Below are 57,671 nucleotides of genomic sequence, written 5' to 3'. Positions count from 1 at the left end.
GTTTTCCGGTTGGTTCTTCGTCTTTCACTGTTTGACAAGAAACAAACAAGCTAACAAAAATCAATAAAATTGTTAATCGTATCATTGTTCTAAATTTTTGGTTCTATTTTAAATACAAATGGCGACGAAGTCATAAACTCCCCGCCCTGCGACGTCAAAAACAAATGCGTAGGACTTCCATTTTGCATCAGTACCTGCGGACGCTCGAACCGGCCATATTTACTCAGGTGTTTCGGTTTTGGAGCTTGGTCGATGTAATGAGAAACACCCCAATAACTAATCTTGGGCTCCGACCAATGAATACCGTCGTCCGATTCCAGAATGATACCAACCTCATGATCAAAACGTCCCATATCACGTGCGAGCATGTAAAAACGGTCATTCTCCATAAATACATTTCCATCCTCCAGTTGACGGTTGTTTCCAAAGCTTGAATAATCGATAATGGGTTTGTCGGAATAACGCTTGTAAGGGCCTTCTAGTCGGTCGGCAATCGCCAAACCATATTTCCGGTTACCTCGAATTTTGGGATTTACCGGATGTTCGTATTCGTCGGTATTCCACGATTTATAATACAGCCAATACTGACCATTCGGATGTTTTATAAATGAAGGGTTGGAGGTGCAATGATCATCCCATGCTCCTTCCGGGCCAGCTTCCAACAAAGGTTGATCTGGTCGTTTCCATGGGCCAGATAGTGAATCAGAAGTTGCCAAACCAATGCGTTTGGTATTGGTCCGTCGGTTTGAATTGCCCATGTAAAACAGACAATATTTCCCGTCGACAAACTGGATGTGCGGGTTATGGCAGGTAGTTCCGTCCCAATAGCCTTCACCCCGTGGTGCCAAGATTGTTTCTATTTCTTGATACGATCCGTCAGCCTGATCGGCAACAGCATGTGCAATTTCCGACTGGCTAATCCAACCGCCCATTCCTTTATCAGAATTCCAACGGGAAAAGAAAACATGAAACGTTCCATCAGGTGCAACAATCGGACTGCAACCCCAAACATAATAACCTTCGAGCTCCAAAATCCGTCCCTGCGGCTTTAAGCGTTTTGAGAAATCGGAGATGTACTTTTCATCGTATTGACCTCCCTCAAAACCAGCCCAAGCTGATAGACCCGAAACAGACAATGCCGCTCCTGTTAGCATACTTTGTTGTATGAACTTGCGCCGATCGATCATATTTAATTTCGTTTTAAAGTTGCAGACATTAAGCCGATGACCACATCATTGGTGTTCGTCACCAGTTTAAGCGAAACCAGTTCCTTTGCCGGATTCAACGGCAAATCCAACAACGAAGCAGCCCCGCCTTCAATCTTGTTTGTACCATTCTTTCTCAGCACATCGTACGAACCGGAATGCCACTCACCCGTCTTTAAATACAAGCGTGGCGGTTGCGGTGCATTTACCCGGAAAGCAAACCCATCTACATAGTAGTCCTGCTCAATCGGCCACCAATTGTCGGGGCTTTTAAGCGGTAACTCATCCGATGATCCATCCGCATATTTAACCTCAACCCAACCGTTAGTCATATTAATTTGCATATGATGCACTGATCCGGCCATAAGCAAATACACATGCGATGCTTTTCCGGTAAGCGGAACCTCAATCGAATCGGGATAATTATCCCATTTTGAAGTGAACAGAATATTGGCAATTTCGTCAGCCGGTGTTTGAAATGGAATGCCCTGTGGCGACTTAATTTCATTTGAACTTCCGGCTTTTGCCCGCAAGCCGGAATCGTCAATTTCTTCGGTTTCGCGATACGAACACCAATCCCCAATTCCTTGTACCGGAATGCTCAAGGTTGGATAAGGCGAACGGGGCGAATAGTATTGTTCGTTGAAAATATGGGTTACCCGATCATTAAACCGGGAGGTCAAGTCCACCGTCTCAAACTGAGCATTTTCACTGGCACGAATATTCCAGTTGATCACATTTTCAGAATACGCATGCTCTTTTCCAGTTAATCGAATTGAATTACTTCCAGAAACGAGGTACTCCTTTGAAACCGTTAACTCAGTTGAAACCGACTGCGCAGGAATGGTAACATCCCGAATGAACACTCCAACGGTGCATGTTCCTGCAAATTCGTTATTTGTATTATTTCGAATTGCAAAAGTCAGTTTATTGTTCGTTTGATTTTCATCGTCAACGATTTCAATTGATTTGCGTAAATCAAATGACAAAGGTTGCCACCAAACCATTTTACCCTGTTTGAGTTTGACGAAAGTAGTTCGCCAGCCGAGCTCACCTTTCACCTTCGCAGACAAATTCGCTTGGTCATTTAGCCATCCTTCCAAAACGTGTTGCGGATCATAAACATCAAGGATTTCAGCAGTTTCCGGTTGAACAGTCAGTTGATCACCAATGGCATAAAAATCATTCAGTTGGATCTGATCTATTTTTTCGCTGCCCCACTCTACTGCCAACTCAAAATCAGTTCCCTGAGAAGCGTTAATAGTAATTCTGGGCTCTCCAATTGCCTCGTCATTTGTCTCCCATTCAATTGCTTGCCCATTCAACTTTACGGAGCGAATCTCAGCAGACTGTGCTTTTAGGATCAGATTCAGATGAACGGTACCCGAAAACTCAGAATTAATTCGATAATGATCAATCGCACCTTCTCTTTTAAAATGAAGTTGAACATCCGGTGTTTCTATCGAGGCATGATCCCAATCTGACGGCCAACCCGGCTCCACCGTTAATTGCTGATTGATGAGATCGGGCGAAATGCCAAACAAACCTTCCACCAGCGCACGCGAAGCCATGGCAACCGGATCAGCAAAATCGCGGTACAATTCGCCACGGAAAGCATCATAATAAGAAAGCTGTCCGAAATTGCCCGGACTAGTTCCCAAAAACATATAATCCAGGAAACTACTTTTCGTCAGTTCAAAAGCTTCTTTGCTTCGGCCACTTTGCCAATAGGACAGCGCTGTGTGCAACACTTCAGCCAGCGCCACATTGTTGATTGACCACGTGTACGGCATCCAGTTGGTCGTTGAGATGGTATAATATTTATTTGCTTCCAAACCTTCAGCCTCAACCGGAATATGCGGAATATTTTTGTCGATGTACTCGGTAGCCTGATACGCCTGAAACGGATCGGCCAAACCTTCATCAATGGCATGATAAACCGTCCAAACCGCAGCTGATGGGTGCACCAGTTGATTACCCAATAAATCTTTATACTCGCCAAACCAGCCTTTTTCGGGTAGCCAGAGCTGCTGATCGACGGCTTTTTTTATTTTTTCTGACTCGGACAAATAGGGAGCCGGATCTTCACCAATAAGTGGTGCTAACTCTGCCGCCACGCGATTTGCACGGTAGTTGTAAGCTGAAGAATGAGTGACTCCGCCACCGCTGTACTGCAGGGCATCGCTCGCCCAAATACTGGCGTAAGCATCATAAAGTCCATCGTCGTTCGCATCAAAATTTCGTTTTTCCCAAGCCAGATGTCTTTCTAAAACAGGCCAGCTTTCTCGCAAAAAGTCTAAATCTCCGGTCCAACGAAAGTGCGACAACAACTGCGAAATAAACACCAGATTCATGTCGTAATGGTGAGGTTTGTTCTCATCTCCGGGCCGTCGACTGATGTAACCATCCGTGAATATTGCAGTTCCTCTTTCTTCCTTTTGTCGGGCCAAATGGGTTTCAGGATCAGGAGCCGACAATCCTGATTTTGGATTGGTGTACTGCGCTTCAAAATATCCTCTGAAATGAGTTTTTGCCCGGTCGTGCGAGCCCAGCCAATCGGCGGCATAAGCGCCACGCCAACCATTTAATGGCATTCGCCAGGCAATGGCTCCGTGCATAAACGACTTGCCATCCCAAACTGCATCGGCAGCTGTAGAAAGTGTTGCCCCCACTGCATTGATGTACTTATCGGGTGTTTCTATTTTTATTTGCGAAGCAATCTTTTCACGTACAGAATCAGCCTGATTAAATAATGTAGGCAATTCAGCATATTCAGGACGTGCTTTTGTATCTGGATTTACGATGAAAAAGAATTCCTCGCTTCCATCTTCAATCTTCAGCCGACCGGTTATTGCCGGTGCCTCTTCCTCTTCAGATTGAAAAAACTGCAAAGGACTTTCTTGTTGGGTTGCATCACTCAAACTGATTTCAGAACCTATGGGTATCAAGCCAAACAGACGCTTTTTCTCTTTTAAGCGAGTTTGTTCCTTTTCCTCCGGTGTTGGCAAATAGTTATTTTCATACACTTCATTGTCGGACAAACTTCGACCCGAACCATAATACAAATTGAATTGATTATCAGCAAAGAAGTATTCATTCGTGTTGCAATACTCAGGCTTCAAATAAAAGCTGGACTCCGGGTCAGCACCCAAGTCACCATCGCGTGAAAAGCGCTTCCCACTAGCACCGCCAAATGCCCAGAACAACTCAACATTGTCGGGCATGTTTTCACCGACAACTTTGAGGATCATTCCATCGGCATCATCCAAGGCCAATAGTTGCAAGTTCAATTTACCGCCTTTCAATATCGGATCTTCAATCTCATAACTCATGCTACCCGCTTCGTATCGGGCAACAATGCTTTTAGCATCGATCAGCCATTTTGACGAATCGGCCTGAATGAGTCCCAGACGCAACGTACCTCCCATGCGAGGCATGTACAAGGCAAATTCGGGCAAGTCACCTGCTTCGACCCGAAAACCAGAATGGGAACCATACAAAGCCCGGTTAAACCGATGCGTTCCATTGGTAATCACAAAGCCTTTCCCATCGGGATGATAGCGTAACTCGCGTTGTTGATTATGCCACAAAACCGATTCCTTTTTCTCTGGCACAGCCTGTTGACACGCAACAAAAAAATAAAAACATGAAATGAAGCAAATGTGTAATTTCAGTTTAAACACCATCAAATTAATTTCTGCTTAGTTCAGTAATCCAAAATAAAAATACAAGGTTCTTTTCGCTGGTTTTTCCATTACATTTAGCTCCCCGGCTGGTCCTAAGTTCCAGGTGTCGTTACTGATTCCCATGGCCAGTTTTGTTCCAACCGGAGGAATACCATCTAAAAAGGAAATATTGCCAACCGGCAGTTTCGGATAGTTTGTAGGTCCCGAAATTCCGTAGAAATCGAACAGGCGAACAAACAGATCATCTTCCTGTGCTACGACTGTAAATTTGCCATAGACCGTGTTGAATTCCATCCACGACACATCGGCATAATAACCTTTAAATTGCGGATATTGCCAGTTGTTATCGCCGGGCAAAACATTATTGTACATGCGTTGGTAAACATCAATAATTCCACCTTGCAAGCGGTTCTTCCAAACATGGCGAGATCCGTCACCCAACCACTTCGTGCTGATGATGTCAGACTCAGGAAAGTCGAAACTCACTCCCGTAAATAGTTGCTTTCCATCTACGTGATATTCATAGTCCATTTGCAGCCATCCACTATCGTACATGGTCCAAATAATATTTTTCAAATCGCCGGTGTAAATCATCTCCAATACATGTCCACCCTCAACCGAGCGATGGTTAACACTGATCAGCTCAGATTCTCCGCTTACCATTACAGGTCCATTTCCGAATGGAAGCGACAACCCAAAGTCATTCCCCAAATCCACAATTGTTCCATCCTTTGTACTGAAAGTAACTGAAATTCCGGAAGCTTTCATGGTGATGGTCGAATCAGCTTCAGTAACTTCAACCTTCGCACTCAATTCATCATTCCCCTTTTGCTCTTTGATTGGCAAGATGTTGTCTTCTTCAATACCCTGAGCTTTGAGCTTTTTCAAATGCTCCTTTTCGTTCAAGCTTAATTCCTTTTCCACCAATTCTAAAACGGTATTGGTATTGCCATCAATTTTCCAGCTCCACCAGAAAACCTCCTTGCCTTGGCGGTCGAAAGCTTTGACATACAAGGCATCGTATTGCTGATATTCTTTCGGAAGCTCGAATGCAAGCTCTCCCTTTTCCGTTGCTGCAACATCGGGGCTGGTAATCATTCCGGCTTGCACAACCTCATGGCCTGCTCCACGATCGGTGGGATTGGCAAAATTAACCAACTGCCAAACAAAGCGGCATTCGTTCAGGTTCGTAAAATGATAGCGGTTTTCAACAGGTATTTGCCCATTAAAAGCTTCCGGAAGTTTTTCCATTTCAATTTTAATCGGACTGAAAATCTCACGCATGGCATAAACACTAGGCTCTTTTTCGCGATGTGGTCCAACAACTCCATCGGGTGCATTGACGCGGTTAGCATCAATAAAGCCATCGTAATCGGTGCGTACCAAACCTTCATCAGCCAGCACCCACAAAAAGCCTCCAGCCGAGCGTTTTGAATTCCAAAACAGCTCCCAAAAGTCAGCTAGTCCGGCAGCCATTCCGCCATCGTCCTGACCATGCAAAAACTCAGTGGGCATGTAAATCAAACCTGCATCTAAAATACTTTTACTGCTATTATATTTTTCGTAGTGGTTACAATCAATGCCGTTGTAATCGTTTCCCGGTTTGTGGTGAGCGTGAATCACCGGTCGATTCGACGGATCGTAAATGGCGTAATCGTCATCCAGATCTTTATTTGTTCCTCCTTCGTTTCCGTTGCTCCAAAAAACAATGGACGGATGATTGACATCGCGAATAACCATTTCGCGTACCAGCTTACTGCCCACTTCGGTATCGTACGAATTTTGCCACCCGGCCAACTCATCCAACACATATAGACCTAGTGAATCGCAATAATTCAGGAACGATTGATCTGGCGGATAGTGTGCGCACCGCACCGCATTCATGTTCATTTCCTTCATCAGCTGCACATCGTTTAAATCGATGGTTGCATTTACACAACGACCGGTCTCGGGCCAAAATACGTGTCGGTTAATTCCTTTGAATTTTACTTTTGTACCATTAACAAAAACACCATCACCTTCTCGAATTTCAATCGTTCGGAAACCGAATTTTTCAGAGGATGCATATTTTGTTGTTTCCCCGTCTTTCAAACTGACACGAGCGGTGTACCGATTAGGAGTTTCTGAAGTCCAGAGATTTGGATTGTCAACACGAGTAGAAAGAGTCAACAAGGAATCACTCGGCAACACCGGACTTTCGGTTGTCGCCACAACCCGCCCTATCGCATCAATAATTTCTGCTGAAATAGTCAATCCCGCAGATTGCACTTCGGGAAACACGTCCATTGAGAATTGTCCATCGGCATCGGCAGCAATTGCTACCCGGTCGATAAACTCATCCGGAACTGCTTCGAGATACACCGGACGATAAATGCCACCAAATATCCAATAGTCGGCAAAACGCTCGGCACGATTTACCGAATGATTAGCTGACATTTTATGTACAGTAACTTCCAGTTCATTTTCCTCGCCGGCTTTCAGCTTATCTGAAATATCGTATCGAAAACGATAAAAAGATCCTTGGTGGATTGGCCCTGCCAATTGGCCATTTATTTTCACTTCGGTATCAGTCATCGATCCTTCAAAAACGATAAAGATCTTCTTTTCATCCCAATTTTCAGGCACTGAAAACTGATGCTTGTAAATACCCGTTTCGTCTGCAAATTTGAATTTCTTACCGTAAGTCCGGTAATCACGACCGTAGTCATATTCACCAAAACCTTGTTGTTCCCAGTGCGATGGCACTTCAATGCTTGTCCAATAGCCGCTCTTCCTACCCGCGGTGCAGTAAAAATCCCAGCTTACTGTATTTTCATTGTCAGTGCCCGACAGGTATTGAACATCTTTTGAAATTTCGGAACTTGTAGCAGTTGTAAAATTGAGTAGCAGTAAAGCTACAAGAATCCAAATTGATTTCATTTTGAATTGCTTCATGTTGATTGATTCTATTTTTAAAATACGGGAGTTATATTTTCCCATTTCACATTCCATTTTCCGTCCTTTGGAAATCCTGGATTTTCCGTTTCGCAGCCTTCCCATCCGGCACACATCATTGCGACGGTGGTTAAAAATCCGCCATTACCCGGCAAATAAATACGCAAGCGCGGACTTTGATAATTATGACCGTTTTTCAGGTAAGTATTTTTCTGAACATCTTTCAATAAGAATTCCAGTGCTAAGTCAGGTTCACCCAAACGCACTGCAGCCATAGCCGACATGGGATAATCCCATCCCCAGGTTGAAGGCCAGTCCCAGCGCTCAGCAATTGTATGCATTGTTTTGCGCATGACCTCGGGATCAAGCTTGTCCCAATCCGGTAAAATACCATAAGCACCCAGCACCACCGGATGATCTTCCATCAGTTCCATTTCGCTATAAGACTCCGTTGCTCCTTCCATTCCAAGATAAACTCCATTCGCTTGATCCGGTGCAGCCAATTTCAGGCGAACATCTTCCCAAGTGCTATCTTTTTCGGCTCCTAAGCGTTCTTTCCATTCCTGAGCTTTAGTCAATCCCCAATACCAATAAGCCAATTCAAAAGGTGGGTTGTAAGTAGCTTCGCGAGGCCAGTGCTCCTGCGCCGGAATAAGTGGAGGTGCCAAATCGTATTGTTGCTTTTCGTCGTTCCATCGTGGAAAATCGGCCATAAATTCAGCCGTCGCAAAAATCAGATCTTTATATTTATCAAGCGTCTCGGCAGTCGGATCTGCCTGATAGATTTGCTCAGCAAACCAAATAATGTGAGGTTGCTGCCAAATTAAATACGAACCAACCGACGAAGGACTATTTTCGTTATCGGGCCCCAGCATTTTTTGCCAGCGCACGCCTTTGTAACCTTGATCAATTGCCGTTTGACGGGCATTCTTGTATAATTCGTTGTAGTAATCCAACTGCTTCAACATGTATTCAGGACGTTGCCAGTTGGCAAAATGTGCAATGTGCCACCAGTGCATTTCAAGGTGATATTTACCATACCAGCTATTGTAGGTCAAACCTGTTTCGGCAGGAGGTAGTGACCCTGAACTCTGCACTTTGATGAGGTATTGCGACAAAATAGTCCGACGTTCAATTTCTTTCGCCCGAGGGTCGGTACAGGCTGAAAAATCAACCGTTCCACCACTTTGCCAAAAGCTTTCCCATGCCTCTTGGTTATTTAATTTTGTAGCTTCAAAATCAGCTGTTTTTTCATCTCCTATTTCCGGAGCAAACAAGCAAACAAACTCCAGCGACGAACCATCTTTTGGCTGAAGTTCGTATTGATGTTGTGCTGTTTTCACAACGTCTGCATCGCCTTTCCAATCAATCGCAACCTGGTAATGATCGTTGTCCAATGTACGATCGATCAACACTTCATTATCACTTACTTTTGAAAGAACAGACTGATGTTTTTCAGGTGAATCATAATCGTAACCCTGATGAAAAGACTTAGCCGCTCCTGCTGAGAATTTCCAGTTAACCGCCAACTGACCTTTCGCAATCAAAGGCGATTCAATGTGTGCTGCAATTTCATCCTTCTCCTGATGGCAATAGACTTCAACAGAAACAGGTTCTCCATCAAATTGAAAATGACTGGTAATTTTTCCGGTCCACATATCCAATTCGTGGGTCGCATTTTCAATGTCATCGAGTGTCGCCTGATTGCCTTCTGAATCAGTCAGTACCAAACCAATCATACCCAAATGCAAACGATGTGGATTTTCGCGAAAATAATTACACGCTGCATTCGCTCGCGGGTCGTCTTTTAACTGGTGACGATATGGCACCTGACGACCGTCAACCTCCCAATATTTCAATGTTTCGGAACGATCGTAGCCTTCGGTATTTGGATTGGTATGCCATCCCCAGTTTGACTGCGTTCCCAATGTTACCCCATTTTCGTATTCCTTATAAAAGGTTTGCAAACCCGTTAAATCGGTTGTAAAGGCAAATTCGCCATTCCCAACAGACAATGTTGCCAAAGAATCGAATCCTTGCACCTGAACATTGTTGCGGGTAACCACTGCTTTTCGATCAATTTTTTGTGGTTGTTTTTCCGATTGACAAGCAACCATAAAAACAACTGCGAACGCCAAAAATATTTTGCTTTTCATTATTTGAATGTTTTGTCGGTTATACTTACTTCAGTTTTTTTGTTTGAATAGCAGATAAACTCACAGGCCCAACTAATCCGGATGGCAGAGGACTCCAATGTGCAGCGGTGAACAAACCATCTTTACCTACATTTTCACGCGAGTGTGCTGCGAAGTTAATGTTATAGAATTTCTTATAATTGACACCTCTTTTGTCCATATCAATCATCCGATTGGCCATCAAGTTAGTCACTTTCAACTCCAGCTCATTATTGTCTTTTATCAAGCTTGAATCAATTTCAAGTTGAAACTCCGGTCCGACAAGCGTTCCTAACGAATCACCGTTTAAATACACAACCGCTGATTCATGTACTTCTCCCAGATCGAGCAAAAAAGCCTCAGCCTCAGCATCAGGCTTTGCAAATGACGTTTTATAACTGGCTGTTCCTGAGAATTTTGCCAACTCTTCCGATTTCTCAGTCCATGAGCCTAACTGGCTTGCTGTGTACGCCTCTGGCAAACTTGGACCTCCTTTTTCAAATGTTATCGTCCAGTCTCCATCCAAAACCGTTTGCTGAGCCGGCGCATCCCAAATAGGATATTCTTCCAACTCAACGGCTGATGGATACCACTGCAAAATCAGAGATTCTCCGGGTTGAAGTTGCAAATATACTTTTGATTGAGCGTCATTGGTTTTTTGAACTGCGGCAGTGCCCATTTTTTCATGCATCGGATCAAACCAAACAGCAGTCTGTCCTGATGATTGAACCGTCACCCACTGATCTATCGGCTGACCGCTCCAGTTTGAAATAAAGTAGCACGTTCCTTCTTCGCGATTTACCCGATTCACCCACAGTCCAAGCTCGGCCATCGATTCAGGATAAATATTAATCGCAGACATCAGCTCCTCAACATGTTTCCCTTTCAATACTTTCCCGTTACCATGGTCGCTTTCCAAAACTCCGTCATTCATTTCAAACTCCAGGGAGCTAACAAGCTGCTCATAATTCTCCTGACGTTTTTTCAAATCAGCCAGTCCCGGCACATCAACCGGCAAGTGTTCCTGCACAACAATATTTGCTCCGGCAGCTGCCAAGTCCAAAATTTTCTCCATTGTTGCAACGGGCATGTATTCACAAGCCGGGATGAGGATGGTTTTATAGTTTGCTCCAGGCGATTTTATCAGCTGATTCTCTGTCTCCAATTTCTGAATTTGCTTGTCAGAAATATAATCGAACGAATAGCCTTTTGCCAGCAACATTTCGCTTAATTCCTTTGTCAACGGCTCAACAGGTTTTCCGAAATGAGGCAACATACTTCGTCCTTTTTCCGACCAGGTATCATAAATCGGAAAATACAGCAAAATGTCGTTTGCCGGAGCTGACTTTTGCATGAACGACTGGCAACGGGTGATGTATTCATTCACGGTCTTTAAATCAGTCCACCAGGTATTGGTTGGTGCAAAGTGAACGGCAGCATAAAACTGCCATCCCGGCCACTCTTCGGTTTGAGGTGAATACGGAGTACCATGATAGACGATGTGGTTTACCCCATGAGAAAGATACCGATCCAGATTTTCCTTAACTTTTGACAAATTAGAAAGATAGTGCTCATCAAGCCAGGTCGCAGCTTCGCAAGCGATTAACGGCTTTCCTGAAACATGCCCTGCCGACGTTGCCATTTTTATACGCATGGGGCTGGTTCCTTCTGTTTCCGGAATATCGCTCGCCTCGTATAAATCCAGGATATTAGCCGGTGAACCGTGTGCCTGATTTCGAATGCCGGCTCCGTGCTTTTTCGCCCAATCGGCCCAAACTATGGTAAAACGATCCAACAACAAATCGGAAATCGTTTCGCGATAATCACACAACACGCGGCTGTTCATTTCTTCAGAATCGTTACCGAACAAAGCAGGCAAATTTTCTTTCAGATCATAACCCCGACGATTTTGAAACTCTTCAAAAAATAAGCTTGTCCAATTGGATTCTCCACGGGCGTCATCTACTTCGTACGAGTCATTAAAAAACGCCCGTAGACTACTGATATCAATATCAGTCGACTGATCATCAAAATCTTTTAAGAAATTCAAGGTTGCTTCTTCCGAAAAATGATCAATTACATTTCCTTCTCCACCCTGACCAGCACGTTCCACCATTTTGCCATGCCAACCTTCAAAAACGGCATACAGTTTCCATGTTCCTGCGGGAGCCTCCCAGTTTAGCGTTCCATCTTCAGAAACTTTGTCCGTAAGTTCTATTGTTTTACCGGCATCGTTATACGCCATCAATGTTTGCAATGGTAGCGGCTTTTCAAAACGAATCTGATCCAAAGCCAATTCCTGTAGGTTTTTATTCGTGCTAATTGGAAACTTAACATCGTTAATATCAACCCGATGTCCAACCGCACGAATCAATGGCTCTTGAATATACTCGATTTTTTCTTTTAATCGCTGTCCTTCTTTCAAACTATATTGCTTGAATTGTACATTTTTACACGCCTCATCAGCTGGCACCCACTGACCACCAAAGGGCCAACCTGAAGCATTCGCCAAATCTATTCCCAAGTCCAAACGTTGTGCTTCTTTCAGCGTATGCTCAAACGCTTTCATCCACTCATCCGACTGAAAAACCAAGGATTCATCCTCATAACCTTTCACGCCATAAATCGGCGTAATTTCCAATCCTCCAATACCATTCGCCTGAATCTCTTCCATATTGGCTGTAAGATCGGAATCGTTTACAGCGCTACCATGCCACCACCAGCGAGTCCACGGTTTGGTCTCGTTTGTTGTCTCAGGCCATTTTGGCTCTGAAATCGATTGCTCAGCGTTACAAGCAATAAGGCATATTAGCACAAAGCAGCTAACAAGGGTTTTAAAATTGTACATCGTATGTATTCGTTTAGTTGATTTCATAAGTTTCCATTTATTTTGAAGGGCTGATTTCAACGGCATAGATATCTGAATGTCCTTCGAAATTCGCCCGAAAGATGATCCATTTCCCATCAGGAGAAAAATGAACATTCGGTTCCAAATCGTAATCATGATGTTGCATGTTCACCAGTTTTTCTGAACGGAAATGGTCTCCTTCAGGATGAAACAGATAGATCCATTTGCCATCTTCGGCTTTGGCCACCTGACCGGGATCGCCGCCATCGCCGGCAAACAGTTTTTGGTTGGGCGAAATAGTAAAATGAATCGACCATTCGTCGCGAGTGAGTGAATATCTTTTTTCTTCCAACGTGTTCACATCTACGCCACTTAAAAAGAAGGTGACGCCGCGTGGCATCTGCAAATCGAACCAAATGCGTTTTCCTTCCGGCCCAAAGAATTCATGTCCGGCAATCTCCATATCCATGGTTCGTCTGTGCATTAACTGAGGCTCTCCTCCGTTGATATTAATTGTCCAAATCCGATTGACTTTGTGCCAGGGTCCTTCGTGGCAAAACATAAGTAATTCCGGATCAGCTGGCGAAAACTGGATATGATTTAGCCAGGCATTCTCGGAATAGATCTTTTTAAAAACGCCACTTTCAACATCTATTGTAAAGAGTGATCGTCTTAAGCGTGCTTCGTAAATTAGATTAAAATAGTCGTGCTTTTTTGGATTTTGACGAAAAAGCTCCCGTTCTTTTGGCGAGCTGACAGCTCCTCCCAACAAGGTTTCATCGGCATTTAAAGTCGTGATGTGCGCCTTAATACTGTCGGGAAAAACATAAACCAAACGAGTCACTTTATCCTCAACACCTGTTGCGAAAACGCTATCGCCACATTGGTAAAATACTTGTCGACTTTGAGTAGCAACAATTTCACCGGAAACAGCTTTTTTACTCGTGATTTGCTGAGTTTCTTTGTTTTTTAAATCGACTGAAAATAGCTGCCTTTCTCCATCGACAGTCCCATAAAAAATCATTTTTTCATTTTCAGTCTCCGTTGCCGGCAAAAACGGATTGTTATGAAAATAGAAGCTTCTGTTGTCTCCATCGCGCGGAGTCAGATGAATTAGCTTATGCCCGGTATCTTTATCAATCCAAGCATCGGGCATGGGTGAATTGGCTCCAGTTTCGAGAACCGGAAGCTTAGGAGTGCAAGCCATGCATCCCGAAAACAGCGCGAATAGTAAAATTAGTTTCGTCATGGTTTTCTAAGTTTAGTTAGTCCACTCTTCCCGCGCCTCCAATCCACTCATTTTATACTCCTTAGAAGTCATTTGGACTGACTCCTGATATAACGTATTAAAGTTAGGTAATTTTAGCTTACTTCCTTTTCTCAAAAAGATGGGAATTTGATAGACCAGAGCATCAACTTCAACAGACTGCCCTCCTTCGAATTCTTGATTGGTCCATAGGTCTACCCATGTTTCTCCGGTTGGCAAATAAACCAACTTCTTTGTTTGACCATTTTCCCAAACTGCGGAAACGAGCAAATCATCTCCCAGCATATAGGTGGTCCAGTCAGTCCAGCTTTCCGTCTGGTTCGGATATTCCAAGAACATCGGGCGCGCAATAGGCATTCCCGTTTCGCTGGCTATTTTAGAATAGTCATAAATATAGTCAATCAAGCTCATTCGAAGCTTCGAATAGAAACGCCAAATAGCTAATAACTCATGATCAAAAGACGGTTCGTAATCCATCGCCCAAAAACCAAGATTATTGGTTGGCCCTACTTCCATGATTGGAGAGAAACAAGAAAGTCCCATCCAGCGCATGGTTGCTTCGCGCTCCATTCGCTTGGGGTAGCCACCTGTATCTGATCCCCAATTGGGATAGCCCATTACCGCGCACCGTTGCATGCCAATAATGGCTGCCCGCAGTCCTTCTTGTGGATTGCCGGTATCGCCAGCCCACATGGCTCCATATTTTGCACTTCCGGTGTATTGAGCTCTAGGAAACAAAACAAAGTCATTGCCCAAAATCGGATTCACTGCTTCGTAGGTCGCTTTTACATACTGTCTCGGGTAATCATTAAAATTCTCCCGATATGTCGTTCCGATCGAAGTTTCCAAATGCAGGCTGTCTGTCAGCTTTTCGCCATCGGCACGATCCAACTTGAAACCTTTCACTCCCATTTTAGCTAATTTTCCGGGACCGTTTTCACCCCACCACTTCACAGCTTCTTCATTCGTGAAATCCATCAAAACCTGACGTGAGTTTTTCCATTGCTTGCTTTCCAGATTAAATCCCCGCTCTTCAGCCACATTGGCCATGTCTCCCATCACAAAAGGGCCAATCCATAGCATCACTTCAATCTCCTTCTTGTTCAGCCACTGAATCATTTCCTCAAACTGAGGTAACCGTTCTTCGTCAATTAAATAATCGTCGAATCCCCTGACTCCAGGCCCCCACGGGCGATCAATCCAATATGCTGTCATTGGGATATCATAGGCTTCCATCATCAACACATCTTCAACCAATTCTGAATTATAAGGTGTCTCGACTGTTGATCCGTCAACGTATTTACTACGATTAACATGCTCGTCGCGCCAACGCCACGGACCGAAAACCCAACGCGGTGGTACAAATGACGGGCCTGTTTCCAACGCATGACGTTTTACCAATTCTGCCGGATTTTCATCCATCATTAATGAAAAGGCAAATTCTGGTCCTTCGAAAGAAATAGTTACCAAGTCGGAATTCGTTTTACAAAAATCGATCTCTCCAGGCCAAGTGCCATGCGCAAAGAATGAATAATTACCGGATGAAATATAAAATGGAGCATAGGCTGAAACGGTTGGTTTTAGTTTGATATCCACCTTTTCGCCTCGAAGATTCAGGCCGGTTGCAATTCCTTCAGCCCAGGATTCAGTTTGCTTGCCATCAACAACTCGTTCAAAAGCTCCGGTGAAGTATTCATCGGAATCTGCCGCCAGATTTAAAATCCAAGCCGATGGCTGACTTTCCGATCCTTCGAGCTTCAGCGTGAGTTCAATTTCCTTTTTCTTTTCAACAACATGAAGAATAATCTCTTTTCCATTATTTTCCCATTGATAGTCTTTTTCTGTCGATGAAACTGAGTTTATTTCCAGAGTACCTTTTATCCAAAATATTGTATTGTCCAACTGGTATCCAATGGCACCTGAGTTACCAGAAGCAGCAAATTTCAGCTCACTACCATAAGGATTGAGAATTTGTAGTTCGGTATAAGAATCACGCCCCACATTCGACACCGCTATTTTTTTCGGTGAATGACATTTATTTAAACAAAATAAGAAACAGATTGATGAAAAAATCAGGAATAGAGATCGGAATAGGTTCAAGGTTTTAGTATTCATGATTGATTAGTGCAAATATTCAATTTAAGTTCGGTTAACTTACTATCAAAAGATAATTGTCAAAATTGGTGAAAATCAGATCCCTTCGACCAGTATTTTTGTACGGAAATACTGGCACAAACTGTTTCCGGTGCCGACTTGAGGATAAAAGATAATAACAGCACCCCAATTCGATACAAACATATGTACATTAAAAATCGATAACTAATCGAACGAACAATTAGATTTCCTGTGCTTTTCTATAAAGCTCTTTTAGGTTTTGAAGAGTAAATAACAAGCTGAAAAGTTGCCTGATTTCTCAACTTATAATTTGCTTTTCATTTGCGCTGCCTTATCCTCTTTTGATTGCTTTTTATAAATTTGATACAGCGAATTTGCAACCTGTTTGTCGTTAGGATAATCATTTATGGCCTCTTCTAGTATCACTCGTGCTTTTTCGTAAATGGTATCAATATTCTCCAATTTCCGCTTGATTTTCACGTAGTCTCCAATGTTGGCTTTTTTATTCGACTCGTAATTTTCAACAGCTGCCGCATTTAATGCATCGGCCTGTTCGAAAAGAGTTATCCCTAACATCTTCGTAGCCTTTTTGTAGCTTGGATTTTGTTGATGAATCGTCTCAAAAAGTTCGATTGCCTGATCGTATTTTTTCAATCTTTCCAACGAAAAAGCATACAAATACATGTAGCTCTTTTTCCCGGGATCAGCTTCATTCACCTTTTGAAAATACTCAGCTGATTTTTCAAACTGCCCGGTATTGAAATACAAATAGGCCAATTTCTTATCGAATTCAAATCCCTCTTCAGGAATACTCTCTTTTCCCTCAATCAAGGTAGCTTCAGCACGTTCAATATCTTTTTGCTTGTAGTAGGCATCGGCCAATAAGCGTGATGCGCGACCAACATTATAATTCATTTGAATCGCATCTTTCAGATATGGAATGGCTTTATCGTATTGTTCAATTTTTGAATAGTTTAAGCCGGCATGGTAAATACAGGTTGTATCAACAATATTTTGCTCTTGAAATGCTTTTATGGCTGCTTCAAATGCTTTGGCTGCTTCTTCATACTGCTCTTGAGATTCAGCACTTATTCCATCACTTTTGTGTACATCTCCCATTTGTCCGAAGGAAAATGTAGCAATACTAAACAGGAGAAAGGTGATACTTGCTAGTTTTTTCATATGATTAAAATTGTTTATTTATAAGGTATCATCTGGAACTCGCACTTTAATCATTACCTTTTGTGTTTTGACTAAACATGCTCGTTTCATTTGTATTATTTTTTCTGGTTCTTTCGTTAATTTACAAGTTCGTTCAAATAAACTTCAATATTTGTATAGCCTTTGTCAAGACTATACAATACCGCATCAGATGAGTTATTCGGATCTAAACCATTCTTTTGTTCCCAATCATCCTGCAGCCCATCATGATCGCTGTCAAAACCGGGCTCGCGTTTCCATTCTTTTTGAGTCAGCTTAACAGGCAACTCTTCTTCGTCCGCAATTATCTTGCCTTTTTCCCCATAAGAGGTCAACTCCTCAATTAGAAAATGATCAATTTCATCGCGATCGGGCAGGTAAGTTCCAACCGACTTGATCACTCGCTCTACGGCATCTGCAGCGACTATCGCATTTATTGAAGGGAAACCCTGCACTGGTTCTTCAAGCCAGGTTACAACTCCATAATCATCCTTTGAAAGCAGCCGCCCATCTAACTTGCCGTTTAAATTATTATCAAAATAGTTATTCGCAGCATAAATAGCGAAATTTTCATTCCCTCGGGTAAATGGTTTTCCCTTGGTATCGGGCCCAGCTATAAAATAATTATCGGTAACATTGGCGTGTGAGTGATATTCCGACTCTCCGCCTAGAATGTATCCATTACTCCCCCAGTTGTAAACCACGTTGTTGACAAACTGGTTGCGACCTTTTACTTTTATATTTCTTGTGTGATTATCGATATACAGATTTCCAAACATGCTTATTCCTCCTTCGCTTTGCACCAATCCGCCGCATGAGTGTGTTTGTAATCCCTGAGCAATAATTGAGTTCTGAACAGTCACATTTACCGGTCCATCGACAACTTTCATTGAACTGACCGAGAAATTCTCATCGGTACCCCACGATACAGACATGTGATCGAAAATCATATCATGTCCCTGATAGATGGTAACAGCATCAATTTTACCGGCCGCCTTTCCACTACGTACGCGAATAAAACGGCAAATAAGATTGTTGGCATTTGTAAATGAGGCTCCATTTCCCGCGAGGGTGATCCCTTCGCCCGGAGATGACTGACCTGCAATCGTCAGATTTTCTGAAAAGGTGAGCCGCTCGTTGAGTTGAATCACTCCACCAACTTCAAAAACGATTATCCGGTTTGGTTCGCTCACCGCATCGCGAAACGAACCCGGACCACCATCATTTAAATTTGTAATGAGATAAACTTCACCACCGCGCCCTCCGGTTGCATATTTCCCAAATCCTTCGGCTCCCGGAAAGGCAAGCTGTTGCGCCTTAACTGGACCAACTCCCAACACCAGAAATGCAATTAAACCTATAAGCTGTGTTATATTGTTGCGTATTATTATCATCGGAACTAATTATAAATGAAAGAGTTTAAATTTGTTTACCGTATCTCCGATTGTTAACTTAACGATGTATAAGCCCCGAGCCAAGTCAGCACCATCAATCTTAATTTGATGAAGGCCAACTGCTAATTGATCATCATTCAAAACCTGTATTTTTTTCCCAAAAACATCAAACAATTCCATTTGCACAAAACCAGTTTTGGCAAGACGAATTTGGGCTGTTGCTGAAGATTCAAAAGGATTAGGAAATACGATAAATTCGTCAAGGGCAGACAGTTGATCTGCTCCTGTTTGAATCCCGGCAGATTTCAGCGCTTCGATCTCCTCCTGTGACAAAACATAGTTATACAGATGAAACTCATCGAAACTACCCGGAAAATTCGTATCGCCTAATGTACAGTTTCCGATGTACATGTTTTCGTCGTTACCAATATTCCCCGAATTGTCTGTTGTTGTTTTGTATTGCGTTCCATTGAGGTATACTTCTAATTGATCTTCTTCCACGTTCCGAATGGCTACAACATGCACCCATTCTCCGGTGAAAAAAGTTTCATTTGACATCGACAATTGTGTTTTTGTTTGATCGTCGTCCACCGAAAAGTAAAGGTCCTTCCCATTTTTAGACTCCATCCCAAACCACTTTCCAACAGCGCCTGTAGATGATTCTGTCTTAAAAAAACCTTTATTAAAGAGATAACCATTGGTTCCTGCATCTGCTTTCACCCAAAACGCAACAGAAAATGAATAATCGTCAAAAGCAATCTGATCCTGATTACTAATTTCAACTCCAGAACCCGATGTTCCTCCAGCCAGATTGATTGCATTTCCAAGCTTCCCGGACTGCCAAGCAGGTGTAATATTTACAGCCGTGCCATTATTACCGTAGGCTGAACTATCGACCACACTGAGGCCTTCAGTTTGCTCAAAAGCATAATATGCAACTTCCTCCAAAAACTGCAAATCCTTGGTTGAAAAGGCATACGTTTCGCTTGATGTTGTTCCGGCATTATTTACCGCATCAACCCTCCAGTAATAAGTTGAGTATTCGTCTAATTCAGGCGAAACAAATAATTTCGTGGTAATATTGGTTCCTACTTTTGAAAGGCTGTTTTCTGACTTTCCGAGATAAACTTCAAAATAATCGGCCTGCAATCCGCCGCTCCATGTTAGCTCAATTGCAGCCGGATTTTCGTTGGTTGAATTATTTTGCGGAGCAGTTAACACGGGCGTAAGTGGTGTTCCATCAGCAGAAAAAGTTATGACCTCATTACTCAAGACAGCGTCAGACAGCACATCACCTGAAAAAGACTTCATTCGGTAGGTGTACGATGTTTTCTCAGAAACTTCATTATCTGTATACGTTGTTACATTTGCATCAATCGTGGCAATCTGAGTATATCCGCTGCCGTCAGAACGTTCAAGGTAATATCCTGATTCACTTTCACTGTTATCCTGCCAGGTTAATTTAATTTGATTGTATGCGAGGACTTCGGCGGTTAATTTGGATGGGGCAATCGTGTAAGAGCTGGATTGCAAGGCCAATTCATTTAAATATTCTTCGAGGTTTAGATATCCGTCATTGTCCAAGTCCCCATTGCGATCCGATGGATCGTTAATGTTCAATCCTTTCAATGTTTCCCACTCATCAGGCATGCCATCCTGATCGGTGTCGGTGGGAACAGAGCCGCCATGAACAGTGCCGACTCCACCGGAGATCCCATTGTCATCTTCGGAATGAATAATGCTCCCTATTGTTCCAAATGATTTTAGTTCATTAATTAGGTACTCATCAACTTCATCTCTAGCCCTTGATGCACCAACATTGTCAATTACATAGTTTAATGCATCCTGAGCTGACATCAGATTATTCACCCCGGGATGACTGTACGGTATTGGTTCAATTGTAGCACCAAGGTAATCGGTAATCAAGCTACCGTTAACTATCCCATCTTTATTGCTATCTACCCAATTGTCTTCCTTGTAAATGTGGAACAATTCGTTTGCTCTTGTAAGATGCGTGCCATTGCTACTTGACGGACCGTAAATAAAATAGTTGCCAATCATATTACAAAACGATTCACCATCAGAATCTCCTCCCATAATAAAGCCATCTGAGCCCCAATTGTATACCACCGAATTTATAAACTCATGAGTCCCTTTGGCCTTTGGATTGCGCGTCTCGTTATCGATAAATAAGGAGCGGATAACTGACCAGTCACCACTTTGCATCAATCCGCCTGTTGAATGGCCGACAATATCAATTCCCTGTCCAATAATACAATCCTGAAAGGTTAGCTTATCTATTGCTGTTCCATTCACGTCAACCGTACCATCCCAACCCCATGTTATTGAAACATGATCGAACATGTACCCTTGACCATCTGAAATGCCCAAAGCATCTTTTCGGTAATCTCCGTTTTTCCCCATCCGAAAACGGATGTGGCGAATAATATTATTTCCGGATTCATTGTTTAATGCAATTCCATTTCCATAAATTGTAATTCCCTGCCCGGGAGCAGTTTGTCCGGCAATCGTTATATTCTTCTTGATTACAATGCGACTATCGATATTAATTACTCCACCAACATCGAAAACAACAATCCGATTACTTTGACTCACTGCATCGCGAAAAGACCCCGCCCCATCATCATTTAAATTGGTAACGTGGTAAACTTCACCACCGCGTCCTCCAGTAACATATCGGGCAAAGCCTTCGGCCTCAGGAAAAGCTAATTGTTGAGCATAGCCATTGAAAACAAAAAGAAGAATAATAACGCAAATAGAATATCGTAACATATTGGTCATTTCTTAATAAATTTAGTAAAACTCCGACTTTCATTCGAAAGTAGTTTTGCAACATAGATGCCTGCCGGGTACTCAGATACATCAATCTGCTTGGAACAGTCTCTAATAATATCAACGAGTTGCCCGTTCATATTTGATATTGTAAGAATCTTATTTCCAAAACCTTCAACTAATGCTACCTTGACGTACTGGTCAGCCGGACATGGAAAAACATTTAATTTTTGATTGGTAAAAGGATATTGTTCCTGCATAGAAGTGCTTGTATCATCAGTATAAGGATTAGTTACAGAAACATACTCGGCATCAGGCACAGCTGGCTGATGCATTCCATAGCCTAAAAAGAAACTGGTGTGCGCCGGTTGGTTGTAGGCAACATTTTGCCAGGCAATTGACAACCGATACTGAGAATCGTGCATTAATGTATAGAAACTATTATCGGACTCGATAGGCGTGGTGAAAATTCGAAGCTCTGAGTTATCTGATTTTCTATAAATAATTTCTTCGCGCCAATCACCCCAAATGTCAGCAATCAGGCAGGGATTCGACTTCGTGCCATTATTGCTGGATACTCCCTCTTGAAAAACGTTGTATAACCTTTCAGTTGTTTTATTTTCCCAATTCCATTTGGTAATTACGGTCTTGTCTACTAACTCTCGTAGCAGATCGCCGTCCCACCAGGCAGCCATATTATAAGTTGCTCCACCTCCTGTTGCTTCAGGGTAGGTTGAAGTAATGTGATCTCCTTGAGCGCTATATACTCCCCGTCCGTCACTTGCCCAGCATTCAGCTCCCGGATAGTTTGGGTCGATATCAAAAGCTACTCCACGACCAATATCGCTATGACCTTTAAGTGACCAGATCGCTTCGCCTGTTTCTAAGTCACGGAATTCAATTCCTGCCGGATTTGGATATTCTTCGTGAACCACATAAGCTTCCATACCCGGGTGTGTTGGGTCTAAGTCAGAAACATGCATGGCATCACCATGCCCCAGGCCGGTGGAGTATAGCCCGGTTCCATCATCATCGACAGCCATTGACCCGTAAATAATTTCATCTTTTCCATCGTTATCGGCATCAGCAACACTCAGGTTATGATTTCCCTGACCGGCATACTCTGAATTTTCCTGATCCAGTGTGTCAAACACCCAGCGTTGTTCCAGTTTTCCATTTCTCCAATCGAAGGCGGCTAAAACAGTTCTGGTGTAATACCCACGACACATAACGACACTCGGTCGTTTCCCATCAAGGTAGGCTACGCAGGCCAGAAAACGATCTATTCTGTTTCCATAGTCATCACCCCAAATCATATCCATTTCGTTGGGTGAAGGATTATCTTTCCCTGGATATCGTTGTGGAATATAGTTGGTCGTTGCCATTGCTTCGCCAGTTTCGCCATTAAACACGGTCAGGAATTCCGGCCCATTTAATACTCTCCCGGTTGAATTACGGTAGTCAGCGTCTTCGTCCCCAATCGTTTTTCCAAGGCCATCAACCGTTCCATCCGCTGTTTTACATACCATTTCAGACTTACCATCACCATCAAGATCGTAAACCATAAATTGGGTATAGTGTGCCCCTGCTCGTATATTTCTACCTAAATCGATTCTCCAGAGCTGAGTGCCATCTAATTGATAAGCATCAATAATTACATTACCCGTATAACCACTATGGGAGTTATCGTGAGAATTGGAAGGATCCCATTTCAGTATAATCTCGTAGTTCCCGTCGCCATCTAAATCTCCAACGCTACAATCGTTGGCACTGTATTTATAAGCTATTTTATCGGGAGTTGTTCCTCCGTCGGGAATATTCAACGGCAGCGAAAAATAGGGTTCGGCTCCGTGAAGTGTAAAAACCTCTGATCGATCAGACTCAATATCTTTAATTACAGGAACAACATAATATTGATTCAAGCGATTAGTGTTAACACCTTTAATTAAAAAATTTGTTTTGCCGGAGATTGGCAAATCATTTTGCTTGATGGCCTCTCCTTCGTCAACTTTTGCATAAACATTGAAAGCAATATCCGCTGGATCGCTTCCAAACTTTCGCCACTGAACCAAAACATTATCACCTGAAGTATTAACGGCAACAACACCGCGGCTTAGCGTTTCCATTTGTCGTTGACCAAATGAAGTTTGAGAAAACAACATAAATAGAGCTGCACCCCAAATTAATCTGAGATATTGCCTTGAAAACTGTTTCATAATTTTGATTCCTTTGTAGCAGCCATCAACATTAAAGCGTCAATTTAAAGTTTACAGCTGTATTCAAACAGACCTCAAACGAGTATCTACTTGAAAAAAATCCTGAAAACCAGAATACTTCTGACAGTAAGACTTCTGATTTTCAGGATATTTAATTATTGATAATTGAGTTATTTATAAGCCAAGCTCCCAATCAATGAAGAATTCACCATTCATTATTTTCTCACGAATAGTTTCTTGCATTCCTTCGGGATATTTAGGAACAATCCGATCAGCTATAATCGACATGTCGTTGTACCGATTGGCCATACGAAACAACATTCCCATTACGCGACCTTCAGCCGGGAACTCCAACAACATAGCATCAAGAAGAGCCAAATCGTAGGCTTTAATTCTTTCGGCCTCGGTCAACTCATAGTCTTCAGCACTTGGGTCGGGCAGCTCGAAAAAGTCGCCATTCACAACACCTTCGATACCAATATTATTATAAGACCTGTGCAGTAGAAAGTCCCGGTATCGGGCATCCCATTGATCAGGATCATTATTTCTATCAAATTCGCCCTGATCGGGGAATCGTCCTGCAACACCTTCATTTAGTAAGGTTCCGGCAGGTTGCCAGTAGCCTAAATGATTTTCAGCTTCTGCTAGCCAGAAATGCAAATCATGACCACGGTATAATGGAATACTGGCATCGCTTTGATAAGGTTGTCTCCATCGATAATTAGCATGATACTTACCAATAACGGTATCTCCGTCCTGTGACAGAAAGTTCGTGTAACGACCACGTCTGTCGCTATCACTATACTTGCTAATCGCATAGCTGGTAGGGCGAATTAAATACTTCGCAGGATACCTTTTCCCAAAATAGGTAATCAGATCATTCGTTTGATTGTTTGTATAATCATAAATTATTGATGAAATCGCTGAACGGCGATAGTAAGTACCTTCAGCAAATATTCGGTAGTAATTACTGTTCCACCCGGCATTTAAACTGTATACGTAGGGATCTTCATAAAAAGCTTCCAGCAGACGATCCAGAATTTGGTCCTTGATCCACGCCCAACCTTCATTTTTTGTCACCAATAGTTCGCAACGCAAACACAGCCAGTCAGGGGTAATGTATTGCCAGTGCTGGTATTGTCCGTCCGTCGGATTTTCAGGATCGAGCCAGTCTCCCCAGTTCATTTCTAACGTACCATCGATACCATTAACACCATTGTCAATCAGATCCAAGCATTTATCGACAATTTGCTCAACACTCGTTAATTCAGTGAATACTGCATTATCAGATACATCTTTTAACTCGGTAACCGGATCATCAAAATAAATTGCTCTCCCGTACTGCTTAGCCAATTGGAAGTAAGTCCAAGCCTTAATACGAAGGGTTCCACTTATCAAAGCTTTATAATTGGTTTCGGTAGCGCTATCCATAGCATCACCAATTTCCTCGCGGTAGGCAAACATTTTTGCCAGGTAGTCATTACATGCAATAATTACAGCGTAAATATCTACAGGGTCGGCAAATTCGTTTGTTTGTGAATAATTGTATTGATACAACTGCCACAGATCCTGAGGAGCATCAGCAGTTGGTTCCATAAAATCAGCTCGTATATCAGACATAAAGATCAGTTGGTCGCCAACATCTTGTAACTTAGTAATAATGCCTAAGTAGCCAGAGTACATTTCACTTTGTGAACTGACATAATCTTCGGAATTAATGATATCTGACGGGTCGGTATTAAAATAATTTTCACAGCCCGCAAATGAAAACACCATCAAAACGACGACTATATTTTTGAATATCTTTTTCATAGACTAAATTTTTAATTCAATTCTTTTGCTATTAATTCAAATTCCCAGGTTAGAAATTCAGGTTAAAACCAAATTTCACACTACGAGGAATTACAGCTTTTGCATAATCAACCCCTTGAAATGCTTCCTCGTAGGAATAAGCAAATTCAGGATCAAGCCCTAAGTAGTCGGTCCAGGTAAACAAGTTTTCACCAGTGACATAGATTTTTCCTGATCGGAAGAATTTAAGGAATGTTTGATCAAACTCGTAAGCAAGAGTCACATACTTGAGTTTTAAGTATGAAGCATCTTCGATCCAACGAGATGAAAACGCATTGTTGTTCATTGGGTCGCCATAAACAGCTTTGGGGATATCGGTAACCTGCCCATCTAACTGCCAACGATTTATTGCTGCCCGCGACTGGTTATTGAAGTTATCCAAAGCTTCGATTGAACGACGAGTGGCATTGTATGCCTCGTTTCCTGATGAGTAAGTAAACTCTGCCGATATCGATAAATTTTTGTAGCGGATATAGGAATAAAAACCACCAAAGAAATCGGGAGTAGCAGACCCCAGAATTTGCTTATCTTCTTCGCCAATCTGTCCGTCGTTATTTACATCTTCGTAGCGTACATCTCCGGCTTCGTAGTTAATTCCTCTCCAGTCTTTCAGGTTGGCAGCTGTTGCTTGAGCCTGAGAAGCAAAAATTCCTTCTGCTTTATAGCCGTAGAAACTGTAAGTATCTTCTCCTATTTGGGTTATAATCTCAGCTCCATCGGGTAAATCCATTATTTGTTTTGAAACATTACCTAATGATTTTACTTCATTTGTGAGTGTTGAAATATTACCTCCAACAATCCACTCAAAGCTTTTGCTTTTCAATAATGATGCTGATAGTTCAGCTTCAATTCCTGAGTTTGCAATTTCAGCAGAATTATCGTAGTAAGTTGGAGAGCCAAAAACAGAAGATACCGGCTGAGCAAATAACACATCGGTTGAAGTGGCATTGAAATAGTTCACGCCTAAATCAAGTCTGTTCTTCAATACCGAAAGCTCAACACCCAAGTCCAGTTGTTTTGTGGTTTCCCATTTCAAATTTGTGTTCGGGATGTTTGACCGCACTATACCTGACAATACTAAAAACGGTGTGCTCTGGTAATAGTTTTTACCATAGTTTGAAGAAAACCGGCTGTTACCTGTTAATCCGTATTCTACTCTAAAATCCAGCTTGTTTATGAAAGTTGAATTTTCAAGACTCTCCAGATGTTTCGCCATAAACGTTAATCCTGCTGAAGGAAAAACACCTAACCTGGAAGCATCTACGCCTGATGATGAAGTTCCGTCTAAAGCAACATTTACTGAAGCTCGTAGCAAGTTGTTCATGGTATAATCTCCATGAGCATACATATTCATCCAGTTCCATTCATTGATGTAACCAAAGAATTTGGTCGTACCACTTTCAACAAAGTTTAACGTTCTATAAAAGTCGTTGGCCGTGTTGTATCCTGCTCCCCCATCAAATTCTTTACTGGTAGTCAACATTTGTAAGCCACCATAAACATTCAACAGGTTTCCTGAATCAAACATTTTTTTGTATTTCGCATTCAGGTTATAGTACATATTTTTTACTTCTCCAGCTCCTGAACGTACGGTATTCTCTGCCAATCCGTTGTTCATTGAAACAATTGTGTTACTGCTACGTCCCGGGATAAAGATATTTTCCTGATCATAGTTGTAAAACAAGCCAATTGTTCCTGACAACAACAGTTCAGGTGTAACTTCATAATTAGCACCAAACCGGATATTAACATTATGCTGCCTGGTATTAGCTGCCAGCGTATTTGTGATAGCAACCGGGTTACTCACATCATAGCGGGCAATATCATACTCATCCAATACACTTCCATTCGGATCTTTTCGATACGGACTAAGCAACGGCATTTTATTGTAAGCCACTAAAACAGGGTTGGTTTCTTTAATCAAACCCTGTTCTTGCAAATCGGCCTGCATATAGGCCAATCCAATACTTGCCAATAATTCTAACTTACGGTTAACGTTGATACTGGTATTAATTTGAGTATGATAACGATCGCGTTTCGTATTATCAATCACGCCACCTTCATTCATATAACCTAGTGAGATATCATATTTTGCAACAGCATCTCCACCTTCTACCCTCAACACATTATTTGATACTACGGAAGGAGAATAAACCTCATCCTGCCAGTCGGTTTTATTGTTGTACAAGTAGTTGTAGTAATTATCCGGATCGTCGACCAGAAATGGGAAATCACCAATCAGGTCAGCCATGTTGGCATAATAAGTTAAGCCAACATCCGTTAAGTACGATTTGTACTCATCTCCATTCATTACCGGAATTTGCTGATCATTCCAGCTTAAACCGAACTGGGAAGTTAAACTGATTTGTGTTTCAAGTTTATCTGATGCAGACACTCCGTTGGTTTCGATCAAGATGACCCCATTCGCAGCCATTGATCCGTAAATAGAAGCTTCGGCTCCTTTTAATACAGTGATATTCTGGATGTCAGAAACATTCAATCCGTTAAAAATTCCACGAGAGTAACCCCCAATAATTGGAGATTCTTCGGTATCGGGCAGGTAAGGAATACCATTAACCAAGATGAGTGGCATATTTTTTCCTACCAGCGAGCGTACTCCCCGAATATTCAGATAGGAACCTTCACCGGGCATTCCACTTTTGTTGATTACACGCAAACCTGAGACTTCTCCCTGCAACGCGTTTTCAATGGTATGAACCTGATCCAGATCCTTTGCTCCAATATTCTTTGCAGCAGACGTTTGAGCGGATTTGGTCAACTTTGTATGTGGAAAAACCAAATCTTCGTTATATTTCGGTTTCGCCATATCGACCAGTACAATCCGAACATCAGTCCGCCCCAATAATGGCTGGGACAAATCGTAAAAACCCTGGGCTGAAACTGTTAATATTCCATCAGTATCGGCTACTTTAACTTCAAACTCTCCTTCCTCATTGGTTTGAACGACTCCCTCAACGCCACTAATTGTAATGACAGCAGAAGGAACAGCCTGATTATCGGGCGCTGTAACTTTACCTTTTACAGTGATATCTTGTGCCGACAATCCAAATACCAATAAAACGAATAGTATTGTCAGTGCTATTTTATTGTGTCTCATATTCAATACTTTATCCATTAATAATTATTTTCAGTGGGTCGTAGTGTCCAACAGTAAAGCTGGTATCTACCTTTTGTATTTCCGCTGGCAGCAATTGCTGCGATATCATTACTAGCCACTTTAATTTTAATTGGTTGTAATTCGGTGCCCGTAATGGTTACAATTCCGATCTCTCCGCCATCACAGTCGTAATAACTCGCTCTGTTTGAAACTGCCGCCCAATCTGCCGGAACATATCCTTCCGGGAAGCCATTATTTGTGCGGTCGTAGTGAATGTTAGGGTTCACATCATCGCTAACCAGCTCATCATTAAAATAAATCTGGAAAGTATGAGGGAACTTATTCGACTTAAAGCCCATACTAAAACTATATTCACCTGGAGGAACCATCACTACTGCCACAGTGCCATCTTCTTTCAAGGATATACCTGTTAATTCAACAGAACAGACACTTTCATTGGCCTTCGCTTCGTCGGTAGGCCAAGCACGCACTGTTTTATAGGGTATAAATGGCCAAGGGCCTAACGGGCCAAACCCACCGTCGTCAACGATGGAAATATTGCCGAGTCCTTCCCATTTATAGTATTCTTCTTTTTCTGTTTCGTTACAATATTCCCAAATGTAGAATCGGTTTTTAATCCGAAAGACGACAACATTATTCGGAATTTTTAAAGCTGTCGTGTAATAGGCTACCCCATTGCTCAGGGTTACCGGATTACTTGTATTTACTTTCTGCACAGTAGGTCGCCATTGAACTCCAGGAGTTGAAGCAGATTCGCCTTCAATATAACCACTAACAGAATAAAGATCTTCGGTACCGTCCAGCTGCTCAGGAGTTAACATACTGCTATAAAATGCAGATTTAATAATAAACTGCTCAAATTTTAAGCTGTCATTCGCATTTGGCTCGCGGTTCAATGCGTCCCGAACATCCTGATAAGCCTTATCCAGCGCTCCCTTTACAAGTGTATTATTGGGAACTAACACCGTAGATGAGAAAAACTCTGAACGCATATTCCATGATTCGGAACCGCCGGAGTCGTAACGATCCATCAATAAGTTTTTTGAGACAAATACCGAATCGTACACGGTATTTCCAGTATTATCAACACCTACCGGAATACTATTTTCCCGATCGAATGCACTTTCTTCATATTCAAAAACTAAATCTTTAAACATGCTATACTCACTGCCAAGGTCTGTTAGAAATTCATATAATGACTTTGGAGCATAAATCGCATCACTCATCACATACACAAAACCATTGTCTACCTGAATGATTTTAGAGATTCTTGAGTTAGCAATGAAGTACTCTGTAGTACTGGCTGTTTTCTCCACCGAAACCTCAAGGTACTTTCCATTCCACATCTTGATTGACAGGCCGTCAACCAGTTTGGTTGGTGTAAATGCCAAATCACTAACACAAGTGTTTGCAAAAAAGTTAGCATTTTCAATTTGAGCTCCACTCATTACACTGTTTGAGTACACCAAAACAGTAAATAATTGATCTTTTGTTTCCAGCTTCGTATAAACATCCTGCTCCGCGAATAATGTCGATATGGAGCTCAAGTCGGAATTAGTCTGTATGTATTCTTCGGCCGACATATCCACCACCTCAACGATGTCGCTATCTACCGTTTTACTGCCGGGCTCATAGTGCTGATCCCACTTCTCGGTACAAGAAAAGGCAAACAGCATGATCACCGCGGCTATTGCATATATATATCTTCTTTTCATCTCATTATAATTTAAGGTTTTCAAAGGCATTCGATGGAACTTGCTTATAACCATCTTCCTGTGTGTAAACATTTTTAGATGCTCGTTTCATAACCTACACTTTAATCGTTAATAGGAGTAAATTTGACGTAATCCAACTGCAAACGATACTTATTGTGCGTAGTTGCTCTTGAATCGAGTAGTACAATTTTAAACTCATGAGAGTCAGTTATCTCAAAGTCAACTTCATCAAACAGTACCATATCATAAATCCCGACAGAAGCCGCAGCACCATCGTACACGTATACTTCGTTGCTCGTTTGGTCAAGTGAAACTTTACACAAACTACCTCCCGAAACAAAAGGTGCCAGGGAACCAGCAGAAGCATAGTACAATTCAACTTTATATTTTCCTTTGAGCAAAACCGGGCTTTTCATGCTTACAGTTCCCAGATACCCCAGGTTAACTACCAACATATCGTGTTTATAAGCTCCATAAGAATTGGTTGCACCTCCATCACTCGATTTGGTAACAAGGTACCCTAATTGAGGATAACTAGCTGAAGTTGAATTCACTTTCAGATCGTAATAGCTTTCAATTGCCTCGTTGTCTTGAAATTCAATCCAGTACTCGCTGCCTTGAGCAGTTTGGTATATATCACCCAAGTCTTGACTGGCGCCATATTCATTCACAACAGAAGCAACATCATCATAATCAGCAACATCCCAAATTACAGTTCTTGGAGCTGGTGCGAAAACCGGCATATAATTATTTACTTCATGAAGAACGCCATTTTTAGCCGGCATGTCTGTTTTATCGGAGACCAGACCAATACCTGACGAAGTAGCCTCATCGTAATTCACATAGTACGAACCACTAAAATCATGAGTGGATAGGACTTGTTTCGGCGCCAAGGTGCTCCAGATTGCAGTAGAGTCGCCTTCAGAAAATGAAAGCAGGTCTGTGACGTACTTGGAACTTGAAAGTATATGATAGGCAACATATTGGTTAAGCGCATTGTCCGAACTTTCGTAATCGGTCGACGCTTCAACCTTTTGGGCTAAATCAGCTAAACTAGAAACGCCTGCATCTGCGAAAGTCGAATTGGAAACGACAAACATGGTATAATTCTTCTTTAAAACTGTTGTTCCTCCAAATTCAGTTTGAACAGTATCGTAGACTGTATTCAGCGTCTCGTCCCATCCTGTTGCCTCAACCGCTTCTTTGAAAATAGAATAACTCTCATTTTCGTTCAGCCGATCATAAACAGTTTCGACCAGCGGTGTTAGCACGTCGTTCAGCGTGTAGACAAATCCGTTTGTTACGGTATTCGCCAGTTCGTTAACAAGAGCCTCGTCGTTGATATAAACAGAGTTAATTCCTCCTTCGGCATCACCTGAATCATCAAATGAAACTGATAAATAGTCTCCGGAAATTGTTGTTTTCGTTAGTTTCCCGCCAATCAGAAATTCCTTCTGTGAAATTTCTCCTTCAATCACATGAAACTGAACAAGCGCCTTGGCATATTGAGGATCAAGATCGGTAACACTCGTCACCCCTTTCTTTGCCAAAAACGCATCAACCGCATCATTATTCGGAGCGAACAAGGTAAAGGACTTACTCGCTTGGTTTACCGCATTGTACAAATCTGCATACTTCAAAATGTCAATCCATTTCGAAAATTCATCCTGACGCGACTCCAGATAGGTCGCCGCCGGATCTAAATCGTACACTACAAAATTGTCATTTTCGTATGGGTCGTCGCATGAAAAGACGATTAAGAACACCATACAGAATAGCAAATATTTTTTCATAATCTAGGCTCCTTTTAATTTAATACTTGATAGTAAGGATTCTGCACAAGCAATCTGTTGTTCTCCAGCTCACTTGTCTCAATCGGTAAATATAGCGCATCATCGGTATTCAACACGGAGCGGATCCAGGCTGGATTAGCCGTGTTATTATAATTGACAACCATTTCCACTAAGAACTGGTTCCGGTATTGAAAATCATTACGTTTACCCATGCGGAGTAGATCGTACCACCGTTTACCTTCAGCAGCAAATTCCATATTTCTTTCGTGAAGTATAAACGCAAGCATATCGGCCTCAGATACCTCGGCCAATACTGGCTCAATCTCAGGCAAGTTGGAACGCGTTCTTACTTTATTAATCAGTTCAACAGCAACACTCCAGCTTTGAACATCAGAACTATTCAGGATCATTGCTTCGGCTTTCATAAGCATGACATCAGCGACACGATAAATAATGAAGTTCGCATCGTTCTCGACTCTTTGTTGTTCTTGAAAACCAATGCCAGAGTATTTCCAAATATATCCAATATTTGCATCGGTATAATTGTCGGCGTCAACATCAGGAATATAACTTCCATATATACTGCGCACAGCATCGTCGACTCCTGTTTCATCGGTTTCGTCAATCCAGTCTAACAACATTTGCCCCGTGTAAGTGTAGGCTGGAGCTCCATTTCCCATCACCGTTGACAGCTGGTTTGTCTGGTTAAAGGTTATATCATCCCAGTTAAGTTCAAAGATTGATCCGTTGCTATTTCCCGGATAGTATAATTCAATCCATTTTGTCGGGTCGGTTACAAATACCGGACGGAAAGCTGAAGTTGCATCCAGAATCTCATTACAATGAAGAATGGCTGTAGGATATTCTTCATTCCACAAGCAAACATCAGCCATTAATGCATGTAAGGCCCATTTAGTTGCACGACCTTTGGTGGCCCAGTCTTCTTCAAATTTCTCTTTTGCAGCACCAGTTTCCAGTGCTGTGGTAATATCAGCTTTAATTTGAGTGATAATATCAGCTTCCAACGATTTTTCTTTTTCATAGCTGATTTTATCTGTTTCGTAGGGTTCTAAAATCAAGGGAGCATCGCGCCAGTTGCGTACGATATAGAAATAGCTTAATGCTCTCAAAAAATAAGCCTCGGTAAGGTATGAATTCATCACCGCTTCATCGAAGGTTTCATCGCGCTGCATAACCGTTTCGGCATTTGCAATAACCGAATTAGACATGTTAATCACCTTATAGAGTGGAGCCCATGAAACCAAATCTCTATCATCAGGAGTTATCTGGAAAGACTGTAAATCGCTTCCCGTATTTCCGCCAATAGTCCGGCTGTAAATAGAAGCTCCGCGTAATTCTCCCCACATAAATAATTGTTCGTAAGCATCACGCAAGTAGACATAGCCGGAACCGAGCACTGCCTCCACTTCTTCTTTCGAGGTCCAGTACTCATCACTTACCTGTTCGTTTTCAGGCAGTACCGTAAGCCAATCGTTACAAGCTGTAAACTGAAAGGCCAGGATTAGTAATAAAAATATGTATTTAATCTTTTTCATCATTTCGAATCCTCCAATTAGAAGTTAATGTTCACGCCTACTGCAAAACGTCTTGAAATTGGCGTGTTTGCGTTATCTTCCACCAAAGCATTTGTAGCACTTGGCATTTTCACCTCAGGATCTTGTCCTGCATATTTTGTCCAGGTAAATAAATCGTATCCTGTTACAAATACATTTAGGTTCGACATCCCTAAGCTATTTACAATCTCGCGAGGCATGTTATAGCTGAGAGATAAAGATTTCAAACGGATATAGGAAGCGTCTTCAACAAAACGATCAGACCCGAGGTAGTTATACCCATAGTTAAATAAGGCTCGTGGAATATCGGTATTATCACCTTCCGTTCTCCACCTTTTTAAGGTTGCTGTACTCTGGTTATCGCGCCCATACATGGCTTCACTATTCATACGTCCTTTATTAATTACTTTTTGACCGGCACGTCCATGGAAAAAGGTTGTCAATCTCCAGGCTTTATACTTCAGCTGGAAACCACCACCACCGGTAAATACCGGCATGCTGTTACCCAAATAAACAATATCGTATTGGTTTATTACACCATCATTGTTGGTATCTTCGTATTTCGCATCACCAGGGAATACTTGCAATCCGCCATTCTGTGTAACAATAGGATCGCCTTCCATGTCATTCATGATATTGCCATCTGCGTCACGGGCATAGGTTTCTTCAACATTTTGGTAAACGCCCTCGTATCGGTAACCGTAGAAAGAACCTACCGGAACTCCTGTTTCCAAGCGTTGTGCGTAATTGCCATTTTTAAACTCGTAAGCTTCCTGTGTTAAATTATCAGGTAACGACACGATCTTGTTTACATTTCTGTTTAAATTGGCATTCACTGAAAGTCTCCAATCTGAATTTTTAAACACTTCGTAATCAACACGAAACTCAACTCCTTTATTGGTAATTTCTCCTGAGTTATAGTATTTAATACTAGTGAAACCAGTAGATGCCGGTATTTTCACATCCTTTTGCAACAAATCATCGGTTTTCTTATTGTACCAATCAAACGTTACGGTAAGCTTATTATCCATCAGAATAATGTCGGCACCAAGGTTTAACTCTTTTGAAGTCTCCCATTTCAAATTATCCAACTGAATCTTAATGGGAGCGATGGCACTCATATCCATATAGTTTTGACTTAAAGCCTGAAATGAACCAATATAAGGAGAGGCTCCATCGGGAGAACGACCTGAAGCACCATAACTGGCACGGATTTTAGCTTGATCAACCCATCCGAGAGATTTAATGAACTCCTCTTCCTGAGCCTGCCATGCTAAACCAACAGCGGGGAACATGCCCCAACGCTCCGATTTACCTAAACTCGAATTACCCTCGAAGTTTACGGTAGCATTAAGCATGTATCGCTCCATAAACGTATAGTGCGTATTTAAGATGGCTGACGTTGTTCTGGTTTCAGATGAGCCGGAACCCCGGCCAACGACATTTCCTCCGGTTGTAGGATCGGCCAAACCTGCAGAAGCTGCACCAGAGATCATACTCGAATAACTTGAACCTTGATTTTGACTTGTACGATACAAGGCCATTGCTACCAGATTATGACGTTCTTTCCAGTTTTTACGATACAGCAACTTGTTTTCGGTTTGAAGATTGAAACCATCAGACAACGCATCGGAACTTCGATTTGCCCATACACTAACACCGGTAACTCCTGTAGCTACCTGGGGTAGAAACTTCTCATTCCGGTTTGAGTTTAGTTTCATACTGGTCCAACCAGTATAAGTCAATTCGGGAGTGATGTAATAATTCATCCGGAAAGTAATCCGCGATTCCCGAATAGAAGATGTATTAAACCCTTCGTTAACCAATGCTACGGGGTTATAGTTCTCCTTTCCCGTAAAAGAACCTTGGAATTCATCAAAGTTTTGACGCGAAAAGTACTCATCGGTTCTTTCACCCGTAGCCTCATCAATCCAGTAAGGACTTTTGTTAGGCATCTTTGCCATCGCTTCTGAACGAGCATTACGCCAGCCACTACCATTATCGTAGTTACTCTTTCTCTCCGTTTGGGTATAGCTATAATCAACATCAACACGTAGCTTTTGCGAGAAATTATAGTTAATGCTCAGCAAAGAAGTGAGGCGATCAAGCGAGGTACCAATTGTGGTTCCCTTATCATTTAAGTAACCAACAGAAAAACGATAAGTCGCTTTATCTCCGCCTCCCATCATCGAGAAGTTATTATCTTCAGAGATCGAAGTTCGGCGTACTTCATCCAACCAATTGGTATTGACATTGTATTCATCGAAATAACGCCAGGTTGGGCTATAGTTAATTTCAGGAGTGTCAAATAATAAGCGAAGCTCCGTAGATGAATTCGATAACCCCTTTGCGTTTGCGGTATTCCAGATTGCATCCTGCATCAGAGCAACATATTGGTTACCATCTAACATTGGAATAGGATCAGGCTCAAACCGGGTTGTTAACTTCGAAGAGTAGGTAAATCTTGTTTTACCTCTAGCTCCTTTTTTGGTCGTGATCATTAAAACACCGTTACCTCCTTTGGTTCCCCAGATAGCGGTTGCTGCAGCATCTTTCAACACCTCAATCGACTCGATATCGGTAGGAGAAATATTGACCAACTGACCAAAATCTTCGGCATTCGCAGTAGCGAAATTGAAATCATCGTTAATACTCGTCGAGTACGGAATACCATCGATAACGATTAAAGGTTCGGCTGAAGCATTCAAGGTACTTGTTCCGCGAATACGGATTGAACTTCGAGCACCCGGGTCACCACCAGAGATGATATCCACACCTCCCAATTGTCCTTGAAGAGCTTCTTCGAGAGTGGTTACAGGAGAAACGGCCATAATTTCATCCATGTCAACCCGTTGGGTTGCCGCCGTTTGCTGCTTCTGTGTAATTCCGGTAACACGGTCAACATGTCGCCCTGTTACGGTAACTTCATTAACTTGTCTGTCTTCTGATTCAAGTACAACATCAATTTTGGCTTGACCTTCGTACGAAATCTTCTGACTCTTTAAGCCAATAAAAGAGAAAATAATGCTTAGATTTTCTTCATTAGATGGCACACGGAAGTTATATTCTCCAGTAGGCCCTGTTGCCACCCCGGTAAGGAAACGGTTTTGGCTGTTTGCCACCACAACGTTTGCTCCGGGAATAGGTATCTTTTCGCCATCAACCATTTCAAAAACCCTACCGGACAGAACCTTTGTATTCTGTGCCTGAAGTATCCCTGAAAACAGGAGTAAAAAGACGATTATCAAATATTTTGTTTTATTCATAGTGAGTCGGTTTCATGAGAAATACTAATTTTTCTTGCAGCTGGTAAATCGTTCATCAACTGAATCATCCTGGTGCTTGCAGTTGAATAGAAACTTATCAAATAGTTCATATCTTTTTGATTAAAGTACTCCGTTTATGTAGTGCACACCACCGTCGTTATATGAAAACGGGAAATAATAGAAATCAGGCACGACATCTACTTTATTACCAGTTCCAATTTCAGCTCCGTTTAGTTGAACACTTAATTTTTGACCATCATCGAAGATGGATAGTTGGGTGAAAACAACACCGTTAACACCATCTGAATACGCTCGTTTCGTGTCAAATTCGCCATTTACGCCTGATCCTACATAGGGATAAGTTGATATTCCGTTGTCCTCGGTAAGAACAAAGTAGCACTTTAGGTAACCAAGTAGAGCTGCCTGATCAGAAACAGTTCCATCCGTTTCAACTCCGGGAATTTCCCCAGCCAACACTGCTGCATCAACTGCATCGTTAGTAGGAACGAATGCAAGACAGCGCAGTCCGTTAAGGAAATTAATCGTTCCGGTTTCAGACTCTACTGCTCCGGCATCGCGCAATAATTGCGAAAACCTATAATATGGATAAGTAGCATCTTGCGTAATCGCCAGACGATATTGCATCGATTGTGTTGAAATAATTGGCCTGAAGATTTCCGGACTTGAGTACGTGTAAGCTTTACCGTTTGTCCAGCCAGCTCCGTTATACGTTCTTTCTGTAATATCGTAAAAATCAACAGTCGAAGTTGGCTGCTCAAAATAACTATTGAACAGAACACTCGTTGTAATTTGACCATCCTTGGCAAACCAATAAGAATAAGGCACATTGGTACGAAGAACCTGAGTCCCTGAAGAGCTAATGCCAACTCCACCAGTAACCGTATGTAAATTAACGGTTTCAATCATAGCCGACGTGCTCATTGGTGCAAAATCACCACCATCCGACGACCATAATTCGTCAGCAACTAAACCCATACCACCTTCTTCCATTTGAGCAACACTCGGAATAAGTACGGTAAAATTAGACTCGTTACTTGACAAACCAACTAACAACTCAGTTGGATCAAGCATATATAAATACCAGGATAGATCTTTGTTGCGAAATGCTGGTCCGGTAATAGATTTAAACATACCCGGGGGATCCAATTTTTCTAATCCGTAAAACACTCCGTTTTGGCAAACAACACGATTTTCAGCAGGAACTGCATCAACATCAAAATTGATGACCATGTCGTAAGAATTCAAGACTTCTCCACCTTTAATTTCTTCAGGAAATACAATGGCAGAAGCATAATAACTATTGCGAATGAGATATTGGATTGCAATACTATTTACCTCATTGATATTATCGTATCCTCCCGGAATCCAATAATCAGTCATAAACTCATCAAATGCTGAATTCGACGGAGCAAAGGTGCTGTACGCGATTGATGAGTTTGTGGCAATACTTTGATAAAAAGAAGATGGCCATTCTAATGCGATATCAGCCAGCGGAAATTCATGCCGATGGCGATAAAGATCAGTACCATTACCAAAATCAAGAGTCAATTGCTCATCCAACTCAAAATAGGAGTATGAATCATACAAGTCGATATAAGTCGAATAATCTGGCCGACCTTTAAGCTCTGCATGAATTGTATTTAGTGGCTCAACCACATCGTCAACTAAATATAAATATCCGTTGTCTGCAATAATCTCATACTCGCTAACCGATGCGTTTGAAACATTAAAGCCATCATCTCCTGTCCAGCTTGAGCCGGAATAGAAATATTCGTAATTATACTTCGCATCAATGTTCTTGGTGTCGAACATCCGGTAAGAAAACACCGGTAACAGTGCCTCGTTGTGATAGACAACGATGCTATTTCCAGAAGTATCCGTTCCCATACTAGGAGCTTCTTGACTACGCGTCCGGTGTTTGTAATATAAGCCGGCTTCAAAGTTCTTTTCATCTTCTGGCGCACCATCACCTTGAGACGGACGGAAATTCACGAGTTTATCTTTGTCGTAAGAGTAGTACATGATGTGAAATCCGATCAATTCTTGTAGTTCTTCTGCGGAAAAATCCTCTATCGAAGATTTTCCATTCTCAGAAAGATAGTTGGTGAGTGCTTCGTCATTTGGAGCCATTACGGTTACCAAACTTTTACCCTCCATGATAGGCTTAAAACCAGCAAGTTCTGCTCCTTGAAGAAAGATCGTATAGTCGCCCCTTTCTTCAAGCACTTGCCAAGCGCTGCCTTCAAGCCATGTCGGTGCTTCGTAATGCTCCTTCATTTTATCTTCGCATGAACTGAATGTAAAAGCAAATATGAATACCCACGCTATCGTTCTAATGAATTTCATTTTATCCATATAATTCATTTTTATGATTAGTTTTTAAATACTGATTCCAGGACGGTTAGATTCCTGACTAGGAACCGGAATAAACTGACCTTGAATAATTGGTGTGAAGTGACATTGTAAAATGCTACTATTGTATAGCAATGAAATTGCCTTGGAAAGATAATTGCCTTTGAACAGGCAGAGGAATTCGATTAACACTTTCATGTGTCTCCGTTCGTTTTTCATAGTTAAGTTTGTTTTTAATAGTTAAGCGTGTTCTTTATAGATGTGTTTTTGTTAGTTCTATTTTTAAAACCAAGCAGGTTGATCTTGGTGTTATAAACTTTGCAAATTTGATATTTGCTCTATCCAACTTTGCAAAAAATCAAGTGAGTTCATTTTTCATTGGCCGTTAATTTTCAAGTGCTAATTCTACCAAACAAATATAGGCTGGGTTACCACCTCGCTCTCCTGTAATTTTGTACGCAATTATCCAGACAAATTGATTTTTATACTCAATATCAGTGCATTTGCAACACCAAAGGAGAAATAGCGGAGGTCTATTTAAAGATTAATTAATATCGGCGAGATTAGTCAGACGCTAGCGAACACCCGATTTAGGAAATAGCTGTCTCGAAGTATATGGTGGAAATCAGGTCTACATTCGTGAGTCGCGGAAATCAAAAAAAACGATCCTAGCGTTGTGAAGATTATATTTAAAACGATCTTCTTCAAAAAAAAAATTTAGTCGATAAACGGAATTACCACTATGAACTATCGGTTTTGCTTTTGGTATTCAGAGGGTGTTTTACCAAAGTGTTTTTTAAATATCCGACTGAAGTACTCCGGGTCACTGTACCCAACATCAAAGGCTACTTCAGAAACGGTGATGCCGCCTGAGCATAATAACTCAGCTGCCTTTTTCATTCGTATAATTCGAACAAAATCTTTGGGAGAGTAGCCGGAAATTCCCTTCATCTTTTTGTAAAACACCGTTCGCCCAAAGCCAAATTCCGGAAGCATCTTGTCCACCGAAAAATCAGAGTCAGTCATGTTTTCCTCAACCAAACGAATAACCTTATCCATAAACTCCTGATCGGTCTTTGAGCTTGTAAGCTCCTTGGTTTTAACATTGGTATCTTTCCCAAAGCGCTCCCTGAGCTGTTTCCGCTGCTTCAGGATGTTTTGAACCCGCTTTTCAAGATACACCATATTAAATGGCTTGGTGATATAATCATCAGCACCTATTTCAATTCCTTCAATTTTATGCTCCTCCAGCGATTTTGCGGTTAACAGGATAATTGGAATATGACTGGTGTAAAACTCATTTTTCAAAATTCCGGTTAACTCCAAACCATCCATTTCAGGCATCATCACGTCGCAGATAATTAAATCCGGGTTCTCCTTTCGAGCTAATTTCACCCCTTCTTTTCCGTCATAAGCTTGTAACACATTGTATTTCTGAGAAAGATGTTCTACCAAAAACTTTTGTAAATCGGGGTTATCTTCCACGATTAGAATTTGATCTCTTTTACCTGTTTTGGCTGCTTTACTTATTGAATCATCTTCTGGTTCATCATCCTTTATGGTATCAATATACTGCCTTGTATAACTTGGCTCTCTATAGGCTGTTTGCACTTCACTCATATCATCGGCAGGAACAAGAACTCCCACAAACCTGATTTTAAATGAACTTCCTTCTCCTCGTTTACTTTCAACAAAAATTTCGCCTCCCAACAAGTCAACCAACTCACGACACAGAGACAACCCAATACCTGTACTCGATTCGTCTTTCCATTTAGATCGGTTTCCCAAATTAAATCGGTCGAAAATATGAGGTAAATCCTTCTCCCGGATTCCTTCACCCTCATCAATTACGGCAATTGTCAGTTCTCCATTCATTTCATCACTCGACAATTCAAGTCTGATTGACCTTTCAGATTCGGTGTGTTTAAAAGCGTTTGACAACAAATTGAACACTATTTTTTCAAGCGCTTTATAGTCAAGGTGGGCTCTCAAGCTCTTTTTATCGTGTATAAAAGAAAAATGAATATTCTGCTTTTTTGAAAATGGCAGAAATGCCTGGTAAATTTCATTTAAGAAATCAACAGGATCACCGTTAATTTTATTGAGCTTAAAAAATCCTTTCTGAATTTTTCTAAAATCCATTAGCTGGTCAATCAACTCTAATAAACGTCGGGTATTTCGTTTCACCATTTTCAACGAGCTAAACATTTCTGCCGGAAGTTTTGCATTTGCGAGCATATCTTCAACAGGACCAAGAATCAGGGCTAGTGGAGTTTTGAACTCATGTGATATGCTTGTGTAAAATTTTAATTTATCGTCGGCTATCTGCTTTTCGAATTCGACCTCGTGCTTCAACTTAATTCTTTCGAGTGTAAAACGCCGCACTAAAAAAAGGATACCCGCAATTAATAATGTATAGAGCAAGTAGGCCCAGGCCGTTTCCCATGGCGGGGGAGTGATTGTGATTGCCAGCTTCATCTCCGGGTTTACCCATAGCCCATCGCTATTTGATGCCTGAAGCCGGAATTGATAATCTCCGGGCTCCAATTCGCGATAAATGGCAGTATTTAAATTACCCGAGTTATTCCAGTTTTGCTCATACTCTTCAAGCTTAAATTTATATTGAATCTTTGAGGGAGCCTTATAATCCAAAGCTGCAAACTCAAATGTGAGGAAATTTTCGTCATAATTTAAATGAATAGCTTGAGAGGAATCACCTAAAACACTGCGAGCACGATTTAATTTTTTTTGACTGGTTTTCCCATTGATTTTGAAATCAGTTAAAACAATCGGGGCTTGCCGGTACGATTTCTTAATGGAATCAGGATTAAACCAAATCATCCCTGAGATATGTCCAAATATTAATTTGCCTGTGGACGTTTTCAAGGCTTCTCCCTCCGAAAAAGAATTTTCAGTTAAACCGTCAGCAATATAATAGTTATCTACGCCACCTATCGTCGGATTGTATTTATTCAAGCCAAAGTCGGTTCCAATCCACAGCGTTTGATCTCCATCTTCAACAATACTTAAAACAAGATTGCTCGATAAGCCATCCGTTTGCTGGAAGGTTTCAAAATAAAACTCATCTCGATCTTTTGTTCCAACATATCTATTGACACCTCCTCCATAGGTTCCCACCCATAGCCGGTTCTTGAAATCCTCAGTAATACATATAATATCGTTGTGCGACAATCCCCCCACAGCATCTGACCGTTCGATCGTAATATATTTTTTATCGTCTGTCTGCCGATACTCGGAACTTAAAAAATTTAGCCCACTGGCGGTACCAATCCACATATTTCCGTCATGATCTTCTAAAAAGCACCGAACCCGATTATCGGAAATAGAGAATTTATCATTTTCATTATGCGTGTAATTAAGAAACTGTTGATCGGGAAGTAATGGATTTTTGATGACATTCACACCTCCATGATAAAGCGCCACCCACATCTGGCGGTTACGGTCTTCGTGCAAATCGAAAACGTCGTTATACGCTAACGAAGCGGGGTTGTCGGGATCGGAAACCAGTCGGGAAATTTCCAGTTTACCCGGTTGAATCGAAGAGGCTTTTTCCGGCAAATTCCTGATCACATAAATTCCGCTTCCTTTTGTCGCAATCCAGATTTGCCGTTTATAATCTTCTTCAAAGGCATAAACACCACTTGAAATCGAAATACCCTCAAGAATATCATTCAACACAAAAAGTTGATTAAAATTTTGATCATAAACAACAATATCACCCCGTTTATCTCCTGTCCATATCCAATTTCTGCTATCTTCAAAAATAGCTCGCACTTCATTCGAAAAATCCTTTTTCGTAGAATTGTCCAGTTGTAAAGAATGAAAATTCGTTTTCCGGAGATTTGCTTTGTTGGCTCCCCTTTTATAGGTTCCTATCCATATATTGCCAGACTGATCGCCAGCCAACGACAACACAAGGTTTGAGGACAAACTCTCCGGATTATCGTCGTCGTGCAAGTACTGCTCAAAGGTATCTGTATCCCGGTTAAACCTTGAAACGCCACCACCATATATACCAACCCACAAATTACCATTGACATCTTCGTAAAAGAGTTGCTTCTCACCTTCTAATATTGACTGTCGAATTTCGGGACTTAGCGGATATTGCGTGAATCGTTTTTCACGAACCTGAAAACGTGTAACTCCCCTCCTGCTGGTAACCAACCAAAAATCGCCATTCATATCCTGATAGCACGACGAAATATACTCTGTTACAAGTTCGCTATTTCGACTGTTATAGTGCGTAAGCCCGCCTGTTGTTTTATCGATTAATACCAATCCCTTTAAAGAGCCGATGCACAAATATCCAAATTTGGACTCTTCTATAAACGTTATATTAGACCTTCGGGCTCCAGAAGTCGCAGTTTTCCATACTAACTCTTGTTGATCGCCGTTTAGCTTAAAAAGTTCGCCATTTAAACAGCCCACCCAAATACTTTTGGCAGACTCATATAACGCAGTAATTGACAGAGAAGGCTCGTTCAAAAAATACTGAAAATCAGGTGTCCCATCTTGTTTAATTCGATCATTGGGTAAGTAACACAATCCGGCGGACGTACCAAACCAAACGCCTCCATCACGCCCTTTTTCAATAAAGTTCAGACTATTGGAAGTCAAGCCATTTTCCACATTAAAGAAATCCAGTTCGAATTCCTCCGAATCTGTTTTCGAAATAACTCTGGCACAGCCCCCTCCGTTAATATTCAGCCAAACAACGCCGGGAGACGATTCGTATATTGAATGTACCTCCAATGTTTTTAACTGATCGCTAAAAGCTACCGGGAAATTGACAAATTTTTCAGTTTTCGGATCAAAGCGATGGGCATTTTCGTCGTATGTTGAAACCCAAATATACCCGGCACCATCCTGAAATATATCCCGAACCTTATTGTTGCTTATTGAAGTAGAGTCGTTGGGTGCGTAGTTGAATGTTTTAAATTTCTGCCCGTCATACCTGCTTAGTCCATTCAATGTGCCAAACCACATGTAACCTTGCTGATCCTGAAACATCGTACGCACCGAATTATTCGCCAGCCCGTCCTCAATCGATAAGTTCTCAAAACTGAGCTCACTCTGACTAAAAGACTGGTCAAATGAAAAAACCAGAAAAAATATGCAAATCAAATATTTCATTCACCTTGTTTAGCTTCCGCTAAAATAGAAATAATAAAAAAACCAACCGACATGATTAAGAAAAGATAATTGGTTAAATTCCTTGCTGATTTTTCTTGTTGAAAAGTAGAAAATTTTACTACATTTGCAGTCCGATAACAAAATGGTCTCTTGGCCGAGTGGCTAGGCAGCGGTCTGCAAAACCGCGTACGGCGGTTCGAATCCGCCAGAGACCTCTTTTTAGGATTCCAAACGACATCAAAAGCCAGTAAATCGTTGATTTATTGGCTTTTTATATTTTTTAACATATCAAAATAATCCAATCAAAACCATATTGCTGGTGTACGATCCGGTGAGCTTTTTTTTATACTAAATTTGCTCACCAGCATCCGTGCATTGATTTGTATATCTGAAGGATACGGAAACAGAACTCATTAATTTATTGACAAAAATGATCTTGTTTGAAGCATTTTCCGGTGAGCAAAAATGGGGTCATCAAATAAAACAGTTCAGAACACACTAAAACAAATGAATATGGAAACGATGCAAACATTTGGAATTCAGTTTATCACAAGACAAAGCAGAGAAAAAAATGATCTAAAAAGCCAACGAATTTTTGCCCGAATTACCATCAATGGTTCAAGGGCAGAAATCTCATTAAAACAACGAGTGGAACCTAAGGACTGGAATTCAGTCAAAGGAATGGCAAAAGGCAAATCAGGAGAGCAAAAAAAACTCAACCAATTTCTGGATCAGGTAAGAACAAAATTATCTAACATCTACAGGGAACTTATGGTCGAAGGAGAGCTGCCCACTCCCAAGGCTGTAAAAAACCACTTTCTTGGAATTAAAGAACAGGGCAAAACTCTGCTCGTCGCTTTTGACTATCATCAAAAGATATCCACGAGTGACCTTTCAGAATCAACCCTCCAACATTATGAAACTACCGGGAAATATGTGAGAGAATTTCTACACAAACACCTCCAGACATCCGATATATATCTTTCGAAAATAAACTACAAATTTATTACTGACTTTGAGTATTTTCTGAGAACACGACAACCAACGGATCATATAAAACCATTATCCAACAATGGAATAATGAAGCACCTGGAACGTGTACGTAAAGTCATCAAATTAGCGAAGAAACTTGAATGGACAAACAAGAATCCATTTGAGAGCTATCAAATTAAGTTCAAGAAATTTGATCGTGAATATCTGGAACCAGACGAACTGCAAATTCTGGAAAATGCAGAATTCAAGGTAGATCGCCTAAAATACACCAAAAATCTCTTTATATTCAGCTGCTATACAGGTCTCGCCTATAGTGATGCCATTCGGTTAAAATTGGAAAATATTCACCTCGGAATTGACGGAAACTATTGGATTATTACAACACGAAAAAAGACCAATACCGCATTAAGACTTCCAATATTGCCTAAAGCCCAGGAAATAATTGAGAAGTACAAGGATCACCCCCGTTCAGTGCATCGCGGAACAGTATTCCCTGTTATTTCTAATCAAAAATTGAATAATTATCTCAAGGAAATAGCAGATATCTGTGGAATTAAAAAGAACCTCACTTTTCATTTGGCCCGGCACACTTTTGCCACCACGGTAACCCTTAGTAACGGGGTCCCGATCGAAACGGTCTCAAAAATGCTTGGACACACCTCGTTGCAAACGACACAGATTTATGCCAGAATTGTTGATACCCGCATATCTGATGACATTTCAATTCTGAAATCAAAACTTGAAACGAAGGAAATTCCGACAAACAAAGTTAACCATTTGAAGTAATAAAGAGTCGATTGAATTCATTCAATATGTTTACGGGGAACGGATCATATATGTCAATTGCACGGAATAAACTGCAGACTCCATTTCTTTTGCACGTTCCTTTACTTTTCGTTCAAAGTCCTCCACCTGCAGATGGATCTTTTGACCCACTTTTCATCGCGGTTGTAACGAAAGATATCCTCCAATCAAGGGAAGGAGTGTCCCCCTGGAAACCGATTTGGGATGTAATCGGTACTCCTTGTGGTCGTCGTTGCCTTTGGCAGTATACCCGTATAGCAATTGAAAACAAACAGGTCACGGACTTATCTCAGCCTTTCAATTTATAAATGCTTGTCTCAATTGCTTCAAGCTCTATTTCGGTAAAACAATCTTGGTGAACTCTTTTGAATTTCAGTCGGTAGGCAGCAATTAGGATTTTCTCAATCCACTCCTTTCAAACAGCTAAATTCGCCAGTTTCCGTAGCCTTCGTACTTGTTCAAGAAATGTATTGAGTTTCTTGTATTCGTCCGGCAACCAATCCAAGTGAGAATCTAAAAAGTGCATGTGACGACCTCAGAGGGTATTTGTAGAACCTGAAACCCGAAAATGAAGACTTTCCCTGCCGGTTTTTTCTGAAAATCGGCCTAAACGTCGGTAAAAAATGCCCTTACTTCGATTCCCTTTTTTACTCGCTGATTGCTCCGGTACATTTACAGGCAAATTAGAAACATATGAAAACAAGTCAAACAACCATGATCTTTATGAGCCTGATCTTCCTGCTCACCACGCTGGGGGTACAAGCTCAAGACGAACCCTGGACACTGGAAGCGTGCATTCTTTATGCTCTGCAGGAAAACATCCGGGTGAAACAAGCCGACCTGACAGGACAACGCAATGAACTGTACTCCGAACAAGCCAGGGCTGCCAAACTCCCCTCATTGAGTGGTTCCGTTTCCCAAAACTTCAACTGGAACAAAAGCCTGCAAACGGCCAGTGGGCAGTACGGCAGTCTGGAAGGTGCCAACAGCACAAGCTATGGTCTCAACTCAAGCATGCTCCTGTTTAACGGGATGAAGCTAAACAACCAGGAAAAGCAAGCTGAACTGAATTTGCAAAGTAGTTATTACTATGCCGAGACGATCAAAGAATCGATCGAACTAAGTATTCTCCAGGCATTCTTGCAAGTGCTGTATGCGCAGGAAAATGTAACAAACGCCCAAAAACAAATTGAAGCCACGACGGAACAATTAGCCTTGGCCGAAGAGCGGCTGAACCTGGGTATGATCTCTCAATCGGATTATCTGCAAATCAAATCGCAGCTGGCCGCCGAAAAACTAACACTGGCCAATGCATACAGTGTCCAATCCATTGCTAAAGTCAGTCTCATGCAATTGATGGAGCTTCCGGTTGACAATGGGTTCGAAATAGCCTCTCCCCTGCTGGAGTCGCTTCTGGAAAAACAGGTTCAACCCAACGCCTTCGAAATTTACCAGCAGGCACTTGCTATAAAACCACAAATTAAAATGACCGAACTGGACCAACAAAGCGCCCGGCTCGAAGAAAGGATTGCCAAAGCTAGTCTGCTGCCAAGTTTGTCGTTGAACGCGAACCTCGGAACCAATTATTCCAGTTTGCAGTCGGGCTTCGACTATTCCAGCCAGTTGAAAAATCAAATCAGCCCATCGGTCGGATTAAGTTTATCCATTCCCATTTTTCAGAATAAACAAGCTCAAACCAGTATTGGCCTGGCAAAAATCAGTATCACCGATGCCGAACTGGAAGCAATCAATACCCGGAATGAGTTACGCAAGGAAATTGAACAAGCCACGGTCGATGCCCTTTCAGCGCAATCGGAATACAAGGCCAGTATGGAGCAATTTCAGGCGGTTCGGGAATCAAACGAGGTAGCCAACGAAAAGTACCAGATCGGGCTGATGAATTCGGTGGACTATTTGTTTGAAAAAACCAACCTGATCACCGCCGAAAGCGCGTTGCTACAATCAAAATACCAGCTCATTTTCACAGCCAAAATACTTGATTTTTACAAAGGAATTCCATTAACACTTTAATATACAGTACAAATGAAAAATAAAACTTTATATATCGGAGCAGCTGTTGTGATAGTCGTTGGAGGATTAATACTTGGCCTATCAACTGGGAAAACAGAAATGATAAAGCTTGAAACAGCAAAAATAACTCGAGGAAATGTAAGTAATATCATTACAGCAACCGGAGCATTGGAAGCTGTAGAAACTGTAGAGGTTGGTACTCAGGTTTCTGGTGTTATTCAAAAAATTTATGTCGATTATAATTCACAGGTAAAAAAAGGACAATTGCTAGCTCAGCTGGATGAAACACCACTCAGAGCTCAGTTAGATCAAAGTAAGGCCACCGTTGATCAGGCAGAAGCACAGGTGAAATACCAAAAAGCAACCTATGAGCGATATAAAACACTAATCGGTAAAAAATTAATAGCCCAGTCTGATTTTGATCTTCAGGAATACAATTGCAACAATGCTGTTGCTGCGTTAAATCAAGCCCAGTCAGCCTACGACAAGAATAAAATCAACCTGGATTATGCTACCATTACTTCGCCTATTGATGGAATTATACTTGAAAGATCGGTAGATGAAGGGCAAACTGTAGCGTCGAGCTTCAATACACCAACCATGTTTATTATTGCAAATGACCTGACACAGATGCAGGTTGAGGCTGATGTTGATGAGGCTGATATAGGTAAGGTATATACAGGACAACGGGTTGATTTTACTGTTGATGCATATCCTGACTTGGTATTTGAAGGGAAAGTTACACAGATCCGCTTGCAACCTGTTGAAACTTCAAATGTGATTACTTACACTGTTGTCATTACGGCTCCGAATCCAGACAAGAATTTAATGCCAGGTATGACTGCAAGTGTTTCATTTTATCCTGCAGAAAAGGATAAAACATTAATCCTTCCGGCAAGGGCTTTAAATGTATCAATTGATCAGAGTGAAATAAAGATTTATGCAAAAAGTAATCCTGAAGTGACGATTGAAGAAGCTAGCTTGAAAACTAGTTCAGAGAAAGAAAGATTAGTTTGGATTCAGAATGGGAATACGATCTCACAGAGAAAAGTTGTAGTTGGAAATACGGACGAAGCAAACTATGAGCTTTTATCCGGACTTAACGAAGGCGATGAAGTGCTGACTACTTTTGAGCCGGAAAAATCGGAAAGTAAAAAATCCGTTTTTGGACCAGGCCCCAGATAGTCATCATGAAACTTAAAAAGGAAGGAAGCAAAAATGTCTGAAAAGAAAACAATTATAGAAGTTAAAGATCTCAAAAAAGAATTTGATCTGGGAGAGGTAAAGGTTCATGCGTTGAGAGGTATTAACCTGCAAATCAAAGAAGGGGAGTTTGTAGCGATCATGGGAACAAGTGGATCTGGAAAGTCAACCATGCTAAATATACTTGGGTGTCTTGACCGACCAACTTCTGGAGAATACATCATTGACGGTGTTCCAATAAATGATTTGACTAAGAATGAATTAGCTGGATTGCGCAACACCAAACTTGGATTTGTTTTTCAGTCTTATAACTTGCTGTCACGAACCACTGCCCTTGAAAATGTTGAACTTCCACTATATTACAATTCGAAGATAAAAGCGAAAGAACGTAAAGAAAAAGCAATAGCAGCATTAGAAGCGGTTGGTTTAGCTGACAGGATGCACCATACACCCAATCAATTATCCGGGGGACAGCAACAGCGTGTTGCTATCGCCCGGTCGTTAGTCAATGATCCTGTGGTGATCCTGGCTGATGAAGCAACAGGGAACCTGGATACGAGAACGTCCTACGAGATTATGTCCTTATTTCAAAAATTGAATGAAGAAGGCAAAACGATCGTCTTTGTTACCCATGAACCTGATATTGCAAGGTTTACAAGTCGTCAGGTTATTTTTAGAGATGGGCATGTGATTAGTAAGGAATTGGTTAAAGACAGGCTTTCAGCAGCCAAAATGCTGGCCGAATTACCAGTTGAAGAGGACTATTAAATATTTACAAAATGAATTACTTAAATACATTTAAAATAGCGCTTACAGCTATAAGAAGAAATAAGCTTCGGGCATTCCTCACCATGTTGGGTATTATCATTGGAGTTGCATCAGTTATTGCGATGTTGGCAATGGGCGAAGGATCAAAGTCATATATCAAAAATCAGATGTCAGGTTTGGGAACCAATTTAGTGATGATCATGCCGGGAGCAGAGGCCCATGGACCCGTACGAAGTTCGGGTACTTCAAAGTTAGAGATGAGTGATCTGGAAGCCATAGCCAGAAATCAATATGTTGCTGCAATATCCCCTTTAGTACAGTCCAGTGCTCAGGTAGTTTATGGGAATAATAACTGGTCAACCTCAATTTATGGTGTAACACAAGAGTATCTCCCAATAAAAAACCTTGTTATTGGTTCCGGTCGGGTTTTTACAGTGAAGGAGCTTCATGCTCTCGAGAAAGTGTGCATTATTGGGCAAAAAGTAGCTACTGAGTTGTTTCCGCAGGGTGAAGATCCACTGGGAAAAACAATCCGGGTAAAAAATACTCCTTTTAAAGTGATCGGGATTTTACAGGATAAAGGAACAGCATCTATGGGACAAGATCAAAATGATGTTATTATTGCACCTTACACGACAGTCCAAAGAAGGTTATTGTCCATTGATTATATTCAAGGAATTAATTTGTCGGTGACAGATGATAAAGATTCAGAAGCTGCTGTTGCTGAAATTAAACAAATTTTGAGAAGAGAACATAAAATTAAAGAAGGAGACGATGATGATTTCAATATCATGTCTCAATCAGAGATGATTAGTACTGTTTCAACAGTGATTGATGCCATTAAATATTTACTGGGGGCAATTGCCGGAATTTCATTATTAGTGGGAGGTATTGGTATTATGAATATCATGCTTGTTTCAGTTACTGAAAGAACCCGTGAAATTGGACTCCGTATGTCTGTTGGTGGACGTGGTAATGATATTCTGTTGCAATTTCTGATTGAAGCTGCTGTGCTTAGTGTACTTGGAGGAATTATCGGGATTATTATCGGATATTTACTTGCAACATTTGCCGGTAATATGTTAGGAGTTGAGGCACTTGTCCGGCCTTATTCCGTTGTGTTATCTTTCTCTGTTTGTGTTGGTATTGGATTGTTTTTCGGATGGTATCCTGCCCGAAAAGCTGCGAATTTGAATCCGATTGATGCCATTCGATATGAATAATTAACACGATTAAACTATTATGAACTGGATAAAACAAAATTGGGGATGGATGACAGTGATCCTCCTTGCATTTCTTCCGTTAATTGGCGTTATCCAAATGATCAAGCTGGATTTCTCGGGATCAGCTGAATCATGGATGACAATGGATTCCTTTACTGTACAAGGCCATGAACCTGAAGAGTTGTTTCGGGAAGTTTCAGGAGTTCAAATGGCGGTTAAGGAAACCGGGGAATGGGCTATCCGTTGGATTGTTATTATTTTGAGTCTAACTCCATTTTCAATTCTGACGGGAAAAAAACCATCTCTGCCGGTGAGACAGGCTACAGGAATAACTGCATTTGTTTATGCTTTTTTGCACCTGTTGTTCTTTATTATTGACAAAGGTCTGGTAGAGACTTTTAGAGAAGTTGGATATGTTCTTGGACTTATAGCAACATTAATTATGCTTGTATTAGCCGTCACCTCCAATAAACAATCAATAAAATTTCTTCGGAAAAACTGGAAAAAACTCCACAGGTTTGCTTATTTGTCCGGGATTCTGGCTGTTTTACATGTTGCTCTCTTGGAGCATGGCGACTGGATTCCTTACCTAATTATTCTTGTAATTGGATTTTTAGTCAGAATTCCCTTTATAAAGGAAGGAATCTTAAACCGAAGAATCCGCAAAGCAACTGAATTGGGTTGGGACTAGATAAAGGCATCCTGATTTCTTTTCGATCCCTGGATTATCAAATACTGTTTTTAGGATCTAATAATTATCTTTGAGAAATATGAACCTCATGTTTAAATCACTATCAATACCAAATAAAACAATCAAGTGGTCGCTCCACTCCATTGCCTGGATCATCATTATTACTATTCCGATTTATATCAGCATGTCATTTGGTGATGGTGACACACATCGATTGTATTCATTTTATTTACATACCACATCAGCAGCAATTATTTTTTATGTGGGCTACATTTGGCTGGTTCCAAATTTCTATCTACAGAAAAAAAAGCTCATGTATTTTTTTCTGGTTGGCGTATTAATTATTGCCACCTTCTACCTGGCCAATTTTATTGAAGATAACTTCCTGTTTAATCCGAGGAAGGATGCAGAATTCGAGAAAAATTTAGAAAAATTGAATGGGGTAAATCCCAATTCTTCACCGCCATTCAAAGCCATTGGTTTTTATATCCATTTTCTTTCATCGTCTCTTATTTCTGGATTTGCGATGGGACTAAGGGTAATCGAAAAACTAAACAAAAATGAGCAGAAGCAAAAAGAACTGGAAAAAGAAAAATTAAATTCGGAGCTCGCCTTTTTGAAAAACCAGATCAGCCCCCACTTCTTTTTCAACACATTGAATAATATTTATTCGCTGATTGGGATTGATCAGCTTGAAGCACAAGCCTCGGTTCACAAGTTATCCAAGCTTATGCGCTACCTGCTTTATGAGTCGGAATTGGGAGAATCAACGCTAACCGATGAAATTAATTTCATGAACCATTATATTGATCTGATGAAACTCCGCCTGAGTAACAAGGTTATTTTATCGGTTTCAATTCCCGACGATGCCGCACCACTCAGCATTCCGCCGCTGTTGTTCATTCCCTTCATCGAAAATGCGTTTAAGCATGGCGTGAGCTACCGCGAACCTTCCTTCATTTCAATAAGCATGCGGGTCGAAGGAACGCAAATTACGTTTCAGGCAAAAAATAGCCTGGGTTCAGCAAACCAACTGAAAGATGAACAGCATTCAGGAATTGGCCTGGAAAATGTAAAAAAGCGCCTGAACCTGCTCTTTCCTGATGCTCATCAGCTAAACATTCAGCAAACTGCTGATAAATTTACCGTCAACTTGCAATTCAATGCAAAACCCCTAACATGATAAAACTACGCACGATAGCGCTCGATGATGAACCTCTGGCCCTGAAGCTGGTTACGGACTTCGTTCAAAAGACACCTTTCCTCGAATTGTCCGGAACATTTGACAATCCCATTGATGCCATTGAATTTCTTTCGGATGAAACAGTTGACCTGATCCTGCTGGATATCCAGATGCCGGATCTCACGGGAATTGAATTCTCCAAAACCTTACAAAATTCATCGAAGATTATCTTCACAACAGCCTACGAACACTATGCGCTGGAAGGCTTTAAACTGAATGCCGTGGATTATTTGCTGAAGCCGTTTAATTATCCTGAATTTTTGACAGCCGTCCAAAAAGCGAAAAAGCTGATCGAATTGGAACAGGCAGCCTTGCCAACTCTGGAAGCCAACAATCAGTTTTTGTTTCTAAAATCAGAATACAAAATCAGGCGAATCAATTTCAACGATATCCTATACATTGAAGGTCTGAAGGACTATGTCAAAGTCCACCTGCAAAATGACGAAAAGCCCATCCTCTCCATTAATACAGTCAAATCACTCGAGGAAAAGCTCCCCGCCGACCGCTTTATGCGGGTGCATCGTTCGTTCATTGTCAATCTCGATAAAATTGAAACCATTGAACGCAGTCGTATTGTTTTTGGTAAAATCTATATTCCAGTGAGTGACCAATACAAGGAAAAGTTTCAGGAATTTTTGAATGAGAATTTTCTATAAAAGATTGATTTGTACTTTGGATATCATAGTGGATTACTTCTTTTTTTTAACCGTCGATAGAATTGAAAATTGTTTGATAAACTTATCTTTGTTCGAGCCTTAATAATCTGATCGGGAAAAGACTTATGCATCGTTTTTATGGCACCCCAGAATTTACGTTGGCCCGCTTGTCCGCTTTTGTGGAGAAAGACTACCAAGTGATTGGCTTAAATACGGTGGCTGGCAAGCCAACGATCCGTTAAAAACACTCTTTGGAAAATAATTTGATATTGTTCATACCGACCAACAAGTAGTTTTAATCACAACATCATTGATGGGAAATATTCGGCTGCTTTTGCTGAAAGATGCAGAACTGATAGAGAACCCGGACGAAAGTTAACACCGGTGCAGTTTTGGAATAACTCCTACTAGATTTGCATTTCCGGCTTAAAAAAAAGCACGAAAAGTCTGTCTGCGAAAAACAAGGCTGCCTTTTTTCTCGCCAATTTCTAACAAAAAATAAACAAGCTTAAAAAAAATTAAAATGATTTGATACTATCCTAAAAAGTTCAACTTTTGCGTTATTATTTCTTTTGTTCCTTAGATAAAACAATGACGAAAAGCTCCTATGCGAAACTCCTGACAATTTTTCTACACATTTTTATGTGGGGGCTTCTATTTCTATTTTTCCTTTGGGTAGTCAATTTTAGGCATATCTTTTTAAACGGGTCAGCGGACGACGCCCAAGTATCCATCCACCGGATTTTTGGATATTCGCGAATACTGGTCACCGTTGGACTATTTGCTGCGATCTTTTACCTGAATTACTATTTTTTAATTCCGCGCTATCTTTCGAACAAGAAATTCAAAAAATATGCAGGGTCAATCGTCTCAATTCTACTTGTGGTGAGCGGGATCTCCTATTTGAACCGGCCCGAACCGCCTGAGTTTATGCAGAACAGAACGCCGCCGCCTGCAAGAAATCTTGGAGATGCTCCAAATTTCGAGCGGTTCGAGCCACCCAAGCGATTAATCTTTTTCAGCTTCGGAGATCTATTGCTGAGTGTTATAGCACTAACAATCAGCACCAGCATCCGGGGAACAAGAGAATGGTTTGAGAATGAAAAGCAATTGAAGGATATTGAGAACCAAAAACTGACGGCCGAGCTTTCGTATCTGAAAGCCCAGATTAACCCGCACTTCTTCTTCAATACGCTAAATGGAATATATGCCCTCGCTCGGAAAAAATCCGATCATACTCCGGATGTTATTTTGAAACTATCTGATTTGATGCGCTATATCATTTATGAGGCAAACACGGCCAAAGTTTTGTTGAGCCGTGAAATTTCGCACATTGAAAACTACATTGAGCTGCAAAGAATCAGGCTGAATGAGATTGTTCAGGTTCATTTTCAGGTTCATGGCAACGCGGGATTTATGCAAATTGAACCCCTGCTTTTTTCCGTTTTTCTCGAAAATGCCTTTAAGCATGGCATTGACTATAGCCGGCCCGGAAAAATTGATATTTCACTAACGATTAAAGAGCACCAGTTGATTTTTATGATTGCCAATCCAATCCTTCAAAATAAGAAAGAAACGCAAAACCCGGGTAGTGGTTTGGGTTTGGAAAATATTAGACAGCGTTTACATCTGGTTTATCCCGATCGGCACAACCTTAAGATTTACCAGAAAGATGAACGACATATCGTTGAACTCCACTTAAATATAACAACCGATGAAGTGTATAATAATTGATGATGAACCATTGGCCCAGCAAATCATTGAAGATTACGTAGGTATGATCCCGTTTCTGAAGTTGGAGAAGAAATGCAATTCCGTATTTGATGCACTGGAAGTTCTTCAAAAAACGAGAATAGACTTGATTTTCCTTGATATTCATCTACCGAATGTTTCAGGGATTGAATTTATCAGCAGCCTGGAGAACCGGCCGTTGTTTATTTTTACAACCGCATACTCAGAGCATGCGCTTGAGGCCTTTGATTTAAGCGCTGTTGATTATTTACTGAAACCAATTTCTTTTACACGTTTTCTAAAGGCCACCAACAAGGCGTATCATCTTTATTCAACCAATCAAAACAACAGGCGTGAAGAGCATGCCGAGGTACCCGAAGCTGACCAGGAATACATCTTGGTCAAGTCGGACTACCAATCAGTTAAAATAAAGCTTAGCCAGATTTTGTACATCGAAGGATTGAAAGACTATGTCAAGATTTATTTGCAGCATGAAGCGAAGCCTGTTATCACCTTGAATTCGCTCAAACGTATGAGCGAAAATCTTCCTGATGGTCACTTTCTTCGGGTTCACAAGTCGTTTATCGTGAACACCAACAAGATAAAATCAGTCACTAAAAACCGGATTATTATCCACGATCGTTGGATTCCTGTGGGCGACAGCTACAAAAGCGATTTCCAAAATTCAGTCATCAATAAATTTGCCTTATAACTTCCAATTCCAATGAAGTTCATGGTCGGTGGAATACGATCAAGCCTTTTGGGCTTAATTGTATTTTGGACGGCTAAACCAGGCGTCTTTTAGCGAAAAGCCCAGTCGAAAGCGAAAGAAGTTCTCTTGAATCAGGTTTTTATTTGTGGTTCCTTGTTTTCCGAATTCAAAGCTCATATCGATACGTGATTTTTGATTCTGAATGGGAAGCCCAAAACCAAATGACAGAACAATTTCATCCAATTGAATATCCCGCAAATTGAGGTAGGGCTGGGCATATTAAAACCCCAGTCGGTAATTCATTTGCTTATAATAGGCGTCCCTCAAGTTACTTGATGGTAAATATTATGGCAACAGTTAAAGCAGTACTCCGTAAAAAAAATAATCCTGAAGGGCAATATCCAATTGCCATTAGAATCACCAAAGACAGAAAAAGTACTTATCTAGGAACTGGTCAGTATATTGAAGAAAAGTATTGGGATGAGAAAAATAGATGCGTTAGAAAATCCCATCCTAATGCTAGTATTAGCAATAATTTTATAATCACAAAAGTTGCTGAGGCAAATAAAAAAACTCTTGAAGCCGAAAGCAGCACAGATTACCAAACTGTCAATTCAATTAAGAAAAGAATTAGACAAAACAAAAAGGTCGATTTTTCAAGGTTGCAAATATGCACCTGACAAACCTTAAAAATAGAGGAAACCATCATCAATACGATACTGAGGTTGGTCGGCTAAACAAATTCAAAACGTTTCTTTAAAAAAGGAGTTGCTCTTCAACGAGTTAAATGTCCCTCTTCTGAAAAATTTTGAGGCTTATCTACTTCGGGTTTGCTGATTTTCTCAAATCTTAGATATAATACACTGATTATCAACATTTATTTGTTCATATTTTCAAGACTGATGATTGGCATAAATGT

Annotated in this window: 33 protein-coding genes and 1 tRNA gene (1 of these 34 running past the window's edge); 12 read left to right on the top strand and 22 right to left on the bottom strand. The window is 41.2% G+C overall.

The window, feature by feature from the left end; genetic code table 11:
• The 21 genes from ACTB00_RS03870 to ACTB00_RS03770 form a co-directional block, all read right to left on the bottom strand.
• Positions 1-85, bottom strand: partial view of a rhamnogalacturonan acetylesterase gene (locus tag ACTB00_RS03870; protein ID WP_463298631.1) — the 5' end (the start) only. It extends 1,424 nt beyond the left edge of the window; the window shows 85 of its 1,509 coding nt (coding positions 1-85); the start codon lies at positions 83-85; its stop codon lies beyond the left edge, outside the window.
• Between the two features lie 4 nt (positions 86-89).
• Positions 90-1,187 carry a glycoside hydrolase family protein gene (locus tag ACTB00_RS03865; protein WP_463298630.1) on the bottom strand — a complete coding sequence of 366 codons (1,098 nt, stop codon included), beginning with the start codon at positions 1,185-1,187 and terminating at the stop codon, positions 90-92.
• A gap of 2 nt (positions 1,188-1,189) precedes the next feature.
• Complete coding sequence (locus ACTB00_RS03860; RefSeq protein ID WP_463298629.1) at positions 1,190-4,795, bottom strand: DUF4450 domain-containing protein; 3,606 nt, start codon at positions 4,793-4,795, stop codon at positions 1,190-1,192.
• Between the two features lie 111 nt (positions 4,796-4,906).
• A complete protein-coding gene (locus ACTB00_RS03855; protein ID WP_463298628.1) occupies positions 4,907-7,825 on the bottom strand; it encodes a glycoside hydrolase family 2 protein in 2,919 nt (972 codons plus the stop codon).
• Between the two features lie 17 nt (positions 7,826-7,842).
• On the bottom strand, positions 7,843-9,981 hold the full coding sequence (locus ACTB00_RS03850) for a hypothetical protein (RefSeq protein ID WP_463298627.1): 2,139 nt from the start codon (positions 9,979-9,981) through the stop codon (positions 7,843-7,845).
• Between the two features lie 25 nt (positions 9,982-10,006).
• Entirely contained in the window at positions 10,007-12,874 is a 2,868-nt protein-coding gene (locus ACTB00_RS03845) for a glycosyl hydrolase (RefSeq protein ID WP_463298626.1), read from the bottom strand.
• 10 nt (positions 12,875-12,884) lie between these two features.
• Entirely contained in the window at positions 12,885-14,096 is a 1,212-nt protein-coding gene (locus ACTB00_RS03840; RefSeq protein WP_463298625.1) for an oligogalacturonate lyase family protein, read from the bottom strand.
• A 12-nt stretch (positions 14,097-14,108) separates the two neighbouring features.
• Complete coding sequence (locus ACTB00_RS03835; RefSeq protein ID WP_463298624.1) at positions 14,109-16,115, bottom strand: TIM-barrel domain-containing protein; 2,007 nt, start codon at positions 16,113-16,115, stop codon at positions 14,109-14,111.
• 417 nt (positions 16,116-16,532) lie between these two features.
• Positions 16,533-17,411: a tetratricopeptide repeat protein gene (locus ACTB00_RS03830; RefSeq protein ID WP_463298623.1), complete on the bottom strand. Its 879-nt coding sequence runs from the start codon at positions 17,409-17,411 to the stop codon at positions 16,533-16,535.
• A gap of 116 nt (positions 17,412-17,527) precedes the next feature.
• The gene (locus ACTB00_RS03825) at positions 17,528-18,823 is read right to left on the bottom strand and encodes a pectate lyase family protein (RefSeq protein WP_463298622.1); all 1,296 of its coding nucleotides are present in this window, start codon (positions 18,821-18,823) and stop codon (positions 17,528-17,530) included.
• A 9-nt stretch (positions 18,824-18,832) separates the two neighbouring features.
• Positions 18,833-21,616: a LamG-like jellyroll fold domain-containing protein gene (locus tag ACTB00_RS03820; RefSeq protein WP_463298621.1), complete on the bottom strand. Its 2,784-nt coding sequence runs from the start codon at positions 21,614-21,616 to the stop codon at positions 18,833-18,835.
• Positions 21,617-21,621: 5 nt separating this feature from the next.
• Positions 21,622-23,832: a rhamnogalacturonan lyase family protein gene (locus tag ACTB00_RS03815; protein ID WP_463298620.1), complete on the bottom strand. Its 2,211-nt coding sequence runs from the start codon at positions 23,830-23,832 to the stop codon at positions 21,622-21,624.
• Between the two features lie 174 nt (positions 23,833-24,006).
• Positions 24,007-25,644 carry a hypothetical protein gene (locus ACTB00_RS03810; protein ID WP_463298619.1) on the bottom strand — a complete coding sequence of 546 codons (1,638 nt, stop codon included), beginning with the start codon at positions 25,642-25,644 and terminating at the stop codon, positions 24,007-24,009.
• 49 nt (positions 25,645-25,693) lie between these two features.
• The gene (locus tag ACTB00_RS03805) at positions 25,694-28,819 is read right to left on the bottom strand and encodes a SusC/RagA family TonB-linked outer membrane protein (RefSeq protein ID WP_463298618.1); all 3,126 of its coding nucleotides are present in this window, start codon (positions 28,817-28,819) and stop codon (positions 25,694-25,696) included.
• A complete protein-coding gene (locus tag ACTB00_RS03800; RefSeq protein ID WP_463298617.1) occupies positions 28,819-30,537 on the bottom strand; it encodes a hypothetical protein in 1,719 nt (572 codons plus the stop codon). The genes ACTB00_RS03805 and ACTB00_RS03800 overlap by 1 nt, the downstream gene beginning before the upstream one ends.
• A 101-nt stretch (positions 30,538-30,638) precedes the next feature.
• Complete coding sequence (locus tag ACTB00_RS03795; protein ID WP_463298616.1) at positions 30,639-32,330, bottom strand: fasciclin domain-containing protein; 1,692 nt, start codon at positions 32,328-32,330, stop codon at positions 30,639-30,641.
• Positions 32,331-32,344: 14 nt separating this feature from the next.
• The gene (locus ACTB00_RS03790; protein WP_463298615.1) at positions 32,345-33,889 is read right to left on the bottom strand and encodes a RagB/SusD family nutrient uptake outer membrane protein; all 1,545 of its coding nucleotides are present in this window, start codon (positions 33,887-33,889) and stop codon (positions 32,345-32,347) included.
• 14 nt (positions 33,890-33,903) lie between these two features.
• Entirely contained in the window at positions 33,904-37,170 is a 3,267-nt protein-coding gene (locus ACTB00_RS03785) for a SusC/RagA family TonB-linked outer membrane protein (protein ID WP_463298614.1), read from the bottom strand.
• Between the two features lie 120 nt (positions 37,171-37,290).
• Entirely contained in the window at positions 37,291-39,546 is a 2,256-nt protein-coding gene (locus ACTB00_RS03780) for a fasciclin domain-containing protein (protein ID WP_463298613.1), read from the bottom strand.
• A gap of 24 nt (positions 39,547-39,570) precedes the next feature.
• Positions 39,571-39,762: a hypothetical protein gene (locus ACTB00_RS03775; protein WP_463298612.1), complete on the bottom strand. Its 192-nt coding sequence runs from the start codon at positions 39,760-39,762 to the stop codon at positions 39,571-39,573.
• Positions 39,763-40,290: 528 nt separating this feature from the next.
• On the bottom strand, positions 40,291-44,697 hold the full coding sequence (locus tag ACTB00_RS03770) for a hybrid sensor histidine kinase/response regulator transcription factor (RefSeq protein WP_463298611.1): 4,407 nt from the start codon (positions 44,695-44,697) through the stop codon (positions 40,291-40,293).
• A gap of 144 nt (positions 44,698-44,841) precedes the next feature.
• Between ACTB00_RS03770 and ACTB00_RS03765 the strand changes: the two genes are divergently transcribed.
• From ACTB00_RS03765 to ACTB00_RS03715, 11 genes are all read left to right on the top strand, one after another.
• Positions 44,842-44,912: transfer RNA gene (locus tag ACTB00_RS03765), tRNA-Cys, on the top strand.
• A 298-nt stretch (positions 44,913-45,210) separates the two neighbouring features.
• Positions 45,211-46,476 (top strand): site-specific integrase, encoded by a 1,266-nt coding sequence (locus ACTB00_RS03760; protein WP_463298610.1) that lies wholly within the window; start codon positions 45,211-45,213, stop codon positions 46,474-46,476.
• Between the two features lie 711 nt (positions 46,477-47,187).
• The gene (locus ACTB00_RS03755) at positions 47,188-48,525 is read left to right on the top strand and encodes a TolC family protein (RefSeq protein ID WP_463298609.1); all 1,338 of its coding nucleotides are present in this window, start codon (positions 47,188-47,190) and stop codon (positions 48,523-48,525) included.
• A gap of 12 nt (positions 48,526-48,537) precedes the next feature.
• A complete protein-coding gene (locus tag ACTB00_RS03750) occupies positions 48,538-49,710 on the top strand; it encodes an efflux RND transporter periplasmic adaptor subunit (protein ID WP_463298608.1) in 1,173 nt (390 codons plus the stop codon).
• Between the two features lie 33 nt (positions 49,711-49,743).
• Entirely contained in the window at positions 49,744-50,496 is a 753-nt protein-coding gene (locus ACTB00_RS03745; RefSeq protein WP_463298607.1) for an ABC transporter ATP-binding protein, read from the top strand.
• Between the two features lie 11 nt (positions 50,497-50,507).
• Complete coding sequence (locus ACTB00_RS03740; RefSeq protein ID WP_463298606.1) at positions 50,508-51,719, top strand: ABC transporter permease; 1,212 nt, start codon at positions 50,508-50,510, stop codon at positions 51,717-51,719.
• A gap of 19 nt (positions 51,720-51,738) precedes the next feature.
• Complete coding sequence (locus tag ACTB00_RS03735; RefSeq protein ID WP_463298605.1) at positions 51,739-52,410, top strand: protein-methionine-sulfoxide reductase heme-binding subunit MsrQ; 672 nt, start codon at positions 51,739-51,741, stop codon at positions 52,408-52,410.
• Between the two features lie 88 nt (positions 52,411-52,498).
• Entirely contained in the window at positions 52,499-53,593 is a 1,095-nt protein-coding gene (locus tag ACTB00_RS03730; protein ID WP_463298604.1) for a sensor histidine kinase, read from the top strand.
• Complete coding sequence (locus ACTB00_RS03725; protein ID WP_463298603.1) at positions 53,590-54,309, top strand: LytR/AlgR family response regulator transcription factor; 720 nt, start codon at positions 53,590-53,592, stop codon at positions 54,307-54,309. Before ACTB00_RS03730 ends, ACTB00_RS03725 begins: the two co-directional genes overlap by 4 nt.
• A 591-nt stretch (positions 54,310-54,900) precedes the next feature.
• On the top strand, positions 54,901-56,043 hold the full coding sequence (locus tag ACTB00_RS03720) for a sensor histidine kinase (protein ID WP_463298602.1): 1,143 nt from the start codon (positions 54,901-54,903) through the stop codon (positions 56,041-56,043).
• A complete protein-coding gene (locus ACTB00_RS03715) occupies positions 56,024-56,752 on the top strand; it encodes a LytR/AlgR family response regulator transcription factor (protein ID WP_463298601.1) in 729 nt (242 codons plus the stop codon). Before ACTB00_RS03720 ends, ACTB00_RS03715 begins: the two co-directional genes overlap by 20 nt.
• 54 nt (positions 56,753-56,806) lie before the next feature.
• Here ACTB00_RS03715 and ACTB00_RS03710 read toward each other — a convergent pair whose 3' ends face one another.
• A complete protein-coding gene (locus ACTB00_RS03710) occupies positions 56,807-56,929 on the bottom strand; it encodes a hypothetical protein (protein WP_463298600.1) in 123 nt (40 codons plus the stop codon).
• 170 nt (positions 56,930-57,099) lie between these two features.
• Between ACTB00_RS03710 and ACTB00_RS03705 the strand changes: the two genes are divergently transcribed.
• Positions 57,100-57,432: an Arm DNA-binding domain-containing protein gene (locus ACTB00_RS03705; RefSeq protein ID WP_463298599.1), complete on the top strand. Its 333-nt coding sequence runs from the start codon at positions 57,100-57,102 to the stop codon at positions 57,430-57,432.
• Positions 57,433-57,671: the final 239 nt, after the last annotated feature.

The sequence above is a fragment of the Sunxiuqinia sp. genome, from assembly GCF_055140945.1.
This window is presented reverse-complemented; position numbering and strand designations above follow the sequence as displayed.

Bases quoted from the DNA above. Each gene is read 5' to 3' on its own strand.
- ACTB00_RS03865 (WP_463298630.1), bottom strand. From the start codon at position 1,187: ATGATCGATCGGCGCAAGTTCATACAACAAAGTATGCTAACAGGAGCG.
- ACTB00_RS03855 (WP_463298628.1), bottom strand. From the start codon at position 7,825: ATGAAGCAATTCAAAATGAAATCAATTTGGATTCTTGTAGCTTTACTG.
- ACTB00_RS03850 (WP_463298627.1), bottom strand. From the start codon at position 9,981: ATGAAAAGCAAAATATTTTTGGCGTTCGCAGTTGTTTTTATGGTTGCT.
- ACTB00_RS03845 (WP_463298626.1), bottom strand. From the start codon at position 12,874: ATGAAATCAACTAAACGAATACATACGATGTACAATTTTAAAACCCTT.
- ACTB00_RS03840 (WP_463298625.1), bottom strand. From the start codon at position 14,096: ATGACGAAACTAATTTTACTATTCGCGCTGTTTTCGGGATGCATGGCT.
- ACTB00_RS03830 (WP_463298623.1), bottom strand. From the start codon at position 17,411: ATGAAAAAACTAGCAAGTATCACCTTTCTCCTGTTTAGTATTGCTACA.
- ACTB00_RS03825 (WP_463298622.1), bottom strand. From the start codon at position 18,823: ATGATAATAATACGCAACAATATAACACAGCTTATAGGTTTAATTGCA.
- ACTB00_RS03820 (WP_463298621.1), bottom strand. From the start codon at position 21,616: ATGTTACGATATTCTATTTGCGTTATTATTCTTCTTTTTGTTTTCAAT.
- ACTB00_RS03815 (WP_463298620.1), bottom strand. From the start codon at position 23,832: ATGAAACAGTTTTCAAGGCAATATCTCAGATTAATTTGGGGTGCAGCT.
- ACTB00_RS03810 (WP_463298619.1), bottom strand. From the start codon at position 25,644: ATGAAAAAGATATTCAAAAATATAGTCGTCGTTTTGATGGTGTTTTCA.
- ACTB00_RS03805 (WP_463298618.1), bottom strand. From the start codon at position 28,819: ATGGATAAAGTATTGAATATGAGACACAATAAAATAGCACTGACAATA.
- ACTB00_RS03800 (WP_463298617.1), bottom strand. From the start codon at position 30,537: ATGAAAAGAAGATATATATATGCAATAGCCGCGGTGATCATGCTGTTT.
- ACTB00_RS03795 (WP_463298616.1), bottom strand. From the start codon at position 32,330: ATGAAAAAATATTTGCTATTCTGTATGGTGTTCTTAATCGTCTTTTCA.
- ACTB00_RS03790 (WP_463298615.1), bottom strand. From the start codon at position 33,889: ATGATGAAAAAGATTAAATACATATTTTTATTACTAATCCTGGCCTTT.
- ACTB00_RS03785 (WP_463298614.1), bottom strand. From the start codon at position 37,170: ATGAATAAAACAAAATATTTGATAATCGTCTTTTTACTCCTGTTTTCA.
- ACTB00_RS03780 (WP_463298613.1), bottom strand. From the start codon at position 39,546: ATGGATAAAATGAAATTCATTAGAACGATAGCGTGGGTATTCATATTT.
- ACTB00_RS03775 (WP_463298612.1), bottom strand. From the start codon at position 39,762: ATGAAAAACGAACGGAGACACATGAAAGTGTTAATCGAATTCCTCTGC.
- ACTB00_RS03770 (WP_463298611.1), bottom strand. From the start codon at position 44,697: ATGAAATATTTGATTTGCATATTTTTTCTGGTTTTTTCATTTGACCAG.
- ACTB00_RS03760 (WP_463298610.1), top strand. From the start codon at position 45,211: ATGGAAACGATGCAAACATTTGGAATTCAGTTTATCACAAGACAAAGC.
- ACTB00_RS03755 (WP_463298609.1), top strand. From the start codon at position 47,188: ATGAAAACAAGTCAAACAACCATGATCTTTATGAGCCTGATCTTCCTG.
- ACTB00_RS03750 (WP_463298608.1), top strand. From the start codon at position 48,538: ATGAAAAATAAAACTTTATATATCGGAGCAGCTGTTGTGATAGTCGTT.
- ACTB00_RS03745 (WP_463298607.1), top strand. From the start codon at position 49,744: ATGTCTGAAAAGAAAACAATTATAGAAGTTAAAGATCTCAAAAAAGAA.
- ACTB00_RS03740 (WP_463298606.1), top strand. From the start codon at position 50,508: ATGAATTACTTAAATACATTTAAAATAGCGCTTACAGCTATAAGAAGA.
- ACTB00_RS03735 (WP_463298605.1), top strand. From the start codon at position 51,739: ATGAACTGGATAAAACAAAATTGGGGATGGATGACAGTGATCCTCCTT.
- ACTB00_RS03730 (WP_463298604.1), top strand. From the start codon at position 52,499: ATGTTTAAATCACTATCAATACCAAATAAAACAATCAAGTGGTCGCTC.
- ACTB00_RS03725 (WP_463298603.1), top strand. From the start codon at position 53,590: ATGATAAAACTACGCACGATAGCGCTCGATGATGAACCTCTGGCCCTG.
- ACTB00_RS03720 (WP_463298602.1), top strand. From the start codon at position 54,901: ATGACGAAAAGCTCCTATGCGAAACTCCTGACAATTTTTCTACACATT.
- ACTB00_RS03715 (WP_463298601.1), top strand. From the start codon at position 56,024: ATGAAGTGTATAATAATTGATGATGAACCATTGGCCCAGCAAATCATT.
- ACTB00_RS03710 (WP_463298600.1), bottom strand. From the start codon at position 56,929: ATGAGCTTTGAATTCGGAAAACAAGGAACCACAAATAAAAACCTGATT.
- ACTB00_RS03705 (WP_463298599.1), top strand. From the start codon at position 57,100: ATGGCAACAGTTAAAGCAGTACTCCGTAAAAAAAATAATCCTGAAGGG.